Consider the following 57,671-nt stretch of genomic DNA (forward strand, 5'->3'; position numbering starts at 1 on the left):
GTGCTTTGAACGGGCTAAAATCCGTCATTAATAATGGGTCAATTAACGAAACTTGCTTTCCATCATATAGCTGTAGCAAACCTAGCTGTGGGTAATATGTTCGGGTACGAACAAACTCGGTATCCAAAGCGAGCCATGGTGCATTACCCGCCTCTTGGCATACTTGGGCTAATTCGCTATCTGTAGTTACTAAACGATAATTCAAAACAAGTTTCTCTTTGTTATTTTCATCACAATGACGCCGGCTAAAACCGGCGTCATCTATTCATAGTTCAAGACTAAACCACAATCATACTTGTGATTTTTCTCTTTGCAATTTTTCTTCATCACGTAGGTCTTTACGTAAAATTTTACCCACGTTAGATTTTGGTAATTCATCACGAAATTCAAATATCTTAGGGACTTTATACGCGGTTAATGAACGGCGGCAAAAGGTTTTTAGCTCATCACCCGTTAAATTCGCATTTTTCGTTACAACGAAAACTTTAACCGCTTCGCCTGTACTTTCACTAGGTACACCAATTGCAGCGCATTCTATCACGTCCGGATGTGCAGAAATGACATCTTCAATTTCATTTGGATAGACGTTAAAACCTGAAACGATGATCATATCTTTTTTACGATCAACAATACGAATATACCCTTCGCTATCAATTTCAGCGATATCCCCTGTCGCTAACCAACCATCCACTATCGTATCAGCAGTGGAATCAGGGCGGTTCCAATACCCTTTCATGACTTGCGGGCCTTTTACCCACATTTCACCAGGCTCACCAATAGCGACTTCGTTGCCGTTATCATCAAGAAATTTAACATCTGTTGATGGAACAGGTAAACCAATACTTCCGCTATAACTGGTTAAATTATAAGGGTTACCTGTAACTAGTGGCGCACATTCCGTTAACCCATACCCTTCGAGTAAATGTTTCCCTGTCAGCTTCTGCCATTTTTCTGCAACGGCTTTTTGAACGGGCATTCCGCCTCCAACTGAAAGGCGTAAACGTGAAAAATCCAACTTTTTGAACTCTTCATTATGCAGCCACGCATTAAATAACGTGTTAACACCAGTAATTGACGTAACGGGATAACGTCCTAGTTGTTTTACGGTGTCAGGTACATCTCTAGGGTTGGTAATCAATAAGTTAACGCCCCCTACAGTGATAAACAGTAAGCAGTTTACTGTCAATGCAAAAACATGGTACAGCGGTAAAGCGGTGACAACAAATTCAGCACCAAATTTCAGTACAGGCCCGTAAGCTGCCCTTGCCTGCTCAATATTTGCTAACATATTGCGATGAGTTAACATCGCCCCTTTAGCAACACCGGTGGTTCCACCTGTATATTGCAAAAAGGCCAAGTCATCACCAGTAATGTTAGGTTTAATATATTGCATACGATAGCCATAATGCATGGCACGGCGAAAGGAGATGGCGTCTGGTAAGTTATATTTAGGGACTAAACGTTTTACATATTTGACAACAAAATCAACAATCGTGGCTTTAGGACGTGAAAGCTGGTCACCCATACGAGTTAAAATGACGTGTTTCACTTTGGTATTGAAAACAATTTTTTCCAGTGTATGTGCAAAATTCGACACAATTACAATTGCGGTTGCACCGCTATCATTCAATTGGTGCTCTAGTTCTCTCGGGGTATAAAGTGGGTTGACGTTGACTACCACCATACCTGCTCGCAATATCCCAAACAGGGCAATCGGATACTGTAATAGGTTTGGCATCATTAATGCGACACGATCCCCTTTTTTAAGACCAAGTCCATTTTGTAAGTAGGCGGCAAAAGCGCGACTTCTCTCTTCAAGTTTCCGATAAGTCATCACTGCTCCCATATTAATGAATGCAGGTTGGTCGGCAAATTGAGAGACCGCATCTTCAAGTAACTCTGCTAGAGAAGCGAAGCTATCAGGATTGATTTCTTCCGGCACATCAGCAGGGTAATTTTTTAGCCAGATTTTTTCCAAAATGTTACTCCTGAATTTAGTGAAGTTATTATACTCAACATCTCTTTTAACAAATTATTAACTCAGCGTACCAGTTTGAAAAACAGACAATGTCAAGGTTGAGAGGTCTATCACTAAATAAATTTTGTTCCTTCAAGAAAAAACTAGGCGGACTAAGCCGCCTAGTTTGTCTTAAATTCGTTAAACAGATGTAAATCTGTACAAGATTGCCTGATTATACATGATTTTACGCTATTTTTGGAAAGGTTATCTCGCACTTAAGAAGGGATTTAATCTATTACATTAACCGAAGTCACTTTTGCTGGGATTAAATTTTAGCTAATACTTTTATTAAACACTCTTATTTATCAGCTCTTATTTAGATAATCTTTTTACGGAAAACAAAAAGACCCCGCAATAATCGGGGCCTTTAAATAAAGAAAAATAATCGTTATTCTGTTAGATAAGTTTGTACGGGTACTGGGCCTCCTGGATAACCGTACCCATAACCATAACCCCATGGGTGGTTATAAAAATACGGGTCGCCATAATAACCATAACCCCAAGGGCCAGACGGCGGGATCATAACACTTTGTGCGACATTCCAGCGTTGGAAACCTGTTACATCTAACGTGACATACTTATAAGGAACTTGCCCTACTTTCCCTTGCTGTTCCCCCGTGATTTTCCCCACCACAGTGATATAACGGTTAGTAAAATCACTTGGCTCACGAAAACCATTTAAGTACGCATAAATGCGGCCAATTGAAGGGGAATTAAGCTCTGGTGCTGCATCATATTTATTCAATGCCATCACCGCAATTTCTAAACGTGTTCTTGCTGCTTCGTTTTCAACTGCAAGGACTTTCCCACCAAAACGCGCCTCTTGGCCAATATACATTTCAGGAGCATTTTGTACCGATGTTAAGTTATCTGTTGGGTTTTGAACCGAGCCTTGAATTGAAGCAGGTATTGAAACACACCCTGTCAGCGCTAATACGCTTGCAATAAAAAGACCTTTAAGTGCATTACGGCAGTTTAATTCAATATTCATAGACCACCTCCGATTAGCGATATTATAAATTCAGGTAATACAATTTTAAATAGCATTTAGTAAACAAAACACGATATGTTAAAAGTAGCCATAAGAATTATCTTACCACCTAATAATATCCTAAATTATTGAATGATTCGATTTGTATTTTTATTATTCAATATTTGATTTGTTTTGTGTGTAATATAAAAAATTGGCCATATCACCTGATATAGCCAATTCAACATCAATTAATTTTCTGTGTATTATTCACGACCAGGCAATTTTTTCCATGTAACTTCATTACGCAGGTAAGTAGGTTCAACATTTTCAACGGCAACCACTTTTCCCTGTTGCCATAATTGAGCAGCAATGGGTAACATATCTTGCGCATCAGGCAGCGTAATATGACTGTTAGCTAATGTAATTGATGCATTCAACAATGAGGGATATGCCTCCCACCCAGTACCTGCATAACCCCACAGCCCTGAAAGCCCTGTCACTTTGCTCTTAAAATCGTCGGGAAGTAGAACTGCTTCAGTTTCTTCACCTAACCATTGGCCTGCGGATGTTCGCTGATATTGGGCACAATAGATTTCTGACATCCGTGCATCAATAGCCACTAATACCTGATGATGCCCCATTATACGAAAGGCGCCTTCAGCAAGTGTCATTAAAGAGGAAACGCCAATCATGGGCAAATTAGCCCCTAGTGCTAACCCTTGTGCAATACCAACACCAATACGAACCCCCGTAAAACTACCAGGACCACGCCCGAAAGCCAATGCATCTAACTGGTTCAACCCCATCCCAGCTTCTGCAAGAACTTCCTCAACCATCGGTAAAATTTTTTGTGTGTGCTCTCGAGGAGAAATCGCGAAACGCGAAATAATGTCACCTTCACACCAAAGTGCGACTGAACAGGCTTCTGTTGCTGTATCAACAGCAAGAATACGACTCGACATGCCTAAACTCCGGCAAATTAATAGTTTCTGATTAAAAGATGCCGATTATATTAACATAAACGGCCGTAGAAATAGCAGAAAAACAAGGTGGGATTTACCTCACTCTATTAACTTCTTGCCTTTTCTCTTCAAGAAATGCAATTGCTTTTTGTATACTTCTTGTTCGTGGTGATGGCGGAAGGCTACGTAAAAAAACCTCACCATAAGGGCGAGTCACTAAACGGTTATCACAAATAACGATGACACCATAATCACTAGTGTCTCGAATTAGCCGCCCTACACCTTGCTTTAAAGTAATAACTGCATCTGGTAATTGGACATCCGAGAATGGATCTCCACCCCGTAATTCACAATCTTCGATGCGCGCTCTTAATAGCGGGTCATCAGGGGCAGTAAATGGGAGTTTATCGATAATGACACAAGTTAATTCATCACCTCGCACATCAACCCCCTCCCAAAAGCTACTAGTGGCAACTAAAACAGCATTCCCCGCAGCAATAAACTGAGATAACAGTTTGTTTTTACTGCTTTCCCCTTGCATTAGAACCGGTAATGTCAATGAAGATTTAAATTCCTCGGCCAATTCACGCATCATCAGGTGTGATGTACATAAAAAGAAGCAACGTCCCTGATTTTTTTCAATCATAGGTCGTAGCATGGTTGCCAATTTTTGCGCGAGGCCTCGTTGATTGAGTTCAGGTAAAAAACGCGGAACACATAATAAAGTTTGGCTTTGATAATCAAATGGGCTGGCTAATAATAGCGTTTTTGCCGTGGCTAGACCTAAACGGTCAGTGAAGTGACTTAGTTTTTCATTTACCGACAAAGTTGCTGATGTAAATACCCAACTGGCTGGCGTACTTGCGATCATTTCGCTGAATTTATCTGCAACCGTTAATGGCGTTAGTGCCAGTAAAAAATGGCGACCATAACTTTCAAACCAATAGCTGTAGCCTGCAATTGTCACATCTTTTAAACGGTTCAAACGATTTCGGTAAATAGTAACACGCTCAAAAATAGAGTCTAAGCTCTGTGAACGGCCCAAAGTGGTTTTGATCACTTCATAACAAAGTTCAAGAGAATCATCAAGTAATGTCAATGCCCTTTGTACTTCAGGGCGCTTTAGTAAATCACGTAAATTGCCACGAAAACTGTTTTCCCCCAAATTGAGCCGGAAATCTAGCGTACTTTGAGTGAGCCTATCTGCACTTTTTTGCAGTTGCACTTGGTCTTTTAACTCAGTTCGATAGGCCATAATCATATCACGTGCCAGATCAAGCAATTGGCGACTACTTAGTTGCTGACCAAAATATTGGCTGGCTATATCAGGAATTTGGTGCGCTTCATCAAAAATCATGACCTCTGCTTGGGGAATTAATTCTCCAAAACCTGTATCTTTCACGACTCTATCAGCCATAAATAAATGGTGATTCACAACGACAATATCCGCTTCTAAAGCTTTACGTCGTGCTTTTAAGACAAAACATTCTTGATAACGTGGGCAATCACTTCCAAGACAATTATCATTGGTGCTAGTCACTAACGGCCAAACAGGGCTGTCCTCCGCAATATCATGACAAGTGCTCGTATCACCTAGCTCAGATTCAATGGACCAACTGCGTAACCTCACAACAGCGGACAATATTTCCGGCTCAAGACTACCACCACCAAGGGATTGTTGGTCTAATCGCTCTAAACATAAATAATTCGAACGCCCTTTTAATAACGCGGTCCGTCCAGTGTAATTCATCGCATCAATAATTGTCGGTAAGTCTCGGTGATACAGTTGATCTTGTAAGGCTTTTGATCCCGTTGAAACAATGACTTTTTTTCCACTACGCAATGCAGGAACTAAATAAGCATATGTTTTTCCTGTTCCAGTACCCGCTTCCGCCACCAGCACATGCTGCTGCTCAATCGACTCGGTTACTGCATTCGACATCGTAACTTGTGCTTCTCGAGGCTGAAAACCAGGAATTGTTCTGGCTAAAAAGCCATCCGCAGAAAAATCGTCGTGCACTACATGACCTATTTATTAGGAATAATGAGGGCACACTTTACCATGAGTTTCTTAACCCTGCTTAGGTAATTATTACTTCGTTGAACAACTGATTTTCATCCAGCCTGCAAACTGTTATTCTTGAGCCACATGTATAATAAGGAATAATTATGACTATCAAACGTATTGACCCTGATAATCGTTGGTCTGAAGCTGTTATTCACAATAATGTCATTTACTACACCAGTGTGCCTGAAAACCTTGACGCTGATATTGTTGCTCAAACAGCAAACACGCTCGCGGCAATTGATGTGATGCTTGAACGTGTTGGTTCAGACAAAAGTAAAATTCTTGATGCCACCATTTTTCTTGCTGATAAAGCCGATTTTGCTGGTATGAACCAAGCATGGGATGCTTGGGTTGTTGCTGGAAGTGCGCCTGTCCGCTGTACTGTCCAAGCATTGTTGATGAAGCCAGAATATAAAGTTGAAATTAAGATTGTTGCAGCAATTGATTGATTAAACAGGTTTTGCTTTGCATAAAAATGGGCGCCAATTATTAGCGCCCATCCATGTTCTAAATAGTTTGTGATGTCGCTAGGCGGCAAGTGAGTTAATCCCTTGGGGCATACAAAAGTATGTGACTAGGGTTAACGAATGCAGCCAACAACGCGACAGTGCTAAATATGACGTTCACTCATGCTCTAAATAGTTTGCAGTGTCGCTAGGCGGCAAGTGAGTTAATCCCTTGGAGCATACATAAGTATGTGACTAGGGTTAACGAATGTAGCCAACAACGCGACAGTGCAAAATGTGACGAGCATTACGACATCTTGATGAGAACCATTCCTAGTAGCAATAACACAATCCCTCCCCAGCCTTTATAATTTAGCCGTTGATTGAAAAGTATCCAACCTGCTGCTACTGTCGCGATAATCCCGAATGCTCCCCATAATGCATAGGCAATTGAAAGTTCAATTCCTTTTACTGCTTGCGCTAATGCACTGAAGGCTCCGAGTACCGCAATTAGGGAGAGAATACCTATCCAATATCGTTTAAATCCATTCGACATTTTTAACAAAATGTTGGCTGCGATTTCTAATATGACTGCTAGGATCAAAAACGCAGCATGCCACCATTCAAAATGACTGGCCATATTACGCCTCCGACTTAGCTTCGCGCCCAACTAAAGCATTTGTTTTGGCTGCATTGACCGCGTTTTGTGTAACTTGTTTTACTTTTTGTGCAGATTGACAAACGGTGGTTTTCTTGGTGCCTGATTTAATCAGTCCAATACCGGTGATCAGTAATACTAACCCCCCAATTTTCATCGGTGATAGCGTTTCTCCAAACCACATGACACTAAATGTTGTGATAAAAAGGATACCGATACCCTCCCATAGTGCATAGGCGACACCTAATGCCACTTTTTTAACTGCAACAGCAAGTAAAATGTATGATGTTGCTATCATCACATACATCACGACCATACCAGTAAAATCTCCACTGACGCTGGCATGTTTCATTGATAGTGTACCGATAACTTCAGTTACGATAGCTAATACTAAAAATATCCAGTAAATCATTATAATATCTCTCTATATACAGCCACGTAATAGTCTATTTTTTGTACAGATAAAAAATACAGATTACTATTGCGTAGTTGTTGAAAATTCAAATAAATAACAATGAGTTTATTCAGCGAAATGAATAATCGAGAGAGACGCTATAATGCACCACACCAGTAGTGTTCACTGGAAAGGATAGCTGAAAGGAAAAGCCTGTGTGTCGTTCTTTTTTGGGACTTGCTGATCTTGCCGCTAGTTGAGCTAAGCATGATATCTTATTCTTTTCATCAGGTAGACATCTACCCAATTTACTCCGAACCCTCATGTTGATAGTTAATTTCAGTTTATTTTTAACATGCCAAATTTATTAAGTCAATGAATATAAACATTTTTTGTATTGAATAAAAATATGCATAACTATTCATTAATATGCTAATCAACCCTTGAGCTATCAACTATTGCGCGAATAAACAAGCGATGATGATAAATTTTTCACTGGAATTATTTTATAAAAAAATCTCTTTTTTCCACTTTTTATACTCTCATCACGCCTTAATTAAGCTATTCGATTTTTAGCATTGACAACCTGATTGAACAAGCTTCTTATAGTAGCTATATGATTGTAATATGCCGAAGAGAGAGCCATGAACGCCTTTAGCCTTACCTCCAATAGTTTCCAAAATTCCACTGATGCAACACCATTACCTTATGATGTTGTTTCAATTCAGTCGCAAGTTATTTATGGCAGTGTTGGAAATAGTATTGCCGTTCCAGCCCTGACAAAACAAGGTTTACGTGTTGCGGCAGTACCTACTGTAGTACTCAGTAATACGCCTCATTATACAACTTGCTATGGTGGTGAGTTGCCTGGTGAGTGGTTTCGTGGTTATTTAAACGGTTTTGTTGAGCGGGGTAGCTTAAATTCTGTGAGAGCTATTTTGACTGGTTATCTAGGTTCCCCAGAAAAAGCCCAAGACTTAGCAAACTGGTTAACTCTAGTTCGTAAAGAAAGAACGGCACTACCGGTTATTGTTGACCCAGTCATGGGAGATGAAGACAGCGGTTTTTATATTCCACCCGAAATTGCCGAGGTATACCGAGATAAAGTCATTCCTTTAGCTACAGGTATTATTCCAAACAAATTCGAGCTCATGACGTTAAGTGGCAAACAAGTCCATAACTTGGATGATGCTACGGCTGCAGCCCGTAGCTTATTAAAGGGAAATACACAGTGGGTAATCATCACAAGTGCTTTCCAGCCTGATGACGACAACATTGAAGTCGTTTGTGTTACCCAAGATAACGTGGCCGTAATCCGCCACAAACGTTACCCTGTCACACCAAAAGGAACGGGGGATTTATTTGGCGCTGAACTCACCGCTCAGTTATTAGCGGGACTATCCGTTCCTGATGCCGCTAAAATGGCATGTTTACGCATCGAGCAAGCGATTATTCATATGGCAGCGACAGGACGTAGCGAATTAATCCTTTAATATCCTATGTAGCCATACCTAACAATATGATAAGCATAGATAAATACCTAACAATATGATAAGCATAGATAAATGGCGGGATTACCCCGCCATTTTAGTCAATATACTACCTAATATTTCAAATATTGATAATATTATTCAAACTCATTCCATGAACGGCCATCGCGTGCGATCATCGCAACAGATGCAATCGGCCCCCAAGTCCCTGCTTGATATGGCTTAGGCGCTTCATTGTCCATTGCCCATGCATCTATAATAGAATCAACAAATTTCCATGCTTCTTCTACTTCATCGCGGCGAACAAACAGTGCTTGAATGCCACGCATGGCTTCAAGTAATAAACGCTCATAAGCATCTGCAAGGTGAGTCTGGTTGAAAGTTTCAGAGAAACTTAAATCCAATTTAGTGGTTTGTAAACGGTGTTTATGATCAAGGCCTGGTGCCTTATTCATAATTTCAATATCAATCCCTTCGTCTGGCTGCAAACGAATAGTTAATTTATTCTGAGGCAGGTCTTGATAACTTTCAGAGAAAATATTCAATGCTGGTTTTTTAAAATAAACAACAACTTCAGAACATTTTGCAGGTAGGCGCTTACCCGTACGTAAATAGAAAGGTACACCTGCCCAACGCCAATCATCGATATCAACACGCAAAGCAACGAATGACTCGGTCATACTTTGCTTGTTCGCACCCTCTTCTTCTAAATATCCAGGGACTTTTTTACCTTGAACAAAACCAGAGGTATATTGCCCTCGTACTGCCTTTTCACGCACATTTGTATGGTCGATACGACGTAAAGAACGTAAGACTTTCACTTTTTCATCGCGAATACGGTCAGTGGTTAAATCTGCCGGTGGTGACATGGCAATCATCGTTAAGATTTGCAATAAGTGGTTTTGTACCATATCACGCATTTGGCCTGCTTGGTCGAAATATCCCCAACGACCTTCGATTCCTACTTCTTCTGCAACCGTGATTTGGACATGATCAATAGTGCGGTTGTCCCAGTTATTGATAAATAACGAGTTTGCAAAACGCAATGCGAGTAAGTTTAAAACGGTTTCTTTACCAAGATAGTGGTCAATACGATAGACTTGGCTTTCATCAAAATACTTAGCCACTTCATTATTAATTTCTTGTGACGACGCTAAATCCGTTCCCAGTGGTTTTTCCATGACAACGCGATTTGGCTTTTTATTTAATTTAGCATGACCCAACCCTTGACACATAGCACCAAAAGTACTCGGTGGCATAGCAAAGTAATGGATAGCGGGTTGTGCATCTTGTTTTAACATTTCAGCTAAACGCACAAAACTTTCAGTCTGGTTAACGTCTAAGTTACAAAAATCCAAGCGAGCGCTTAGTTTTTCCCACAATGCTGAATCGAGATCTTCTTTTAAGAACTTATCTAACGCTTCTTTGACAAAGTGGACATAATCATCTTGACTCCATTCAGCACGACCAACACCAATAATGCGCGTGTCTGGATGAATGTAACCTGCTTTTTCTAACTGATAAAGCGATGGCAGCAGCTTACGACGAGCGAGGTCTCCCTTGGTGCCAAAAATAATTAAGTCACAAGCTTGAGCAGCATTATGTACCGCCATATTGGTTCTCCTCAATTTGCGGAATGTAAGACCTAACTAGGATAGGCCTTATTGTAATTTTGTTAAAATTAGCCCTAATTCCGCTAATGTACCCTGTTGCTAGTGCCCAGTAAATGTTCATGATACCGATCACAGTTTTTATGATGAAAAAAACAACATATTGTCTGTTTAATCTTATGTTACACACTGAATAATTTTTAGTGTATTAAAAAGATGCGATTTAACTGAATGGAGACAGCTTCCGTAAAAAAATAACAAAATAAGTAGGATGTTTACTATTCTGAAAATTAGATACGGGTCAAAGTTTCATAAAAAGCTGCTACTTATCACCTGTATTCAGATAGCTTACATATCATACATAGTATATTTTCACTCTCTATTACGACATCACAGCAAGAAATTTAAAATCAATAATAGGATAACGTGATGACTCAAAAATTTCTCCTTTCGATGAAATAGGCGCTTTTGCTATATGAATATTTTAGAACAAATGAAGACAAGTCTCGATTTTTTAAGTAAATCAGAAAAAAAGGTGGCTGAGGTTATTCTAGGTATGCCACAAAATGCCATTCATCTCAGTATCGCCACACTCGCGCAATTAGCTGATGTTAGCGAGCCAACAGTAAACCGATTTTGTCGAAAAATGGATACGAAAGGATTCCCTGATTTTAAATTACGATTAGCACAAAACTTAGCCAACGGCACCCCCTATATTAACCGCCATATAGAAGAAACCGATACAGTAAATACCTATACTCATAAGATTTTTGAATCTGCTATGGCTGGATTAGATAATGTAAAACACACATTAGATATCAGTGCAATTAATCGTGCTGTTGATTTATTAACTCAAGCTCGGAAAATCAGTTTTTTTGGCTTTGGCGCCTCTGCAGCTGTCGCGCACGACGCAATGAATAAGTTTTTCCGCTTTAATATTCCTGTCATATACTTCGATGATATTGTCATGCAACGTATGAGCTGTATCAATAGTAATGAAGGAGATGTTATTGTGCTCATTTCCCATACAGGAAGAACCAAAGCATTAGTTGATATGGCACGTTTAGCACGGGAAAATGACGCGACTATAATTGCAATTACCTCAGAAAACTCACCTCTCTCTCAAGCCGCTTCCTTATCTATCATTATTGATGTTCCTGAAGATACTGATATCTATATGCCAATGGTATCAAGAATGGCGCAGCTCGCTGTCATTGATGTACTAACAACGGGTTTTACGTTAAGAAGAGGTGAAAAATTTAGAGATAACTTGAAGCGCGTCAAAGAAGCATTACGTGATTCGCGGTTTGATAGCATCTAAAGGCAATAAATTGGCTGTATAAATGCTTTTCTTTGCTTTTCAGGCTTTAATAGTTTTACAGACCTGATAGCATTAAGAAATTGGCTGTATATAATAGCTGTGCTCGTGTCAGCATCCCTATTTGCAGTAAACAGGTTTCGAAATGGAGTGAAATGGTTTCACTCTTTTATCAACACCATTACAGGTCAACGGAGTAATACATGTCTAGACGGCTTAGAAGAACTAAAATTGTTACAACTCTTGGTCCAGCTACAGATCGCGATAATAACCTTGAAAAAATTATCAACGCTGGCGCCAACGTTGTTCGCCTTAACTTCTCCCACGGAACTCCAGAAGACCATCTATTACGTGCGAACAAAGTACGTGAGATTGCCGCTCGTTTAGGACGTCACGTTGCGATCCTCGGTGATTTGCAAGGTCCTAAAATTCGTGTTTCCACTTTTAAAGATGGCAAAGTTTTCCTAAATATTGGCGATAAATTCATTCTTGATGCCAATTTAGGTAAAGGTGAAGGCTGCCAAGAGAAAGTAGGTATCGACTATAAAGGCTTACCTGCCGATGTCGTTCCAGGTGATATTTTGCTTCTTGATGATGGTCGAGTACAATTGAAAGTCCTTGAAGTCAAAGGGTTACAGGTATTTACAGAAGTTACTGTTGGTGGCCAACTATCTAACAATAAAGGTATTAATAAACTCGGTGGCGGTCTTTCAGCTGAAGCATTAACAGAAAAAGACAAAGAAGATATAAAAACTGCTGCAAAAATTAATGTTGATTACTTAGCTGTTTCATTCCCTCGCTCAGGTGAAGATTTAGATTATGCACGCCGATTAGCTCGTGATGCGGGCTGTGAATGCCAAATTGTTGCTAAAGTAGAACGTGCAGAAGCCGTTGCCAATGATGAAGTGATGGATGAAGTTATTCTCGCTTCTGATGTCGTTATGGTTGCTCGTGGTGACCTCGGAGTGGAAATTGGCGACCCTGAATTAGTCGCTGTCCAGAAAAAATTGATCCGCCGCTCTCGCCAATTAAACCGTGTTGTTATAACCGCAACACAAATGATGGAATCGATGATCACTAACCCAATGCCAACGCGAGCCGAAGTCATGGACGTTGCGAATGCGGTGTTGGATGGTACTGATGCCGTTATGCTTTCTGCTGAAACTGCTGCAGGCCAGTACCCAGCAGAAACGGTAGCCGCGATGGCGCAGGTTTGTTTTGGCGCAGAAAAAATGCCGGGCCTAAATGTGTCTAAACACCGTTTAGATGCGGAGTTTAATAGCCCTGAAGAAGCAATTGCAATGTCAACAATGTATGCTGCTAACCATCTTAAAGGGGTTAAAGCTATCATAGCAATGACTGAGTCTGGCCGTACTGCTCGCATGATGTCTCGGATCAGCTCTGGTTTACCTATTTTTGCCATGTCTCGTCATGAAAAAACCCTTAATCAATGTTCTCTCTATCGTGGTGTTACACCTGTTTTCTGTAGCACCCATACAGATGGTATTGCGGCTGCCAATGAAGCTGTCACGCGTTTACGTGATAACGGCTATTTAATGAGTGGTGACGTGGTTCTTGTCACCCAAGGTGACTTAATGGGCACTGTAGGTAGCACGAATACTTGTCGTATTCTAGAAGTTGAATAATCTTTTAGCCCTCGCCTATGGGTGGGGGCTTTCCTTTATATTGAAACGCTATCTAACTTAAAAAAGAATTAACACAAGAAAGTATAGCTCTGCATCACTTGCGTAAAATACAGAGAAAATAGCATTTAATGATATTGTAGGTTAAATTGTAGCGTACCATTCGCTTTCCCAGCTGTCGTTGCAGATTGAGTTTGGATATACGCCGCTTCCAACGGAATGTTGTATTGCCCTATGTCATTTTTATTGGCGAGCGGTATTAATTGATTAAGCTTAATGGGTATACCGTTGTGCTTTACTTGGATGGCATAACCTTTCGCTGTATTTGCATCGGCTAAATTATTAAGTGCGATTGCCCCTGGTGTTTGACTTGAATCTTGAGTTCCAATAAACGTAATTTTTATCGGAGATATAGGGTCACAATCTAATTCAATTTGAAAATTTTGCTTGCTCTCAGAACTCGTTGAACCAACACCTGTAAATGACAATTTACTAACGTTACCGAATGGTACGTCTATTGATTTATTTTTGACTTCACAACCACTCGAAATAACATTGATTGGCCCCATATTTACTTTGGGTTCGAACCTCCCATATAAATCTGTAGTAATGAAACCATTGTGGAATAAAATCAACATCGCAGCATTAGATATTGGTAAAGTTTGGCTTTTAACATTATTACCAACTTTATAAAAATCCGCCCTTAATTTTACAGTATACGTTGCTGAAGATGCATTAGAGCCACATATAAATCTATTATTATTATTTCCATCTTTCGTATTTACCCCATCAACATATGCAAAACCAGAGCAAGGGCTCATTACTGTACCATGCAAAGTATAACCAACGCCTGAACTATTAATTTCTCTAACATAACCTATACCCGGAATATACCTTGAATTTCCTGGTTCGATTGGTACGTAAATTCCAACTTCTGTATTACCCGTCACATTCCACCACGTCCATGGAGAGTGGGTTCCTAAATCAATAGAACCAATAAAAGTACCTACTGGTAAAGTTCGTGATACATAAAGTGTTTTATTCGGATTAACTAATTGGCTGGTAAATTCAGCCCTAAATTCAGCAGCCCCGAATTGTGAATATAAAAGGAACGAAATGCCTATTTTTAGACCTAAATTTTTCATGATAACTCCTATTCACAAACTCGTTCTATAAACTGAATTTTTTCATTCTCTAATGATAATAAAAGTGGAACTGTACATTGTTGATTATTACCGTTGCCCCATTTCACTATTATCTTGCTTTGCTCTGGAACGCCACTTAAATAAACCTCCCCATCATTTGCAACAATACCGCCTGTAACTTGTTCCTCACTTTCCATAACAGAAACTTGTGTACCAAATGCAATTGCTTTTCCCGCATACTTGAGTTTTAATAAAACTCTAGCACCCCGTTTTGCTTGGAAATTAGCTAATACAATCGCACCTTGAGTAGGAACGACTGTCGTTGTATTAATCGCAACATCATTATTGCCACTTAATGTTGCAGTATCGACACTAATTTTATTTCGTTCATAACGAGTCACTGTGGGAATTACCGCATAACCTGACGAATTAGTGTAAAGTGATTGCGCGTTATTTACTTTTAAATTGTCTATATCTTCTGCTTTAACGAGCACTGCAGAATCATAGATAGTACGAGAGGTCGTTAACCCGCCAGAATGCAATAATAGTGCTCCCGTTGCACTGAAATCGATAGCATGATATTTAGGGTCATAGTTATAACCCAAACTGTATTCTCCTGATGAAACTATATAGTTTGCACTAACGGAACTGCTAAATTCATTACGGCTATGGTTATGTCTTTGCGTAAGGTTATACTGCAAATTATTATCTACTAATTGCATACCATTAAAACTTAATGAGCTAATCGAATCTCCATTTTTGCTGGTACTATAGCTATAGTTAGCCCAATTATTTTTTCGACCCAAATCAAAAGGAATACTCAAATTGAATGACAGCATTTGGTCATTTGTTTTTGAATAGTCTTGTTTAATATAAGAATAAGCAACGCTGTAATTCAATGAATTATAATTAGAGCTAAAACTCATTGTTAAACTTTTATCAGAACCACTTTTGTCCCAATAATATTGCTGGTAACCATTCACCGATAAATAACCGATTTCGTCAAGTGACTGAGAGACTGATGCTTGAAACTGTTGTTTTTTTCGCCCCATATTATAAAGATAATTATTCAAATCAGAAAAATCATAATAGTTTTTTGTTGAGTAACGATATGACGCCAAAGAAAAAGAAGTGCCTGTATTTGGAATGCATTTCGAATATTGAATTCGATACGCTTGCCCTTTCGCACTCTTTTTATCAATCAATTGTACCGATGCTTCTGTAATATCTGTTGATATCGCGCCAATTTTGCCTAAATTTACTCCAGCACCTATTGTGTAGGCTTGATAGTCTTGAGAAACTAAGAAACCTCCATAAACGGATAAGTTATATGGCAAGCCGTAAATTGCTGATGCTTGCGCAAAATTAGGTTTACGTCGTGCACCATCAACATTATATTTACCAATATCTACGCTATATTTTAATGTGCCGGCTCTTTGCATCATTGGCACTGCAGAGAAAGGCTGAATAAAAGACCTTACCGTGCCATTAGCTTCTTCAATTGTGACCTCAAGATCACCACTATATGACGTTGGATACAAATCATTAATCGCAAACCTACCCGGCGGCACGGTGGTTTGATAAATCACGTTGCCATTTTGGCTGATAGTAACAATCGCGTTTGATTGTACAAGACCAGTCACTGTAGGTGCAAAACCCCTTTCACTTTGAGGTAACATACTTTCATCAGATACTAGCTTCACTCCAAGATAAGGGGTGCTCTCTATTACGCCATTATCAGAGGATATTTCACCAATCGTTAAGCGGCTTTTTAAGCTACGAATATCACGTTCTACATAAGTTTGTAGATTATTCCAATTCGTTTCATATGTCGTTTTACTGTAGGTACTATGATTACGGAAACGCCAAGCGCCTATATTAATACCACTTCTTAAACCTAAGAACGAATTATCGCTATTATTCTTATTTTGGTACCAATGTTTATTAAACCGAACTGTGTAGTTAACAAATGTAGCGGTGATTCCATCGTCCCATTCCTTTGGTTCAATATAGCCTCTACTCGTATTTTCTAATCCAATTTGTGGGATACTAATTTGTAATTGTTGGGTTTCAAATCTGTATTGATAATTAGCACCAGGAATAATTTTACTAATGTCATTCAAATATTCGTCCTCTCCACTTGCTGAAAACTTTTCACTTGCTGAGTTTTTCACACCCCAGTTTAGCAGCATTTTTTTTGTTATTTCAGGAGATAATTTTTTAGCTTTATCATCAAATAAAAACCTTATATTCTTGTTATCAACCAATTTATCATTTATATAGATATCAACAAAATAATCTCCTGGCAATTGTCCTCCCGCAGATGATAGGTAGCCTAAACTATTTATATCTGCGACTTGGTTTTCCATTCCGGAATTAATTGCATTAATATCAAAAATATCTTTAGCAATTGTATTATTGATATAAAATATTAAGCTAATCGCAGTAAAAACATTAGAATACATAAGCGTATTTTTTTTACAAAAAACTGGCATCTTAGAGACTCTTATTTGGTTTTTTTCTCTATAATAGCGCCATAGTCATTGATAAATTGAACAACTATTGAGTCACCATTATTTATTTTTTTCTTAATGATATAGTCATTTTTGAATGGATATATTAAACTAGCACCGTCAATAACCCTGCCATTGTCAAGGATATTTTTGATTGATAAGTGATATGGAGTTTGGTTATCAATCATAATCCCATCTGGTTTCTCAACTAAAAAAATTTTTTTAAAGTCGAATGGCTCTATATCTTTCGACCTTAAAAATAATTTAAACTGTGAATTTATGATTATCTGTAGTTCATTCTCAATACTATTATTTTTTGGTGGTATTGATTTGATATTAAGCAAATAAATTTGTTCAGTATTTGAACCGATAGACTCACCTATATAAGAAATTCTAGCTGAACCATTTGTATCTGGCTCAATACGAAATAATGGTGGTATGGCAATAAATGGTGCTTTCCCCTCTCCGCCAAATGGTGATACCCAGCTTTGAATTAAAAAAGGTTTTTCTTTATCACTATTGAAAATAGGAATATCAATTTCACGTTTATTTTCTTCATAGACAAAACGTGTTCCACCTACACTAATCCCTGAGGCTTGAGAGGTGCTAGTTATAGAAAAAAAACATATACAGATTGAAAAAAATATTTTTTTCATAAAACAACCATTATATTGAAATAAGAAGGAGAGTAACCATTGTCACTCTCCAATTAGTTAATGATATTGAATACTGTATACTGCACTGCTATTAGCAGGCCCTGCAGTTACTACACCAGTCGCTTTATAACGAGCAACATAGTCTAAGTCTACTGTTGTACCATCGAATTCAATTTGTTTTGAATCTTCAAACAACTTAATTTGCGTTATTGCATCTTTTTCAAATAAAGCAACACCGACATTATTTGCAACGCCTACAGCTTGGTTAATTGCAAGAATATCGTTGTCTGCGGTATCACGTGTGCCACCGAAACGTACAGTTACTTTGGAGTTTGTTGGACAATCAACAAGTTTAATAGTAAAGTTTTTTAAACCCGCCACTTCTCCTTGTGCGGCTAAACTTTTAGCTGATACCTTTCCAAGGTCAACATTTAAATTTTTTGAATTGCTATCAACTGTACAAGCTATATCAGTTATTTCCCCAGTAAAGTTAATTGTACCTGAAGCAAAAACAGTTGGCGTAGATGTTACAGCTAAAGTAACCCCTATTATAGTTAGGGATTTTTTTAGAATACTCATAATAGTTCCTATAATATAGATTTTTAATTATTAATTACTACATAAACAAATAAATCACTCATATTTTTAGTTCAGAAGAAATATATCATCTACCTTTAGTTAAGTTAACCAATGGATACATTGAATTTTTTAAAATTGCATCTAAAATATTAATACTTTGTTTTTATCATTTATGAACTGGCTCTTTTATTTAGATTTTTTATTAGCAATTAGATAGTTTTTTAAAATTTCATTTGCCATTGAGATTTTATTAATATACATATAAAAATTATAGAACGACTTTTTATTTACTATTTTCAGCTCTTTTAATGAATTATTATTTAATTCTTTCTGGATTAAGTTTTTCGGCAACCATAAATAACCAACCGAATTTTCGGCTAATTTAATTGCTAATTCCACATTAGAAATATGGATAGTTTGGATGCTTTTGATCCCATTCATACCTGTAAGCTTCAAAGAAATTGAGGCTGTTTTTTCCATTATTTTCAGTATATTGTCAACTGAACAATGTTGCAGCTTATGATTTGGGTTGGTTACAAGCACCGCTTCAACCTGTTCAAGAAATATGGGATTTAACGACTCAATGTAATGATGAGTAATTAGTAAATCATAATTTTTAATTGTAAAAACATCTGATTTTCTTAGTGAAATCTTCTTAAGATCAATATCATAATCCTTTCTAGAGCAGCTTAGCTCTCCAATTTTTTTAAGTATTTCATCACTTTGATATAGCGAATCTATAACTATATTAATTTTATTATTTCCCTCATAATTTAATGACTTGGCAACCTCTTCTAATGAAATCGCTTTATTTGTTACTTCTCTTGATAACGCTAATAACTGTTCTCCTTGTTTAGTTAATACTGCACGACGTTTTTCTAAAGAAAATATTTCAATTTCTAACGTTTGCTCTAATTTACTGATGGTATAACTAATTGATGATTGTGTTCTATGCAAGATTTCAGCTGCTTGAGCAAAACCACCGTAGTCAACCACCGCTTGTAGGGTTATCCATTGGTCTAGCGTAGTTCGGGTTTTAACCATAGAGTCTCCAAATTATTAACCTGGGAGATATATTTTATTTATCGTTAATAAATACTTTTACATACCATTCCTTATTTACTCATATATTTAAAAGTTTTTAAGTTATTTATTTTGATATATCGATAATCATTTTTAATAGGGGATATTTTTTTATTTAAAGCTATCAGTTCTCTTATACTCTCGAAAAGATCAATACAAGTAACTAAAAACAGCCTAATAATAAAACCAAGAAATATAAAAATAAATTAAATAACTATACACCATTAATAATGGTACCCAGCTTTTCAAAATTATGGGTATTAAGTGTATATTTCTATGATGAGCACACTTTTAGACAAAAAAAAGCCATTACTCAAAAGGTAATGGCTCAAAAATTATTCTGTAGATCTGGACACTAACGGTAAAGATCTTTTCGCTGATAAGGTTCTATTTCTCCCTCTTTTCGCGTTTTTAATAGCTTTAGTATCCATGTGTATTGTTCTAAGTTCGGGGAAACCAGATATTCCAGCTCCTCATTCATTCTTCGTGCAATATACTTATCGTCCTTACCATCGATATCATCCATTGGTTCACGGATAAAAATATGCAATTGATGCGTTTTATGGTCATAAACGGGAAATAGTGGCACAACTTTCGCTTTACAAACTTTCATTAACCTACCGATTGCAGGTAATGTTGCCTTATATGTACCAAAAAAATCAACAAATTCGCTATGCTCCTCACCATGATCTTGGTCTGGAAGATAAAACCCCCAATATCCTTGTCTAACAGAAGCAATAAAAGGCTTAATACCCGCTTCTCTTGAATGCAAGCGCCCCCCGAAATGGTATCTCGCTTTATTCCATAAATAATCTGCAACTGGGTTCTTTTGGTGATGAAACATTGCAGCCATTTTCTGGCCTTTTGCTGCTAATAACATCGCTGGTGCATCAACGGCCCAGCCATGAGGAACCATAAAAATAACATTGCTTTGCTGCTGTTTTAAGCGCTCTATAATTTCTTGATTATGCCAATGCGTTCTAGCTAGCGTTTTACTTGCACCACGAAGACATAGCTCTGCCAACATAACAAAAGACTGTGGTGCGGTTTCAAACATACGATCAACTAATTCTTCTCGTTGTTGTTCTGTCAATTTAGGAAAACAATAAAGTAAGTTAATTTTGGCACGACGACGGCCACTTTTAGCCAATCGCCCAACCCATTTTCCTATTTTAGCGAGTAAAGGGTCACGGATTTTAACCGGAATGAAAGCCAATCCTGCCAAAATACCCGCTCCTAACCATACCCCCCAATATTTAGGTAATAGATAAGAACGGTGAAAAGTTGGCATATAGCCTTTTTTACTATCAGTGTCTTGATCTTTATTCATGCTGTACTCAAGTGAATATTAGCTATCTCTCTATAGCTTATAATAATAGTTTACGGGAGCATTACAAAGAAAACTGGCAGATACAAGTACCTGCCAGCGATAAAATAGAAACTTAAGTTACTGTAGTTTAAGTTGTGGTTTCGTTTCTTTTACTAGCGCTAAATATTCTTTACGCTCTTTTCCTGTTAAACCACCAGAACTTGGTAATTTCGCAGTAAGTGGATTTACTGCTTGTTGATTCACCCACATTTCAAAATGTAGATGAGGCCCGGTCGAACGCCCAGTATTACCTGATAGCGCAATTCTATCACCACGCTTAACTTTTTGCCCAGGCTTAACTAACAATTGGCGTAAATGCATGTAACGAGTGGTATATTGACGCCCATGACGGATAGCAATAAAGTTGCCTGCAGCGCCGCTGTATTTTGAAACAATCACTTCACCATCACCAACAGCAAGTACTGGCGTGCCAACAGGCATTGCGAAGTCCACGCCTTTATGTGGTGCTACACGCCCAGTAACTGGGTTAACTCGGCGAGGATTGAATTGTGAAGACACTCTAAACTGTTTAGCGGTTGGAAAACGTAAGAAACCGCGTTCTAAGCCATTCCCTTCGCTATCATAATAGCGCCCATCTTCAGCACGAAAAGCATAATAGCTTTTTCCATTAGTTTGCAGACGAACACCAATGAGTTGGCTCTGCTCACTGCGCCCGTTAAGCATTTCCCTGCTCATTAACACACTGAATTTATCGCCTTTTTTCAATTTTTTGAAATCAACCTGCCATTGTAAAGCTTTAATCACCTCACGGCCTTCATTACGTGTTAAGCCCGCTTTGTTTGTACTTTGTGCAAATGAACCGTCAACCGTACCTTTTAAAACACTGTTAGTCCATTCACCTTCGCGAATTTGCTTAGTTTCTTCAAATTTATTTGTCGTTCCTACGCGGGTAAAAATACGGGTCTCACGGCGAGAAACATCCCAAGTCAATGATTCTAACTCACCCTGTTCTGTTAAAGACCAATTTAAGGATTGGCCTATTTTAAGGTTTCTCAATGACTTATGTTGGTTAGATAGCGTTGCAACATCCCCAGCTTCAATACCGAATTGAGTTAAAATAGTCGTTAAGTTATCACCACTTGCAACAACATATTCATGGGGGAGAGGCGCAGCTTCTCCCCCTGTCTCTATTGCTTCAGCTTCGGTATCAGCAAGGCCTTCATCAGGTAGCTGTTCACTACTGTCTTGAATTATATCGTCGGTAGCATCACTTGCAGGTAATAATGAGAGCGGTATGATGGTATCCGGTGTGCCATCATTTTCAGTTGTCGTTGGTACATGAACTGGCCGCCAAATTGCGACGGCCATAGTCGCTACAGTGAGCGTACTTAATACAATTTTATGTGTCCTAGACAGGCTACCGTATACCTGAGCCAGACTTTTGGCCATTTGCTGCACTTAAACAATTCCTTCTATTTTTAATCCAGGCAGCTGGCGTATTGCTCTGATAATTGAGTCAAAAACTGCATGTAGCTATCTGGCCCTATCGCCAGCCCAATTCCTAGTGGGTCGAGAGTTCCCATTTTCACCCCCGTATTTCGTGCTACACTTTCAATCACAGCAGGCCTGAATTGTGGCTCAGCAAAAACACATTGCGCTTTGTGCTCAACCAATTGTGTTCGTATTTGATGTAATTTCTGCGCGCCAGGTTGTATTTCTGGGTTTATCGTAAAGTGCCCTAATGGAGCTAATTGATAGTGTTTTTCAAAGTAACCGTAAGCGTCGTGAAAAACAAAATAACCCTTATTTTTAGCTGGCTGCAAAATATTAGCAATTTTCTGATCATTTTGCGTCATATTTTCTTTGAATTTACGAAGGTTTACGTCTAGCTTATTTTTTTGTTCAGGATAAAGCTCTACTAAACGCTCATAAATGTCTTGCGCAGCGTAATTTGCAATTTCTGGGGATAACCAGATATGCATATTATACTCACCATGATGATGATGTTCGTGATCGTTGTCATGGTTAGCTTCATCTCCATGTTCGTGATCATGTTCATCTTCATGTGACTCCGCCATAAGTAGTGGCTTAATGTTTTTCTGCTCAGCCAATGCTAGGCGTTTATTCTGTGGTAATGTATTGATTGGCTTCTGTAAAAACATTTCCATATCAGGTCCAACCCATACGAATAGATCAGCCTGTTTAATTTTTTTCAAATCAGAAGGTTTAAGTGCATAATCATGAGGTGAAGCACCATCTGGTAATAAAACTTGTGTCTCAGTGACACCGTCTGCAATCCCTGCGGCAATAAAGGCCAGTGGGCGAATTGACGTTACAACATCAGCATTAGCAGTTGATACCATAGTTGCACTTAATACGGAGGTCGCCACCGCCCCGAAAAGAAATTTGCAGGCAATGTTTTTCGATTTATGTATCATAGCAGTCTTTTTCCGTGATTTTGATTTTGAAATGTTATAATATAACACAAAATGAATTCTGCAAGATGTTTTTCATATGCAACCATTACTGACTTTAAATAAAATTTCTGTTTCATTTGGCGAAAAACAGGTCCTTAACGATGTTACCTTTGAACTGAATAAAGGTGATATCGTAACCCTTTTAGGCCCAAATGGCGCTGGAAAATCAACTATTGTACGTGTTGTACTCGGGTTACTTGCCCCTACATCAGGTACCATTACGCGTCCTTCTTCTCTTGCTATTGGTTATGTTCCACAAAAACTTCACTTAGATACGACGCTCCCTCTTACGGTTAAACGGTTTATGTTATTAAAGCTCGGTGCTCGTAAAGAGCATTTGTTACCTGCACTCGAAAGAGTCAAAGCAACGCATTTACTCGAGCAACCGATGCAAAAATTATCAGGCGGTGAAACTCAACGTGTTTTACTGGCTCGCGCCCTACTCAATAAACCTGACCTGTTAGTGCTCGATGAACCCGCTCAAGGTGTCGATATTACAGGCCAAGTTGCACTATATGATTTAATTAATCAATTAAGAACTGAGCTTAATTGTGCTGTATTAATGGTTTCCCATGACTTACATCTCGTGATGGCAAAAACAGATAAAGTACTTTGCATTAACGGCCATATTTGCTGTTCTGGCGCGCCAGACGTTGTTTCAAACCACCCTGAGTTTGTGGCAATGTTTGGTTATCGGGGTGCTCAACAACTCGGTGTATACCGTCATCAACATAATCATCAACATGATTTAGAAGGCAATATTATTGTTGGTCACCAACACAGCAAGGACTGCAAACATGATTGAGTTACTATTACCCGGCTGGGTAGCAGGCATGCTACTTGCCATTGCGGCAGGTCCTTTAGGCTCTTTTGTTGTGTGGCGCCGAATGTCCTATTTTGGCGATACACTAGCTCATGCTTCATTGCTAGGCGTCGCATTTGGGCTACTATTAAATATCAACCCATTCTATGCCGTTATTGCTGTCACTTTGTTATTGGCCTTAATCTTAGTTTGGCTAGAAAAACGTCCACAACTTGCCGTTGATACTTTACTGGGTATTATGGCGCACAGTTCACTGTCTTTAGGTTTAGTCGTTGTTAGCTTGATGGCTAATGTCCGTGTTGACCTAATGGCTTACTTATTTGGTGACTTACTCTCAGTCAGCTATGAAGATATTATAACGATTTTTATTGGCGTTATTGTCGTTTGCGGGTTGCTTTTTTATCGTTGGCGGGCACTTTTGTCCATAACGGTTAGCCCTGAACTTGCTTTTGTTGATGGCATTAATATTCAAAGACTCCGTTTATTACTAATGTTAGTTACCGCACTAACAATTGGCATTGCAATGAAGTTTGTCGGGGCGTTAATTATTACGTCTTTATTGATTATACCCGCAGCGACGGCTCGACGTTTTGCTCGAACACCTGAGCAAATGGCCTTTATCGCTATCTTAATTGGTATGATTGCTGTGACTGGTGGGCTAACACTTTCTGCTTTCTACGATACCCCTGCTGGGCCGTCTGTCGTATTGGTATCGGCTGTTCTATTCGTACTTAGCTTAACAATAAAAGCGAAAAATTAATTTAAGCTATGCATTTTAGTCATCACACGCTGTTTTTAGCACAGATGGCCCCAATATTGATAACAATATTGGGGCCATACTTATTTATTTTATATAATCAAATTTCTTTAGGGGTTAAACCAAAGTGGTTATATGCATGAACTGTCGCCATTCGGCCTCGAGGGGTGCGCTGAATAAAACCTTGCTGGATAAGATAAGGTTCTAATACATCTTCTATGGTTTCACGCTCTTCCCCGATAGCTGCTGCAAGGTTATCAACCCCAACTGGGCCACCCATAAATTTATCAATAATAGCAACTAAAAGCTTTCTATCTAAATAATCGAAACCAGCAGCATCCACATTTAACATGTCTAAAGCTTGGTTAGCTATTAGCCCATCAATTGAACCATCACCTTTCACTTGAGCAAAATCCCGCACACGACGTAACAAACGGTTGGTGATACGTGGAGTTCCCCTCGAACGCATAGCAACCTGTAAGGCCCCTTCTTCGGTGATATCTAACCCCATGTATTGGGCACTACGTTTGACAATATGTTGTAAATCGTCAACTTGATAAAATTCTAAACGTTGCACAATACCAAACCGGTCACGTAATGGTGATGTGAGCGACCCTGCCCGAGTCGTTGCACCAATTAACGTGAAAGGAGGGAGATCAATTTTAATAGAGCGCGCTGCGGGCCCTTCGCCTATCATGATATCTAGCTGATAATCTTCCATTGCGGGATAAAGTATTTCCTCAACAACTGGGGATAATCGATGAATTTCATCAATAAATAGGACATCATGGGGCTCTAAATTAGTTAACATTGCAGCTAAATCGCCGGCCTTTTCTAATACAGGCCCTGATGTTGTACGCAGATTAACGCCTAATTCATTCGCAACAATCCCTGCCAACGTTGTTTTACCTAGCCCTGGAGGGCCAAAAATGAGTAGGTGATCAAGTGCATCGCCTCGCATTTTCGCTGCCTGAATAAATATTTCCATTTGGTCTTTAACCTGAGGCTGACCAATATACTCATTCAATAGCTTTGGCCTGATCGCACGGTCAATAGCTTCTTCATCTGACTGTAATACTTCAGCAGTTATTAGGCGATCGGCTTCAATCATATTAAAAATCTCTCAATCAAAGTGCTGCACGAAGGGCATCACGGATCAGTGTTTCAGAGTCACTATCCGGTTTTGCGACTTTACTCACCATACGGCTTGCTTCTTGTGGTTTATACCCTAAAGCAATCAGTGCGGCTGCAGCTTCCGCTTCGATATCAGCCATATTTGGTACTTTGCTATTTACACTTGGCAGATTAATATCGCTATTTTGATTAAATAAATCCCCATTGAGACCTTTGAAGCGGTCTTTCATTTCGACCACTAAACGTTCTGCAGTTTTCTTACCAATTCCAGGTAATTTAACCAGTGATGCAATAGCTTCTTGTTCAATAGCAGACACAAATTGTTGAGCAGACATACCGGATAAAATTGCGAGGGCTAATTTGGGGCCAACACCATTTACTTTGATCAGCTCTTTAAATAGCGCCCTTTCTTGCTTATCATTAAACCCATATAGTAATTGAGCATCTTCACGAACAACAAAGTGAGTAAACACAATTGCTTCTTGACCAATTTCGGGCAACTCATAGAAACAAGTCATTGGCATATGGACTTCATAACCAACACCTTGTAGTTCTAATAATACGATTGGAGGTTGCTTTTCTAAAACAATACCACGTAAACGACCTATCACATTGAAGCCCTCTATTACTATCTAAACCCTGAACATACTATCTAAACCCTGAACAGGTTGATTTATTATCATTAATACCGTTGTTTATACCATAAAAAATGCTGGATGCATATCCAGCTGCGCGCTATTTATTAATAAGCAATTCTGTTTAAGATAAACTCGCTATCTTAAACGACCTCGAGTTAAAACTAACCGTGGGTCGCCAACTTTTAAAAGGTTTTGATTGAAATGGCAATGTGTTATCGCAATTGCCAAAGCATCTGCCGCATCAGATTGTGGACTCGCTGACAACTTCAGAATCGATTTAACCATATGTTGTACTTGGCTTTTTTCTGCGGCTCCTGTGCCTACAACTGTTTGTTTAACCTGACGAGCCGCATATTCAAATACGGGTATATTCATGTTTGCAGCGGCGACAATCGCAACTCCCCGAGCTTGCCCAAGTTTTAATGCTGAATCCGCATTCTTCGCCATAAAGACTTGTTCAATGGATAATATATCCGGTTGATATTGAGTGATAATTTCCGAGACGCCCGCGTAAATTCGTTGCAGACGACTTGGTAAATCATCAACTTGTGTACGAATACACCCACTACCTAAATACAGTAGTTGCCGGCCTTGTTGGCGAATAACACCGTACCCCGTAACACGAGAGCCAGGGTCAATACCTAAAATAATCGCCATATAAATTTACTTATGCCTCTTTATATTAATCATGTTGTTCTAATAAGCTTCATAATACTATCAATTTCAATCAAATAGCTATTTGAATATCAAATCCAACATTCAGAATAGTGATAATAAAGGCGAGTTATGGCACTGATACTTAGCCAAGTATAGCGAATAAAAGGAAGGAAAGCATCGAAGGCGTTAGAGAAAACAGGCTGCATCAGCCCGCTTTCTCTACGCGGATTATGCTAAATGACTAGGCCGCCATTTAGTGCCTCACAACTTACAGTGTGGCAGCGACTTCGTCAGAAATATCACCATTGTGGTAAACTTCCTGAACGTCGTCTGAATCTTCTAACATATCGATAAGACGTAACAATTTAGGCGCTGTTTCTGCATCTAACTCGGCTTTAGTTGATGGGATCATTGAGACTTCTGCAGCTTCACTGGTGAAACCCGCAGCATCTAATGCATCTTTCACTTCACCAAAAGTTTCTGGCGTTGTGTAAACATCGATTGCGCCATCATCATAAGTTTCAACATCATCAGCACCCGCTTCTAATGCCGCTTCCATGATCGCATCTTCATCAACACCAGGCGCATAAGTGATTACGCCGCGTTTAGTAAACAAGTAAGAAACAGAGCCGTCTGTCCCCAAGTTACCACCCGTTTTAGTGAATGCATGACGCACTTCAGAAACAGTACGGTTACGGTTATCACTTAAACATTCAACCATAACAGCCGTTCCGCCTGGGCCATAACCTTCATAAATGATGGTTTCCATATTATCGTTATCATCATTACCAACACCACGAGCGATAGCACGGTTTAAGGTGTCACGAGTCATGTTGTTAGATAATGCTTTATCTACCGCTGCACGTAAACGTGGGTTTGTTGCGGGATCACCACCACCTAAACGCGCTGCAGTCACTAATTCACGGATAATTTTAGTGAAAATTTTACCGCGCTTAGCATCTTGTGCCGCTTTACGGTGTTTGGTGTTGGCCCATTTACTATGACCTGCCATGAAATATCTCCAAAAAACGTCAATAAATAATTAAACAGCAAATTCTAAAATAGCCTGACTGTTGCTCCAGGATTTCGTTAAGCTCGCCGCTTCATCTGGTGCTAGCCAACGATATTCGCTGTGTTCCGTCAGTAATGGCATTTTTTCTTCACTTTGCACCATTTTAAACCAATGTTCTTTGCAATGCGTAACATCGGGTGCATAACGATGCCTGAAATGTGGGAAAATTTCAAAGATGATACTGTGCGACAAATCTTGCAGCTGGTTTTGTTCAACCTCAAAACCTGTTTCTTCTTTAATTTCACGACACGCCGTTTCATACGGTTTTTCATCAGGCTCCAAACTTCCGGTCACTGATTGCCAAAAGTCTGGGTCGTCTTTACGTCGTAACATAAGCACCCGTCCACTATTTTGAGCCACAATAATGACTAATACTGATTCTGGGTGCTTATATTTTTTCATTGAACTTACTCTTCGTCTTTCGCAACCACAGCGATAGCAAGTTCCGTTAATGCATCCGGGTTAGCATGGCTCGGTGCATTCGTCATTAGACACGCGGCCGCTGTTGTTTTCGGGAAAGCAATAACATCACGAATATTATCCGTTCCTGTTAACAGCATCACTAAACGGTCAAGACCAAATGCTAAGCCTGCATGTGGTGGTGTACCATATTTCAATGCATCTAATAAGAAACCGAATTTTTCGCGTTGGTCTTCTTCATTAATACCTAAAATACTAAATACCGTTTGTTGCATTTCGTTGCGGTGAATACGGACTGAACCACCGCCAACTTCGTAACCATTGATGACCATATCATACGCATTAGCAACGGCTTCTTCAGGTTTACTCGCCAGTTCTTCAGGTGAGAAATCTTTAGGAGACGTAAATGGATGGTGCATCGCAGTTAACCCGCCTTCACCATTATCTTCAAACATTGGGAAATCAATCACCCACAGTGGCTGCCAGCTATTTAAATCGGTTAATTCAAAGTCACGACCGACTTTCAAGCGTAGCGCACCCATTGAATCGGTCACCACATTTTTCGCGCCCGCGCCGAATAACAAGATATCGCCATCAACGGCACCAGTACGGTCTAATAACTGGTTAATCACGTCTTCACTCAAGAATTTTGCAACTGGACTTTGAATACCGTCAAGGCCTTTAGCTCGCTCGTTGACTTTCATCCAAGCCAAGCCTTTCGCACCATAAATACCAACGAATTGACCATATTCGTCGATTTGTTTACGGGTCATAGCTGCGCCACCGGGGACTTTCAGGGCCGCAACACGACCTTTCGGATCGTTTGCTGGGCCTGAGAACACCGCAAATTCAACATCTTTTACGATATCCGCAACATCCACCAGCTCCATTGGGTTACGTAAGTCTGGTTTATCTGAACCATAACGACGCATAGCTTCCGCAAAAGTCATGATTGGGAAATTACCTAAATCAACCCCTTTTACCTCTAACCATAAATTACGGATCATACGTTCCATAATTTCACGCACTTGCTCTGCGGTCATGAACGAGGTTTCAACATCGATTTGGGTGAATTCAGGTTGACGGTCCGCACGTAGGTCTTCATCACGGAAACATTTTACGATTTGATAATAACGGTCAAAACCTGACATCATCAGCAATTGTTTAAATAATTGTGGTGATTGTGGTAATGCGTAAAATTTACCTTTATGAACACGGCTTGGTACTAAATAGTCACGAGCACCTTCTGGCGTTGCTTTGGTTAGCATTGGCGTTTCAACGTCCAAGAACCCTTCTTTATCCATAAAGTTACGAACAAAGCTGGTGATTTTAGCACGCGTACGCAGACGGTCAGACATCTCTGGGCGACGTAAATCTAAATAACGATATTTTAAACGACGCTCTTCTGTATTTGTTTGGTTGCTATCTAACGGCAGTGGCTCTGACTTATTAAAAACATTCAGTTCTTCAGCAAAAACTTCAATTTCGCCCGTTGCCATGTCTTTATTTTTTTGGCTATCTGGACGTGCGCGTACTGTCCCTGTGATTTGGATACAGAACTCATTACGCAGCTCTGACGCTTTTTCAAATATGTCTTTACGATCGGGATCGAAGAAAACTTGCACGATACCTTCACGGTCACGCATATCGATAAAAATCAAACCACCTAAATCGCGGCGGCGGTTTACCCATCCACTAAGAGTGACCTTTTGGCCTTCGTGAGCGATGTTTAACTGCCCACAATAATTAGTACGCATACAATATCCTTTTACTCAGCTGTTGTGCTTTTGCTTGCTGCGGGATTTTGGCATTTTGCTGAACCCTATTTATTTGCGAAACACGGGCTGAAAATTCAGAATGTCAAAAAGGCAGACATTATACAGGAAATTCTGTTAGACAAATAGTTACGTATTCTACATAACGCGTAAACCATTTTGTTTTTAATCATATTTTCATCAATTATTGTTTTACTAATCAACAATAATAAAATTGAATAGCGAGATAGACGTCTATCACGATGATCCTATCGATTTTAAGGGACTATCCGCACCATGTACATATTGCAGCAAAGGTTTATTTCATCAGTTTGAAGCCTTTTTGAGTAAAAAATCACCACTTGATGCATTCCAATTCAATTATTGATTAATAAATACCTCTTTAATCATTAATCTTTCTATTTCAGAATCGTTACCTTTTTCAGTTTGCTATAATCAAAAATATATAGATATAACGCTGAATTAATCATCATCTGCAGTTTAAGGATTGCCCATGAAAAAATTTTTACTTGCCACTTCCATGTTCGTACTACTCGCTGGATGCCAAAACATGAAACCCGCAGAGACTGATAATACAAAAACTTTTTATATTGATTCTTCACTTGCTGATTGTATGGGCGTTGCCCCAATGAAGTGTATGAAAGTGAAAGAAAACCCAAGTGATGACTGGCAACTTTTTTATAGCTCAATTCAAGGCTTCGAATATCAACCAGGCTTCTCTTATACTGTACAAGTGAAGCAATTCGATGTACCTAACCCACCGGCTGATGCCCCAAGTATTCGTTATGAATTGATAAAAATCGTTGAAAAGAAATAGCATTTAAAAATTTAATTTAAGTCATTAAGTAATTTTATCAGTTTACTTAATGACTCACTTATAACCATAATTATTTATCATCAGTAAATAATAGAGTGACCCTATTATGAGTGTTAAAATCATCGATAAGCTTGGGTTAATCACCCTATCAGATCACAAAATTGCGATGGTGCGTTCCCATAATAAAAGTTTGTTTTATATACCCGGTGGAAAACGCGAACAAGGTGAGACGGATGTACAAGCACTCTGCCGTGAGATTGCCGAAGAATTAAAACTCGGCTTAGTTATCAGTTCTATCCGGTTTTATGGCGAGTTTATTGGCCCTGCTGATGGAAAATCAGATGGAACGCAAGTCCGTATTCGTTGCTACTTTGCGGACTATAGAGGCGAATCCCATCCTGCTGCTGAGATTGCCGAATTGGATTGGTTTAGCATTAACGATTTACCTCGCTGCTCAAGCACGGCAGTGACCATTCTGTCACAATTAAAAAAAGACGGATTAATTCAATAAAGCATATATGATTACTTAAAAAAGTTGTGATTTCATTTGTCGAACGGCTTTTTAGGATTTACAATTCACCAAATATTGTTAATACCCATTACTATAACTTATATTTTTAGGTGTTTTCATAGTTTGATTCGTTTTATGGTGGAGTAAAAAATGGTCAGCTCTTTGTACGCTGTACTGGGTGCCTTACTGCTGCTTAGATTATCCTTAAATGTTGTGAAGCTGCGTAATCAATACCGTATAGCTTATGGTGATGGCGGTTTTTATGAGTTACAAACCGCAATCCGCGTTCATGGTAATGCCATCGAATACATTCCCATCTCTTTAATTTTATTGCTTTTAATGGAAATGAATGGCGCACAAGTGTGGATGATTCATATTTGTGGCTTGATCTTAATTGCAGGGCGAATACTGCACTCTTATGGTTTAAAAAATCACGATTACTCATATCGCCGTTCAGGCATGGTAGCAACTTACCTTGCCATGGCGCTGATGGTTATCGCCAATACTTATTACCTACCTTGGCTACAAATCGTTTCATTTAATCTTTAGTTTTTATTCTCTGTAACGGCACGAATTATTAATGTGCCGCTCATTATTTCATTGCTTATGGATTGATTTTCAGTAGACTGCCTTTCTGATACAATCCTTCCCTACTTTTGTTTTTGATTAATACAGAACTTATGTCAAACTCGGATCCAACCTCAAAAGACCGCCTTTTCTCTGCGCCTATCGCTAACCTTGGTGACTGGCAATTCGATGAAAAAGTTGCTGAAGTATTCCCTGATATGATCCAACGCTCCGTGCCAGGCTACTCTAATATTATTACGATGATTGGCATGCTAGCGGGTCGCTTTGTCAAACCCAACAGCCATGTTTACGATTTAGGCTGCTCTTTAGGTGCAGCAACCTTATCGATAAGGCGTAATATTACAGTAGAAAAAAGCAAAATTATTGCTGTTGATAACTCCCCTGCAATGGTTGAACGTTGCCGCCGCCATATTGATGCCTATCGCGCTGACACACCGGTTGAAGTTATAGAAGGTGATATTCGTGATGTAAATATTGAAAACGCCTCTATGGTTGTGCTCAATTTTACTTTGCAGTTTCTCAACCCAGAAGATCGCCAATTATTACTCAGTAAAATTTATCAAGGGCTACAACCCGGCGGTATTTTAGTCCTTTCTGAGAAATTTAACTTCGAAGATAAAGAAATCGGTGAGTTATTATTCAATATGCATCACGACTTCAAACGGGCGAATGGCTATAGCGAATTAGAAATCAGCCAAAAACGTAGCATGTTAGAAAACGTGATGCTCACAGATTCTGTTGAAGCACATAAAGCGCGTTTAAAAAATGCGGGTTTTACTCACTGTGAAGTTTGGTTCCAGTGTTTTAATTTTGGTTCACTGTTAGCGGTTAAAGAGGCCTAAGCATGATTGATTTTGGTCGTTTTTACCAACAAATTGCGGTTAGCCCCCTAAGTCATTGGCTTGAAACGCTTCCGGCACAACTTTCAGCATGGAAAAAACAAGGGTTACACGGTGGTTTTTCTTCATGGGAAAAAATGCTAGATAACCTACCTGTAATGGTCCCAACTGATTTAGATTTACGCAACAGCGTGACTGCTACACGTGAACCCGAGCTCACTGCGGGTGAAACTCGGCGCCTGAATAATATTCTTGAACAATTAATGCCATGGCGTAAAGGCCCTTTTTCTCTCTATGGTGTGAATATTGATACCGAATGGCGTTCTGACTGGAAATGGGATCGCGTATTACCCCATATTTCATCACTAAAGGACCGTTATGTCTTAGATGTCGGTTGCGGCAGTGGCTATCACATGTGGCGTATGTTAGGGCAAGATGCCAAATTTGTTGTCGGTATCGACCCAACTGAATTATTTTTATGCCAATTTGAGGCGGTGAGAAAATTATTGGGCGATGACCAACGTGCGCACTTATTGCCTTTAGGTATCGAACAACTGCCAGAGTTAAAGGCATTTGATACTGTGTTTTCAATGGGTGTACTTTATCACCGCCGTTCACCGCTCGACCATTTGTGGCAACTTAAGAACCAATTAGTGAGCGAAGGTGAATTGGTTTTAGAGAGTCTAGTTATTGAGGGGGATGAATTTCAGTGTTTGATCCCCGGTGACCGTTATGCTCAAATGCGTAATGTCTATTTTATTCCTTCCGCTAAAATGCTCAAAGTTTGGTTAGAAAAATGTGGTTTTGTTGATGTCCGGATTGTTGACCAAGAAGTGACCTCTTTGGAAGAGCAACGCCGCACACAATGGATGAAAACAGATTCATTGGCTGAATTTTTAGACCCTAATGATAAAACCAAAACTATCGAGGGCTACCCTGCACCATTACGCGCTATTTTAGTTGCTCGTAAACCATAAAAAAATGCCTATGGCAATTACGCCGTAGGCATTTTATTTCATTTTTATCAAGATATTACATTGTTATTTGCCATAAATTATAGAAGGCAATTCGGCCAGCTAACTCCGCTAAAATAACGGCTAGCGCACATAAGCCTAATATTACAGATGAGTTTCTTCCGCGATATAACAGAGCCGGATAAACGAACAGCATCACCGCTAATACGACTAACTGGAAGCTCCAAAAACCAGCTTGTTCTGCACTAATCTCTGGTCCTGTTTCGCCTAAAAATGACACATAAGCGGCACGAGTGGCAAAAATAATAATTGAACCAATCAAAAATGCCATCGCCCCTAACCGCTGAGCACCGAATAGAATAGCCAATGCGCCACCAGCAATTAACAGAGTCATCCACATTTGTACGGTTGTGAAAACAGTAAACCAATTGGCTACCGTCGCAATATTATACACTTGAGGAATTGACCAGACGAATGCCAAACCAAAAATAACCGTGGCAACATTACACAGTTCACTCAGCACTTTATTTTTAATAAACAAGGTGAATAATAAAGTTGCAGCCCCAAAAGCAACAAAAATACCACTAAGCAAAGCTTCATTACTCATTGGTGATCGGCCTACACCTAAAAGCATATTAAAGAAGCGCAGAGGCTGCCCAACGTGTAGCCCACCGATGGCTAGCGCAATGATCATAATGACAAATGCCGCTATATTGGCATGACGCAATTGGGTTTCGCTCAACATGCCCAGTTTTCGGCTCGCATATACCAATAAATATAAACCTGCTGCCGACTGCCCCAATACGGTGAAAAAAACGAGTGGAAGTTCGTGCATGTTATACCTCTGCTGGGTTTTGTAATTTACCGCTCTTGTCACCGCAAGGTTTAGCATCCTTGTGCGGCTTAATGACAATATTAGGATTAGTAAGAGCTGGGTTTGGCATGGGGGCAATCCCACTAATATTGCCATGGCGCTCGCGAAGAATGTTGATATCGTCAAAGTCCAATGCGCGTTGTGGACAAGATTCAACACAAACAGGTTTCATCCCTTTTTCGACCCGCTCATAGCACCCATCGCATTTACTCATCAATTTTTTCTTTTCGTCATACTGTGGTGCGCCGTATGGACAACGTAGTTCGCAGTAACGGCACCCGACACAAATGGTTTGGTCTACTACTACTAACCCATCTTGTTCACGTTTATGCATTGCACCGGTTGGGCAACCTGCAACACAGGTAGGGTTAGAACAATGATTACAGGAAATTGATAGATAGTAACTATAAACATTCTGTTGCCATATCCCCTCTTGCTGTTGCCAACTTCCACCACCAAACTCGTATACCCGACGGAATTTAGGCCCTAAATCAAGGTCCTTTTCATCCTTACAACTCACCTGACACGTTTTACAACCTGTGCATTTTGTTGAGTCAAAATAAAAACCATACTGTTTCATTCGTCACTCCTTATGCACGTTTCACGTCAACTAAGTTAGTATGTTGCGGATTTCCTTTAACGAGAGCGGAAGGCTGCTGTGTGGTGAGTGTATTAATACAGCCACCAATATCGACCCCCTCTTCATTGACTTCTCGCCAAGCACCTTGCGGAACTGCAATCACACCGGGTAATACGCGTTCTGTCACTTTTGCTTTAATATGCATACGTCCACGGTCATTGAAAATTTCAGTCATATCACCATCTTGAATACCACGAGCAGACGCATCAATTGGGTTAATCCAATACTGGTGCGGAACGGCTTCGCGTAGCATCGCAATATTAAAATATGAAGAATGCGCATGGCCTTTATCGTGATAGCCAGTCATTTGCAGCGGGTATTTTTGTTTAGCTTGCTTGTTTTCGACGCCTTCAGTATTTACACAATATTCAGGCACAGCAGGTATTCGCTGGTCAGCAGGGTAATCCCACTCTTTCGCTATCTTAGCGAGCCTTTCTGAATAAATTTCAATTTTACCCGATGGTGTTGGTAATGGTGAGGTTTCAGGTGAATCTCTGAATGGTTTTAAAGCAATATAATCTGCACTATTCGCCAATTTTCTATCAACAATTCCCATGTCATTCGTTTCTTCGAATGTTGGCAAATGTGGATTTTTTTCTCGCATCAAGTTATAGCAATGTTCTATCCACTGCTCATGAGTACGGCCTTCGGTAAATTGGTCTTTAATACCCAGTTTTTCAGCGATATCAGTTAAAACATCATAAGATTGGCGACATTCCCATAATGGCGTAATCGCATTTTGTAGGCGGATAGCATAATGGTAAGCACCACTGGCATACGAGTTATTAATTAAATCATTCGATTCAACACTGGTCACATCAGGTAAAATTAAATCCGCATATTTAGTCGATGGCGTCATATGCGTATCCCAAACCAAAATAAATTCACATAGGGACTCATCCGTTAGAATTTTGTGGGTTTTATTTAAGTCAGAATGTTGGTTACCCGTGACATTACTCGCATAGTGCCATAAAAACTTCACATTGGTTTCAAGTCGTTCTTTACCGAGCAGTGTCGAGTTTGTCGCGGTCATTTCGGTACCGCGCGCTATCGCATCCGTCCACATAAAACACGGAATTTTGGTTTTAACTGGGTTTGGAATAGCAAAACCTGGCACAGAATACGCTACGTTTCCTCCCCATCCTCCCGCATTCGTTCCTGGGCGTCCAATATGCCCCGTAACAATGGGTAACATCATCACAGCCCGTGCAGCTTGTTCACCTGATGCCGTTCTTTGTAACCCCCAACCTTGAGAAATCCACGCGGCTTTTGCATTACCCAGCTCACGAGCCAGTTGAATAATACGAGCTGGTGAGACGCCTGTAATTTGGCTAGCCCACTGCGGCGTTTTTTCAATACCATCATCACCGAGCCCTAAAATATAATCCTTATAGGAACCATTTTTTGGTGCAGACTCAGGGAGTGTCTGACTATCCCAACCCACACAGTATTGAGCTAAAAAGGCTTCATCCGTTAATTGTTCTTTAATTAATGTATGGATAATCGCAGCGACAAGCGCACCGTCAGTGCCCGGATAAATCGGGATCCATTCAGCACCTAGTGTTGTCACGCTATCAGTACGACGTGGGTCAATAATAATGACTTTAGCTTGGCTTTTTTCCAACGCTTTTAAGGTTTCGTAGAATTGCCCACCACCGGACATCCGTGTTTCCGCGATATTATGGCCAAACATGACGACTAAATCGCTATTGGCTATTTCAGATAACAGCGAATCATCCAACTTGCCATAAACATACGGAATAACACCGTTTATTTGTGCGGTTGAGTAGGTTCCATGTTGGTCAAGAAACCCACCTAATTGGCTTAATAACCGCTTGCAAGCATTACGTCCTTGTAAATTAGCACCGGTAGATCCTGAACCATACTGATAGTAAATCGCTTCATTGCCATATGTATCAATGGTTGAGCGCAATTTTTGCGCCACAATCGTCGTTGCTTCATCCCAACTGATCCGTTTAAACTTGCCTTCTCCCCGTTTACCTGTACGTAATAATGGGTATTTCAAGCGGTCTGGGTTATAGGTTTTCCAGCGAACAGAGCGCCCTCTCAAACAAGGACGTATTTGATGTAAACCAAATTGCGTGTCGTCATACATGGTTTCATTCGATATACGAGTAATGACGTCATCTTTCACATGTACTTTAAGTGGGCAACGACTGCCACAATTAACTAAGCATGCGCTGTATTTGATTTTTTCACTGACTTCATCTGGTTGAATTGTGATGGTTGGTGTTGCTTGAGCGGAAAAAGGTAGAGAGATAGAGCTGGCGATAGCCGTTGTTGTAGCGATAGAGGCAGAAGTTTGAATAAACTGTCGCCTACTCAGCGCTGTTTCCCTGATTTTATTAATCATTACATTGCTACCTTATTAATTATTATAAATTGAATTACTTAGTATTCTTATAGTAATTAGATAGTAGCCTTATAAAAAAAGTGGTTAATTGACATGCATCAACACAAGCAATAATTAAGCTATTAATGATAAATAAGTCATATTATTAGTATTTCTATCGACTATTTTAGCAATAATTAACTACATGGTAGCTAATAAACACTAAGAAAAACCAACTAATTGATTTTCCTTAGTGAATAACAATCTATTTAAAATTTCCATATCAAAGCCGTGCAGGTAAATAGTAAAGCTGCGTATTATGGCTAGCGGCAATTAAACGGAAACTTTTTCTGTAATAGAAATAAAGTCCTTCATCGCTTCTACTGTAGGGCCGTCCACACAATAGTGAGTAAATTCATCGGTTTCGCTATTAGAAGCCATTGTAACGCCTACTTTGCGGTAACTCATGGTTGATGGTACCGTTTTCCCTGCGGAACTGTGTACCTCAGATAAACCGATTTCCATGAATTTACTTAGGTTAGCTAAACGTACGCCCGCACCCGCCATAATTTGTGGGCCATTGATTTGCTGGCTTTTTTCATGTAACTCTTTCAAGAGAGGTAAGCCCAACTCCGCGCTTTGTTGCTGCCCAGAAGTTAAAATGCGAGCCACGCCGAGTTCCTTTAATTGTTCTAAAGCTAACGATGGGTTAATACACATATCAAATGCACGATGGAAAGTAATATTCATTCCTTGTGCTATTTCCATCAACGTTTGCATCCTATTGATATCAATACGCCCTTCGCTATCTAATATACCGATAACGGCACCTGAAAAGCCCATTTCCTTAATCATGATTAAATCTTCACGGATCACATCAAACTCACTGATGTTATAGCAAAAATCGCCACCACGAGGACGAATAATAGGATGAACTGGAATATGTAGTTTCTCTTTCGCTAATTTCAGGTAACCATAACTGGGTGTCAGACCACCATCAGCGGCGCCAGAGCACAGTTCGATACGATCTGCACCATATTCTTGAGCCACTTGGGCACATTCAATTCCGAAACAACAGATTTCCAGTTTTGCCATGATAACCTCCGAAATAGAGCAATAAAACACTGGCTTTATGTGCCCAAAAAATAATGAAAGATTTAATGTTAAACGTTAACAATTCGCCTAATAATGCCATTTATCAAAAAATGTTATCGGATAGATATCACACCGCCAAAAGTTAACGGGTACTATTGATCAATAACGTTAATTACATCACTTATTTTTCACTTTCAATTATCTTTTTTAGCGGGAATGGATGGTATTTAACTGTTATCTCACCATTTGACACTGCTAATGTTGGATTTGGCAACCTTTCTTGCTGCCCTTTGGGTTGGCTCATTTTAATGCTATACCCTTGGGGTAAAGGTTCAGGTAACAACTGCAATGCCGCGGTTTCTAGCTGATTCGGCTCAACATCTATTACCATTTCGATATGTTCCCAACTTTCTTTCGAGTAAATTTTGTCCTTTGGAAAAGGCAACTCAATGATAAATACATCTTGACCCGCGATATTTAATGGCTCACTTAGCTCATATAAACGAATCGGTCGGCCATTAATTATATTATCAGATAAAAGTTGGGCACATTGCATTAACCCTTGGTGCCAACGTTCTGCAGTTGCAATATGATGACAACGCACTGAAATATGGTCAATCGGAAAGGATGACAATAATACGTTTATCTCTTGCGCCATCTGTTGTAATTTACCTATGAATATAGGTAGGTCATCCCATAAATCTTGTAATTGCGAAATTTTGCTAAACTGTGGCACTTAACGCCCCCTTTACAAAAACTTATCTGCTAAACAGTGGCGCAGACTGTAGCATGAGAGCCCCAAAATGTGGTATAAAAGCTGCCGATTTTTCTCTTCCACCTTTTAGTTATGCGCATGTGATGGCACAATGCGGTAACTATGTTCGTAATTTAAGGTAATTCGGTGAATATTCAGGCGATTCTTTCAGATAAAATTAGTGCTGCGATGTTAGCAGCGGGTGCTCCAGAAGACAGTGATGCACTTGTGCGTCAATCCGCTAAAGCTCAGTTTGGTGATTACCAAGCCAATGGAGTGATGGGCGCTGCTAAAAAGATGGGGATAGCTCCGCGACAACTGGCTGAACAGCTTGTTAATCACTTAGATTTGGAAGGGATTGCCAGCAAAGTTGAAATTGCAGGCCCCGGCTTTATTAATATTTTCCTTGAGCCAACTTGGGTTGAAAAGCATGTTGAAGAGGCATTGGCTTCCCAGCGCTTAGGCATCGCGCCCGTCAAGCCTGAAACGATTGTCATTGACTATTCTGCGCCTAATGTCGCGAAACAAATGCACGTAGGCCACTTACGCTCCACCATTATTGGTGATGCTGCGGCACGTACTCAAGAATTTATTGGTCATAAAGTCATCCGTGCCAACCACGTCGGTGATTGGGGTACGCAATTTGGTATGTTAATTGCCTATCTTGAGAAAGTTCAAAATGAAGATGCCACAGATATGGCACTTGCCGACCTCGAAGAATTTTATCGCGAAGCCAAAAAACACTACGACGAAGATGAAGAATTCGCAGTCCGCGCTCGTGGCTACGTTGTGAAACTGCAATCCGGTGATGAATATTGTCGTCAAATGTGGCGCAAATTAGTGGATATCACTATGCAGCAAAACCAAGAAACCTATCGCCGTTTAAATGTCACTTTAACCGAAGATGACGTGATGGGCGAAAGCTTATATAACAGTATGCTACCCGGTATTGTTGCAGACTTAAAAGCCAAAGGTTTAGCTGTTGAGAGTGAAGGCGCAACGGTTGTTTTCCTCGACGAATTTAAAAATAAAGAAGGCGAACCAATGGGCGTGATCGTCCAGAAAAAAGATGGTGGCTTCTTGTACACAACAACTGATATTGCCTGTGCGAAATACCGTTATGAAACCCTTCATGCTGACCGCTCACTTTACTATATTGACTCTCGCCAACATCAACATTTAATGCAAGCATGGACCATCGTCCGTAAAGCAGGTTATATCCCTGAATCAATGGCACTTGAGCACCACATGTTCGGTATGATGCTAGGTAAAGATGGCAAACCATTTAAGACTCGTACAGGTGGTACCGTTCGTTTATCAGACTTACTGGATGAAGCGGTTGAACGTGCTCAAGCGCTGATCCGTGAGAAAAACCCAGATATGCCTGAAGATGAATTGCTCAATGTCGCAAATGTTGTCGGTATTGGCGCCGTTAAATACGCTGACTTGTCCAAAAACAGAACGACAGATTATATTTTCGATTGGGACAACATGTTAGCTTTTGAAGGAAATACCGCGCCGTATATGCAGTATGCGTATACTCGAGTGGCTTCTATTTTCAAGAAAGCCAATTTAACCCATGCAGACTTAACTCTGCCTATTTCATTACAAGACCCACGTGAAATTGCGCTTGCGACACGTTTGTTACAGTTTGAAGAAACCATTCTAACTGTCGCTCGTGATGGTACACCTCATGTGATGTGTGCTTATTTATATGAACTAGCTGGTTTATTCTCAGGCTTTTATGAGCACTGCCCTATCTTGTCAGCCGATGACGAAGCCCAGCGCCAAAGCCGCTTGAAACTGGCTGCATTAACTCAAAAAACTCTAAAAACGGGCTTAGATACTCTGGGTATTGAAACCGTTGAAAGAATGTAATTCAAATCAATAAATAGTCTATTAACGGTTCACTTTGGTGAGCCGTTTTTGTTTGCGCTGTTTCGCTAACTTTGTTGTTCGTTTTTGTAATTCATCGATATATTCATTTGCGCAATTACGGAGTACTAAGTTCCATTTACAAAGTATTTTTGCTTGTTCATAAAGTTCAGGGTTATTCGACAACCGGTTATTCTGTTGTAGCCAATCAGCAACACTCGCCCAGTCCCATAACGGGGATGTCCCTCTCAAACGTTGTACGGGTGTAGGGAAATGGCCTTTACCTCGAGCCCCATCTTTCAGCAAAGCCACTGCTTGACGGGTTAGCCCTGTCAATTCTGCAATATCACTTAACCCAACCAAAGCGGAATCAATAGATTCCACTTTTATATTCAGCGATGTACTTTCAACATCTGTAATCGCAGTTTCAATTGCAAGATCAAAAGATTCCGCTTCCCTATCAAATTCTAAATAAACCGATTTACCATAAAAGCACACCAATGCATCGCAACAGCCTGCGGCGAATAAGGTATCAACTAAGCCTTCCGTATCAGCAGTCACACCCGATAGTGTTAATGTGAAAGTAAATAGCGCCATAATTTCCCCATCTTACATAAATAAGCGGCCTAAGCCGCTTGGATTAACCTAAAAGAGCAATGCAGTAATTCACTTTACGTATTATCTGTTTAGCATGCACTTCCATAACTTTTGGCGTTGACCAGACACTCATCATATGTGTTTTGTGTTCACCCACTGCGTTACCACAGCGTAACTTGCAGAAAGTATGTGATGAGTTTCCTGCTGTAACCCAGACCCAGCCATTTTCTATCGCATATTCAATAGCTGCCTGAACATGCTTATTTGGGTGTTTTTTCATCGACCTCCTTGATACATAACATAGCCATTCCGTTGACATCGGTCAACAAGTAATATTCAATAAATTGAATACTCCCCTGAAATTAATTGCTGTCACAACAACCCAGTAAATATACCCCAGAAATAGAGCTGGACATTATTTTTATCAATGAAAACAATTAATTGAAATTTCATGAAATAATTTTGAAATTAATAATTCAGTTATAAAGAGAATAAATTTGAGTAGATAATTAGAAATTGAAGGGAAAGAATTTATGCCTGTTGGCACCTTAACTACGTAGATTACATAGATAAAAAAGCCCAATTTTATGAGCTCTCCTCATTAAAATTGGGCTTTTAAGGTCATTGACATACTTATTAATTAGGCAATACTGCGTTTCATAAAATCACGAGGGCGGAACCCGAGCACGTATAAAGCAACGAAATAACTCCCCGCGCCAACAATCACGACGCCTATCAAACGTAGCATACGCATCAGCATATTACCTTCTTGCCAAGACGGCATAAAATGTAAGACACCAAATAGCACGGCACCCATTACAATTAACGCTATCAATAGTTTAACGATAAACCCTTTCCAGCCCGCTAAAGGCTGAAAAATATCTTGCTTGCGCAATTGCCAATAGAGAACTCCCGCATTAAAACAGGCAGCTAACCCAATGGATAAAGCTAAACCTGCATGTTGTAATGGCCCGATAAAGGCTAAGTTCATCAGTTGCGTTAAGATTAACGTGACAATCGCAATTTTCACTGGGGTACGAATATCTTGGCGTGAATAAAAACCTGGTGCCAAAATTTTCACCAAAATCATCCCAGTTAACCCGACACAATAGGCAATTAAGGCATATTGTGTCATAAGTGAGTCATGCGCCGTAAAATTACCGTATTGGAATAAAGATACGGTTAATGCTTCAGAGAGTATCGCCAACCCTAACGCACAAGGTAATGCCAGTAGCAGACAAAGGCGTAACCCCCAATCCATCAAGTGACGATATTCGTTTTGGTTGCCACTCGTAAAGCTTTTCGCAAGTGATGGCAATAAAATCGTTCCAAGAGCTACTCCAAGTACCCCTGATGGTAACTCCATTAGCCTATCGGCGTAGTACATCCATGATACTGAACCAGATTGTAAAAAAGAGGCAAATATCGTATTGATAATCAAAGAAATTTGCGCGACAGAAACCCCGATAATAGCGGGACCCATCATTTTCATTACACGCCAAACCCCACTATCACGAAATGATAAGCGCGGTAGCACTAACATGCCCACCTTTTTAAGGTGTGGTAGCTGATAGACCAGTTGCAAAACACCGCCAACCAGCACTGCCCATGCTAATGACATTATGGGTGGGTTAAAGTATGGGGCTGCAAAAGCAGCAAAAATGATCATACTGACATTGAGCAATGTTGGCGCGAATGCAGGGACTGAGAAACGGTTCCAAGTATTCAGGATAGCCCCAGCGAGAGAGGCCAGAGAGATCAGAAAAATATAAGGGAATGTGACTCGTAAAAGATCTGTCGTCAGCGCAAATTTGTCAGCATCGTCAGTAAATCCAGGTGCGGTGACATAAATGATCCAAGGGGCAGCAATCATACCAAGGATAGTTACAATCGCCAAAGCAAGGGTTAGCATCCCAGCAATATAAGCGACGAATGTACGAGTGGCCTCTTCTCCCTGCTGATTTTTGTATTCCGCCAATATTGGGACAAAAGCTTGTGAAAATGCACCTTCGGCAAAAATTCGACGTAAAAGATTCGGTAGCTTAAATGCGACAAAAAAGGCGTCCGCCGCGGCTCCTGCACCAAAAACCCGAGCGATAATGGCGTCGCGAATAAACCCAAGCACACGAGACATCATGGTCATGGAGCTTACTGCCGCCAACGATTTTAATAAATTCATGATTGATAGACTAAAAGAATACAATCGCATCAGTTTAACAGCGAGCGCTGCAACTGACTACGATTGAAAAGTAAATTAGGAATTTAGGCTTTATTCAGCGCCCAAGTGTTATCTGTCAATGCCGTCAATACATGGTCACGCCACTCACCATTAATTTGTAAGTATTGCTTTGCATAGCCTTCACGTTCAAAGCCAAGCTTAGTCAATAAATGACCACTACGCATATTATGAGGCATATAATTTGCCATAATTCGGTGCATTTTTTGGTGTTGTTGCATATAACGAATCGCTTGGGTTAGCGCTTCATACATTAGACCTTGTCCTTGCCATTTTTCACCTAGTGAATAGCCTAAGTAACAGGCATAAAATGAGCCGCGCAATACATTACTAAAGTTCGCTACCCCCATAACTTCGTTTTCTTCTTTATCTAATAGTAAGAAATGGAAAGCACTTCCTTCTCGATGCATTTCATTCATGACTTGTAACCGATTATGCCAGCCAGCGGGCTGGTAATGAGAGTTGTCCCTGATGGGTTCCCACGGAATTAAAAAGTCTTTATTCAGACTGTAATAATCAGCTAGTCGATAATTATCACGTTCGTAAGTCAAACGAATAACCATTCTATCAGTGACAAGACGCACTTTCGGTACATTTGAACGATAACCAAACATCGTTAACCCTTAATTAATAAAAAGCCAGATATTTTCTTTAGTTCCAAGCCAATAACTTAGAACGTTAAAGTGTAGCTTACAATTCATTCACGAAAAATATGTTACGTAAATTAAAATATGAATACATCACTAGATGCCTTCATTGAGGAGCATACTCAAGTATGTGACCCAAATAGCCGAACGCAATCAACACCGTCACAGAGTGAAGTATGGCCCCCTATCAATATTCTAAATAATTCGCTCTGTGACTAGGCGACCAGAGAGGATAGATTGGGGAGCATACACTAGTATGTGACCCAAGGAGCCGAACGCAGTCAACACCGTCACAGAGTGAAGTATGGCCCCCTATCAATATTCTAAATAATTCGCTCTGTGACTAGGCGACCAGGAGGATAGCTTGGGGAGCATACACTAGTATGTGACCCAAGGAGCCGAACGCAGTCAACATCGTCACAAAGTGAAGTATGACGAATATTTATCGATAAAAAAATATCATCTATCAAACCTCAATATACTGATATTATTAATAACTAATTTTAAGCATCATTCCCTCTTTGCTATTTTTCTGATGGTGTCTCATGGCGCAGGTGTCACGGGCAAGAAGCCTTGGTAAGTATTTCCTTTTGCTTGACAACATGTTGGTTGTCCTCGGCTTTTTTGTTGTTTTTCCACTTATTTCCATTCGTTTTGTTGATCAACTAGGTTGGGCCGCCGTGGTGGTGGGTTTTGCCTTAGGGCTTCGTCAGTTTGTTCAACAGGGTTTAGGTATCTTTGGCGGTGCTATCGCTGACCGATTTGGCGCGAAGCCCATGATTGTTATTGGAATGCTATTACGTGCCAGTGGTTTTGCGGTGATGGCAGTGGCCCATGACCCTTGGGTTTTATGGTTATCTTGCGTCCTTTCTGCACTGGGTGGAACCTTGTTTGATCCCCCTCGTACAGCATTAGTCATCAAGTTAACCCGCCCTTATGAACGCGGCCGTTTTTATTCTTTACTCTTAATGCAAGACAGTGCTGGAGCCGTTATTGGCGCGTTGATTGGTAGTTGGTTATTACAATATGACTTCCATTATGTCTGCTGGGTTGGCGCTGCTGTTTTTATTATTGCTGCTATCTGTAATGCTTGGTTGTTACCTGCTTATCGAATATCAACCATCAGAACCCCTATTAAAGAAGGTATGGGTCGCGTACTAAAAGACAAACGCTTTGTGACTTATGTAGTCACTTTAGCTGGCTATTTTATGTTGTCAGTACAAGTGATGCTTATGTTTCCTATTGTTGTCAACGAGTTAGCGGGTACGCCAACTGCCGTCAAATGGATGTATGCGATTGAAGCAGCGATATCCTTAACATTGCTTTACCCTATTGCACGTTGGAGCGAAAAACATTTTCGCCTTGAGCAACGGCTCATGGCCGGGCTATTTTTAATGAGTCTCAGCATGTTTCCAATTGGCATGACAACCTCACTCAACACGCTATTTGCCCTTATTTGCCTATTTTATTTAGGTACTGTGACTGCCGACCCCGCTAGAGAAACACTAAGCGCATCACTTGCTGACCCAAGAGCCAGAGGGAGCTATATGGGCTTTAGCCGCTTAGGCCTTGCTTTAGGCGGAGCTGTCGGTTACACCGGTGGCGGCTGGATGTACGATATTGGCCACCAATGGAATATGCCACAATTACCTTGGTTCTTATTAGGGATCATCGGTTTTATCACTTTATGGGCACTGCATAAGCAATTTAACCGTAAAAAAATTGAAACAGTCATGTTGAGTGGGCAGTAATGCGCTAAACTAGCGGTATTACTGTAAAAGGAGTCTTTATGAAGAAGTTTATAATCGCCGCTATGGTGGGCTTTCTCACTCTCTTATCGGGTTGTAGTCAATTATCTGAGTTTAGTATTAGTGAATCACAAATTAATGATTATCTTGCTAATAAAGTAAAATATGACCACAAGGTCGGCATTACTGGCTTTGCTGATGCGGATATTCAACTCGCTAATTTAAAATCAGAAATCGGCCGCAGTGAACCTGGAAAAGTCGCGTTGACAGGGGATGCAAGCGTTAAATTAGACTCGCTGATTGGTAAAGCAGAAGCACAAATTAACCTGACCCTCACTGCTCGTCCTTATTTTGACGCCAAAACCGGCTCAATTTACTTAAAAGAGTTAAATATTAGCAGTTACAAGGTAACACCCGAAAATATGGATACGGCAATGTCAGCTGTTATTCCTTACTTAAATAGTTCCCTTGAAACTTTCTTTGAAACTCAGCCTGTTTATGTGTTAAATCCAGATAATGGTGCTGCTGAAGCAACTGCGAAGAAACTCGCTAAAGGTCTTGAAATCAAACCGGGCAAACTGGTCATTCCATTAGTTGATTAATTTTAACCATAAATTATTTCGATTGATAAAAGCATGAAAGGCAACAAAAAGTCTGTTGCCTTTCTAACTTATTCAATCTTCAAACAAAATTATTAATCAATACCGCTGACTAAAACATAAGTAACATCATCATAAAAAAGTGACGGCGTCACAGCTATTCGGTTTCTGAGTCAAGCTCATCACGCAGAGCAATAACTGCATCACGCGTAATTTGGGCTAAAGTACGATAAAACGTGGTTGTAGCATGCGCTTCAACTTTACCTAGAAAGCTGCCATACCAGCTAAGAATATAGCTATCAAATAATTCTTCTTGGGCGGCTGTTTCATCTTCTGCCGCTTGGTCTTCCAACCAAGAAGCCGCGAGTAGTAACGCACCAAAAGCATCCGCAGGTGCATTCGTCAGGGACATTCCTCTCACAGTTAAAAATTCGCGAACTTCTGCTTCTGTAATTTCAGAATCGTAATCATTCGCTAGCATTGAAACTGCTGGGGATTCACCTACAAACAGGGCTTGGTAATCCGCATTAACCGCATTGATATCGAGATCTTTTGCCATGCGCGACCATAATTCATCTTGCTCCAATGGCCATGATGCTTTTAATTTATCTTGAGCAATCATATCAATAAGCGGCTTTACGAGGCTATCAGAGGGACTACGTTGAAATAGTGTCCCCAAAATACGGCAGACGATTGAAAATTCGTTCATATATTATCCTATTTTTCAGATTCAGTAGTCACACCTCGTGACCGAAGCAGTTACTTTCAGTATATCGAAAAAATAGGAAAGATATTAGGGGTGATGATTGCGAGTGTTCACAAAGACCACTCGCAACAAAGAAGTGACTAATAACCGCGTTGCATATCAACCACACCAATAGGAGCTTGGCCAGCTTCGATGCGCTGGATATTACTGACAATCATATCCATAGCTTCTTTCGGTTTTGTAAAGGCGGCAACATGGGGCGTGATAGCGATGCGTGGATGCGTCCAGAACGGGTGCATTTGCGATAACGGTTCACTCGCAAAAACATCAAGCGCAGCACCTGCAACTTGCCCTGATTCAAGCGCTAAAAGCAAATCTTGCTCAATCAGATGAGCACCACGTGCAAGGTTGATAACATATGCCCCTTGCTCTAATTGGCTAAATAGTTGCTGGTTTAAAATTCCCACCGTTTCTGGCGTGCTTGGCAGAAGATTAATAATCACACGGGTTCCAGAAAGAAAGCTAGCTAATTGGTCATTACCAAAATAGCTTTTTACGTTATCAAGTTGTTTTTCAGAGCGACTCCATGTTCTTACATGAAAACCAAAGCTGACTAAGCGTTTTGCAACCGCTTGCCCTAATGCCCCTGCTCCCATAACACCAATGACAAAATCTTCGTGTTGGTAGGCTGGTAATTGCTTCCATTGTCGCTGTGATTGTAATTGGCGGTACTCATCCATACGACGAAAGTAGCTTAACACTTTTGCACAAGCGTATTCTTCCATTTGAATCGCCATTCCAGTGTCTTCCAAACGCATTACAGGAACGCCTGCCGGTAAGGTCCCAGGTTTGTCTTGTTCTTGCTTTAAAATAGCATCCACACCCGCACCTAACGCGAAAATACCTTTTAAATCACTGCGACCAGCGAGACATTCATAAGGCGGTAACCAAACCATAGCGTAATCTGCACTTTGGTTATCCCCTTTTTCCCATTGGCGAATATTCACTTGGGGTAATCGCGCTTTCATGCCCTCAATCCACTGTTTTGAATCAAAAAATGGATGGTAAAATAAAATATTCATGGCAACTCCTCTTTAGTTTCTAACAGAGTGTGCCGAATGGCATTTCTTTTCAAGTTAATCAAGCCGATACACTGTATTCAATCAGAATTTTGTTAACTAGCTAACGCTTTTTATCTTCACGACTTGCCGTTTCAAATTAACATTAAACGTATTATTTACCTTAGCTGATAACATTTAAGATTAGATAATAATCAAATTGTTTTTTATTTAGCTAAACAGCAACAAAAGTCGGAAAAAGGATAAATAGGGAGTTGACGTTAGACGCTATTTTCCCTATAGTAGCGCCCCGTTGCAGAGCAGGTTTTTATTCCCTACTCCACAACAGATTTAGAAAAACGGTGAGGTGTCCGAGAGGCTGAAGGAGCACGCCTGGAAAGTGTGTATACGGCAACGTATCGAGGGTTCGAATCCCTCCCTCACCGCCATTTTTCTTCTAGTTTTTCCTCTCTTCTTCTTGATATGCCATTCCTTGATTTTTTTTCTCTTTCGGTTCTATACCAATTCCTTGTTCGTAATATTCGCGGCTTATATCTTCCCAGAGTTCTGCATTTTCTATCCCAGCGACTTTCGGGTCAAACACCGGATCAACGCCTAGTTTTTCCTGCCGCTCAAAGTCACGCAGTGCTCGTAATGCAGGTTTCGACAGGAAGACTATGGCAATAAGATTAAGGTAACTCATACTACCGAACCCAATATCGCCAAGGCTCCACATTAAGCTCACTGACTGGACGCTTCCCATAAAAACAATAATCAGAAATACAAACTTAAGTATCAATTTCAAAATGGGGTAACGCAATTTTCTATCGAGATAAACAATCGTGGTTTCTGCAATATAGTAATAGGCCATCAAGGTTGTGAAAGCGAATAAAAATACGGCGATTGAGACAAATCCCGACCCTGCAGAAGTAAAGACTGTTGATACCGCCATTTGTGTCCATGCGGTCCCCGCGGCAACCCCGGGAACATATTCGACTAAGGCAGTCGCCGAACCATCTGGAAAAACGTTATACATATTGGTGACAAGGATCATCAAACCTGATGCTGTACACACAACGACAGTATCGATATAAATAGAAAACGCTTGAATTAACCCTTGTTTTACAGGGTGGCTTACCTCGGCCGCCGCAGAACTAAATGTGGCTTCACCCGCACCTGCCACGTTGGAAAAAACGGCACGGCGCACACCCCATGAGACAGCCGTACCAACAATACCACCGAATACAGCGTCCATTCCCATCGCACTACGGAAAATTAAACTGAACATACCCGGCACTTGTTCGTAATGGCTACCCAAGATGATCACCATCATGACGATATATGCCAATGCCATAATTGGCACGATCTTGTCTGCTGCACTCGCAATACGTTTTACACCACCAAAGATTAACCATGCCATCAGCACTGTCACAATGCCGCCTGTCGCAATTGGGGGTAAGTTAAATGCAGTTTGAAAGGAATCAGCAATGGTATTGGCTTGAATACCCGGAACCAGTACTCCATAAGATAGGCAAATAACCGCAGCCACTATAATGGCAAATGGTTTCAGTTTTAACCCTTTCTCGATATAGTAAGGGGAGCCTCCGCGGTATTGGCCATCAGAGCGCTGTTTGTATACTTGAGCAAGTGTGGATTCGATAAATGCGCTTGCTCCCCCCAATAGCCCCATGACAACCATCCAGAAGATTGCACCGGGGCCGCCTGCGGCAATGGCTGTCGCCACCCCCGCAATATTACCTACCCCTACACGCCCTGATAATGCTAAACAGAATGCTTGGAAGGAGGAAATTCCTTCTTTTGACGCTTTATTTTCCTTTAACAAACATACCATTTTAATGAGATAGCGAAACTGTACACCGCGAGTCGCTAATGTAAAATAGAGCCCAACACCTAGCGATAACACCACTAATGCATTACCCCAGATGTAACCAACGATTGTATTAACGATGGCTTCCATTTTGTACTCCTTCGTTATTGTAATTGTTTATTTGTATTTGCAGGGTAAAAAAAAACCTGAGTCCAATAAGGTACTCAGGTCAACGTTTTTATTGATGAATAAACCAGATAACCTTGGTTTGAGTGTATTGTTCAAATGCCTCTAAACCGTTGTCTTTACCGCCAAAGCCTGATTGACGAAAGCCACCAAACGGCGTTGTAATATTGCCTTCACTAAAACCATTGACTGAAACGGTGCCTGCATTAATGCGCTGTGCAATTTGCATGGCTCGGTGAATATTTTGGCTATAAAATGAAGCCGCTAAACCATATTGAGTGTTATTGGCCAAAGCGACCGCTTCATCATCAGTTTTAAAAGACGTAACGGCTAAAATAGGGCCAAAAACTTCATGCTTAAATAGTGACATTTCAGGAGTGACTTCATCAAAAATTGTCGGTTCGATATACCATCCAGCCCCCAATTCATGATGGACCTTCCCACCAGCAATGAGTTTTCCGCCCTCTTTTAATGTGGAATCTAAAAATGATTTCACTTTTTCAAAGTGAGCTTGTTCGACCATTGGCCCAATTGAAATATCCGCATGCCTTGGGTCGCCGACTTTCCATTCTTTAACGGCGACGGCAAGTTTCTCTAATAGTGTTTTTTTGATACTTTCATGCACAATTAAGCGAGAACCGCAGCTGCAATTTTCACTCATATTCCAAAAGGCAGCCGCCATAATATGCGGAATTGCCGCCTCAATATTGGCATCTTCAAACACCACTTGAGGGCTTTTTCCCCCACATTCGAGTACAATTTCTTTTAAGTTACTTTCTGCTGAATATTTTAAGAATAAACGCCCTACCTCTGTTGAACCGGTGAATGACACAACATCCACATCATGATGGCGGCCAAGAGCTTCCCCGACTTTTTCACCTAACCCACAGACTAGACTTAATGCGCCTTTAGGGACTCCTGCCTCATAGGCCAGTTCCACCATACGATAAGCACTTAATGAGGTTAATTCGGCAGGTTTCACAATCACCGAGTTGCCTACCGCGAGAGCGGGTGCCACTTTCCATGCAAACATCTGAGCAGGGAAATTCCACGGCAACACTGCACCAACCACGCCAATAGGCTCATGCACTATCAACCCCAATTCTTGATGGCTTGTTGGTGCAATTTTACCAAACAGTTTGTCAATCGCTTCGGCATACCAATAAAAGGTGTCAATCGTTGCAGGTAAATCCGTATTTAAGCATTCAGTGATAGGCTTACCTGCATCAATACAATCTAGCGCCGCAAGCTCTTCACTGTGTTTTTCAATGAGATGAGCCCATTTAAGCATGACAACTTTACGTTCTTGAGGCGATAACCCGCGCCATTCACCTTGATTAAATGTGTTACGCGCTACCTGTACCGCGGCATTAATATCGTTCGCATCACCGTCAGCAATAAAACCAATAACGCTATTATCGATTGGGGTACGGTTTTCTAATTTATTTTGCTGTTCTGGGTGCCCTGCAATTAAATTGCCCGCCCACAGTTTCCCTTGTTTTGCACATTCAAACACCTGCTGTTGGGTCATGGTCATATTTCCCCCTAGCGTTTAATTAATTTAATGAATTCATCGCGTTCTTGAGACGCTAGATTTGACAGAGGCAAACGAACCGGGCCAACATTGAACGTTCCATTCAAGCAACCCGCCTTAGCTTTTTGGTTATAGTTCCCTGACTCCATTGAGTAAATTGCAGGATAGATTTCAGTCATAATTTGCTTCGCTTGTTGCCAGTCACCTGCCTGTGCTGCATTAAAAATAGCAACTTGCTCTGCTGGGAATACGTTCCCCGCCCCCGCTATCCAACTTTTCGAACCCCAAAAGAAGAAATCCACAGGTTGGTCATCACAGCCACAAATAACCTCGAAATTTTTGAATGGTGTTTGTAATAGATGCAATGCTCGGCTAAAGCTACCGCTGCTTTCTTTGATGGCGACAATATTGTCAATTTCAGCTAACTTAATGACCGTTTCAATGTCGATTTCAATACCAATCCGAGCGGGAAAATTGTACATAATAATGGGTAATGGTGTTGATTTTGCGACTTTTTCATAGTGGGCATACACCCCTTGCTGGTCCGGCAGACTATACGGCGGAGGCGATAACATTAACCCTTCATAACCGAGCTCTTGAGCTTGTTTCGCGCGTGCGATTGCCCCCTCGGTTGATAAGTCGTTAATGCCCGCAATTAATGTCACTCGCCCTTTTGCAATCTTGCAAACGGTAGATAACACGGTTTTACGTTCATCTTCATTTAATGCGTAATATTCCCCTGTTGTTCCACAAACTACTAAACCGGTAACACCTCGCTCAATAAGTTTTTCAGTTAATTCAGCAAGTGCACTGACATTTAGTGTTAAATCATCATGAAACGGGGTCACTAAAGGAACAAGAATGCCATGGAAATTCATTTGAATTCTCCTCAAAATTAAAGAAATCGTTCAATGGAAAAAGGGGTACAGTCGATACTTGTCGGCTGCTGATGTATAAAACTATTTACAATATCTGCAGTGATCGCCGCTTGGGTTAACCCCAAGTGTTGGTGACCAAATGCAAAAATATAGGGGCCTTTGTGGTCTAAAACTGGCAATGAGTCTGATGTGGATGGGCGAAACCCCATCCATGATGTCGATTGTTGGCTGTTTAATGCTTCTTTGAGCATTGGTTGTGCTAACGGAAGAAAATGTTGAGCACGCTGCATATTTGCGGGGCGCTTTAGCCCTGCGTATTCCACGGTTCCTGCAAGGCGTAGACCTTGAGACATTGGCGTCATAATAAAACGCCTATCCATACTTGATACTGGTATTGATAAACGGCCTAATTCATTCGGCAACATCAAGTGATAACCACGCTCTGTTTCAAGTGGCACTTTGATGCGGCTGACCATTTTGACTAATGATTTAGAGAATGCGCCACCTGCAATAACAATTTTTTGTCCTGTGAACTGCCCTTGGGTCGTTGTCAATACTGCTTGTTGATTCGATGTTGATGTAATTTCTGTTACTTCACAGTGGGTTAATACCTGCCCACCCGCTTGTAAAAACGCCTCGGTCAACTTTTGGTGTAATGCACATAAATCCACAACATGGCCTGTATCTGGATAAAAAATGCCCCCGATTTGGCTTTCAGATAAAGCAGGTTCGCGTGTGAGTAGCGCATTTTGACCAATCAATTGATTTGTCACACCAATACTTTGTAGGTACTCACTGTGATGACTTAACTTATCGAGAGTTTCTTTTTTCTCAGCCACCAACAGTGACCCCTTCATTTTGACAAGGTCACTTAATTGCCATTTTTGAATAAATGCTTGCCATGAATCAAAAGCGGCACTATTTAATGTCGTCAAAGTGTGATGAATATGGGTAAAAGGCTTATGGCGCATATTACCCAATAATTTTATTAACCAAGGGGTTAAGGGTAATAGATAACGCCAATCCAAGCGCAAAGGCCCTAATGGGTCAAGTAGCATTTTCGGAAGTGATTTTAAGACACTCGGGTCAGCAATCGGAAAAACTTGTTCTGTCGCAATATGCCCTGCGTTGCCAAATGAGGCGCCTTGGCCAATTTCATGTTTATCAAGCAACAATACGTTTGACCCATTAGCTTGAACTGTCAGCGCAATACTCAGGCCAATAATACCGCCACCCACTACAATCACTGGATATTTGCGTTCCATTTCATTCCCCTATGCCACCGAAATTCCAAACCGAAATGGGTCTTGTTCATCTATCAATAAGGTATTTTTCCCACTGATATAGGCATGTCCGCGAATAGTAGGAATAATGCCGTTTTCATCTGCCTGCTGAAAACTGGCTTGAAATTGGCTACCAATAACACTGGCTTGATGCCAGATTTCACCAGCTGCCAGTTTTTTATCTGCCGCTAAGCAGGCAAGTTTGGCGCTGGTTCCTGTTCCACAAGGCGAGCGGTCATAAGCGCCACCAGGGCACAAAACAAAACTTTGGCTATTAGCATTGGGGTGTGAACCGAATAATTCGATATGGTCAATTTCTTGGTCATCTTTACCGTAGATACCTTGATCAGCTAAGGCTTGTTTAATCTTTAAGCTGACTTCTGTCAGTAATTTAATATTTTGGTAATCAATGGCGACTGGTGACTGTTCAACAAGAAAAAACCAATTTCCGCCCCAAGCAATATCCCCAGTAATGGGGCCGAGGTCTGGAACATTAACTTGTACCGCTTTGCGATAACGATATGAATAAACATTCTGAATGCTCACGCTACCATCTTGGTGTAGTTGCGCCGTCACATCTCCTACCGGAGTTTCAATAAGATGTTTGCCATAAGTGATATGACCGAGAAAATGCAACGAAGCCACTAAACCGATAGTGCCGTGGCCACACATTCCCAGATAACCTTGATTGTTAAAAAAAATCACACCTGCTGTTGCCGCTGGGTTTTGTGGTTTGCAGAGTAATGCGCCAACAAGAATGTCATTGCCACGTGGCTCTAAAATGGTGGTTTTACGCCATACATCATGTTGCTTGCGTAATTGCTCCAATCTCGATGCCATGCTTTGTTGCCCTAAATCAGGGAATCCATCAATGACTAGCCGAGTTGGCTCGCCTGCGGTATGGGAATCGATAACTTCAATTTTGGTATATTGAGATTGCATCAGCTAGCATCCTATTTATTATCATTGTTAATAGAATGCTTGATTTTTGTTAACAACTCTTGATATCTTTCTAACAAACTTATGCGGTTTTCTGCACAATCTCAAAATATTTAACAGAATTAGTAAGATTAATTTAATATTTCGGAGCGCAGCATGATCAATCTAAATAAATTGCTATTGATTAGTCAGGAAAATATGCTGTTTCCCGTTGATAATATTGACGTTTTATTAAATCATTTAGGTTTAATTATGCCTCTAATTAATACCTTGCCTAATGTGACTTTTTTTATAAAAGACCATAATGCAAAGTATTTATTGGCTAATGATAATCTAGCTACTCGTTGTAAAATCGACAGTGTTAATCATCTCGTTGGTAAAGGCGCTGAGGATATTTTTCATTCGGAACTCGGCCAAACTTATAGTTCTCAGGACTATTTAGTGATGGAAAAGAAAATTAGCGTCATTAATAAACTAGAGCTTCACCTGTATAAAGCGGGTTTGTTGGGATGGTGCTTAACGACTAAGGTTCCTATTTTTAATACACGTAACCAGGTTATTGGGGTTGCAGGAATTTCAGTGGATTTACAAGATGTAAAATCTGTCAGTCCTAAGCTGAACAACCAGCTTAGCCGTGTTGAACGCCATATTAGTGAACATTTTGATACCGCTATAAAAATGACAACTCTTGCTGAAATATCTGGCCTCTCCCTTTCTCAATTAAACCGCCAGTTTAAAGCTATTTTTTTGATAACCCCCCAGCAATATATTCAAAAAATGCGGCTTGAACATGCTATTGAACTGCTCGAAGATGATTTTTCAATCACTGAGATTTCCAGTAAATGTGCCTACGCTGATCACAGCGCTTTTTGCCGTAAATTCAAAGAAATGACCACAATGACACCCAGCCAATTTAAACGAATGCGTTCAAAAATCGATAAACAAAAGATATTGACGTGATCGGGTATCATATTGTTAATCTGTTTTCCTCAACGTGAATAAATCCATTCCATTTAATTTCATTAAATGTTTTTAGTTAATTATTCAAATAGTTAGAATAATTTTTTTACTAAAATTACACGGCTATATTCCTTGGTTATTTTCTAACTTAAGATAGCTCTTATTGCAGACATCAATCAATCGGGTATTGATATATCCCAAAGCTGCATCATTGTGCAGTGACGAGAAAGGAACACTCAATGACCATTTACGATCTGAAACCTAAATTTCAAGATCTGCTTCGTCCAATTGTTCATAAGTTATTTAGTGTGGGAGTTACCGCCAACCAAGTCACTTTGGCGGCTTTACTTTTATCCGTGATCAGCGGAATGCTATTACTGTTCATTCCAAATCCGCACCTGTTTATTTTATTACCTTTCGTTCTGTTTATTCGTATGGCACTCAATGCGATTGATGGCATGTTAGCAAGAGAACACAACCAGAAAAGCCATCTGGGTGCAATATTGAATGA

Annotated in this window: 54 protein-coding genes and 1 tRNA gene (2 of these 55 cut by a window edge); 17 read left to right on the plus strand and 38 right to left on the minus strand. The window is 40.3% G+C overall.

What is annotated here, in order from left to right; all coding sequences use genetic code 11:
• The 5 genes from rnd to M1F17_RS11225 form a co-directional block, all read right to left on the minus strand.
• A protein-coding gene (gene rnd, locus M1F17_RS11205; protein WP_318836985.1) for a ribonuclease D crosses the window boundary here: on the minus strand, positions 1 to 205 show its 5' portion. 917 nt of this gene lie to the left of the window's left edge; the window shows 205 of its 1,122 coding nt (coding positions 1-205); its start codon is at positions 203 to 205; its stop codon lies beyond the left edge, outside the window.
• Positions 206 to 289: 84 nt separating this feature from the next.
• The gene (gene fadD, locus M1F17_RS11210) at positions 290 to 1,978 is read right to left on the minus strand and encodes a long-chain-fatty-acid--CoA ligase FadD (protein ID WP_094963089.1); all 1,689 of its coding nucleotides are present in this window, start codon (positions 1,976 to 1,978) and stop codon (positions 290 to 292) included.
• A gap of 430 nt (positions 1,979 to 2,408) precedes the next feature.
• Positions 2,409 to 3,011: a Slp family lipoprotein gene (locus M1F17_RS11215; RefSeq protein ID WP_004254971.1), complete on the minus strand. Its 603-nt coding sequence runs from the start codon at positions 3,009 to 3,011 to the stop codon at positions 2,409 to 2,411.
• Between the two features lie 245 nt (positions 3,012 to 3,256).
• On the minus strand, positions 3,257 to 3,955 hold the full coding sequence (tsaB, locus tag M1F17_RS11220) for a tRNA (adenosine(37)-N6)-threonylcarbamoyltransferase complex dimerization subunit type 1 TsaB (RefSeq protein WP_096864866.1): 699 nt from the start codon (positions 3,953 to 3,955) through the stop codon (positions 3,257 to 3,259).
• A 94-nt stretch (positions 3,956 to 4,049) separates the two neighbouring features.
• The gene (locus M1F17_RS11225; RefSeq protein WP_096864865.1) at positions 4,050 to 5,975 is read right to left on the minus strand and encodes an ATP-dependent DNA helicase; all 1,926 of its coding nucleotides are present in this window, start codon (positions 5,973 to 5,975) and stop codon (positions 4,050 to 4,052) included.
• A 149-nt stretch (positions 5,976 to 6,124) separates the two neighbouring features.
• Between M1F17_RS11225 and M1F17_RS11230 the strand changes: the two genes are divergently transcribed.
• Positions 6,125 to 6,472, plus strand: a complete 348-nt coding sequence (locus tag M1F17_RS11230) for a RidA family protein (protein WP_004254978.1) — start codon at positions 6,125 to 6,127, stop codon at positions 6,470 to 6,472.
• 304 nt (positions 6,473 to 6,776) lie between these two features.
• On the opposite strand, the gene mdtI is transcribed toward M1F17_RS11230, so the two are convergent.
• Together mdtI and mdtJ are read right to left on the minus strand one after the other, a co-directional pair.
• Positions 6,777 to 7,109, minus strand: a complete 333-nt coding sequence (gene mdtI / locus M1F17_RS11235) for a multidrug/spermidine efflux SMR transporter subunit MdtI (RefSeq protein ID WP_004254980.1) — start codon at positions 7,107 to 7,109, stop codon at positions 6,777 to 6,779.
• A 1-nt stretch (position 7,110) separates the two neighbouring features.
• Positions 7,111 to 7,539 carry a multidrug/spermidine efflux SMR transporter subunit MdtJ gene (gene mdtJ / locus M1F17_RS11240; RefSeq protein ID WP_318836986.1) on the minus strand — a complete coding sequence of 143 codons (429 nt, stop codon included), beginning with the start codon at positions 7,537 to 7,539 and terminating at the stop codon, positions 7,111 to 7,113.
• 626 nt (positions 7,540 to 8,165) lie between these two features.
• Between mdtJ and pdxK the strand changes: the two genes are divergently transcribed.
• Positions 8,166 to 9,014, plus strand: a complete 849-nt coding sequence (gene pdxK, locus M1F17_RS11245) for a pyridoxine/pyridoxal/pyridoxamine kinase (protein WP_004254983.1) — start codon at positions 8,166 to 8,168, stop codon at positions 9,012 to 9,014.
• 134 nt (positions 9,015 to 9,148) lie between these two features.
• Here pdxK and zwf read toward each other — a convergent pair whose 3' ends face one another.
• Positions 9,149 to 10,624: a glucose-6-phosphate dehydrogenase gene (gene zwf / locus M1F17_RS11250; RefSeq protein ID WP_004254987.1), complete on the minus strand. Its 1,476-nt coding sequence runs from the start codon at positions 10,622 to 10,624 to the stop codon at positions 9,149 to 9,151.
• 472 nt (positions 10,625 to 11,096) lie between these two features.
• Between zwf and M1F17_RS11255 the strand changes: the two genes are divergently transcribed.
• Entirely contained in the window at positions 11,097 to 11,942 is an 846-nt protein-coding gene (locus M1F17_RS11255; protein ID WP_004254990.1) for a MurR/RpiR family transcriptional regulator, read from the plus strand.
• Positions 11,943 to 12,142: 200 nt separating this feature from the next.
• The gene (gene pyk, locus M1F17_RS11260) at positions 12,143 to 13,585 is read left to right on the plus strand and encodes a pyruvate kinase (protein ID WP_094962974.1); all 1,443 of its coding nucleotides are present in this window, start codon (positions 12,143 to 12,145) and stop codon (positions 13,583 to 13,585) included.
• Positions 13,586 to 13,710: 125 nt separating this feature from the next.
• Here pyk and M1F17_RS11265 read toward each other — a convergent pair whose 3' ends face one another.
• From M1F17_RS11265 to znuA, 8 genes are all read right to left on the minus strand, one after another.
• Positions 13,711 to 14,727, minus strand: a complete 1,017-nt coding sequence (locus M1F17_RS11265) for a fimbrial protein (RefSeq protein ID WP_318836987.1) — start codon at positions 14,725 to 14,727, stop codon at positions 13,711 to 13,713.
• 8 nt (positions 14,728 to 14,735) lie between these two features.
• Positions 14,736 to 17,222, minus strand: a complete 2,487-nt coding sequence (locus M1F17_RS11270) for a fimbria/pilus outer membrane usher protein (protein WP_318836988.1) — start codon at positions 17,220 to 17,222, stop codon at positions 14,736 to 14,738.
• 11 nt (positions 17,223 to 17,233) lie between these two features.
• Complete coding sequence (locus M1F17_RS11275) at positions 17,234 to 17,896, minus strand: molecular chaperone (protein WP_004255002.1); 663 nt, start codon at positions 17,894 to 17,896, stop codon at positions 17,234 to 17,236.
• A gap of 57 nt (positions 17,897 to 17,953) precedes the next feature.
• Positions 17,954 to 18,475 (minus strand): fimbrial protein, encoded by a 522-nt coding sequence (locus M1F17_RS11280; protein WP_004255004.1) that lies wholly within the window; start codon positions 18,473 to 18,475, stop codon positions 17,954 to 17,956.
• 186 nt (positions 18,476 to 18,661) lie between these two features.
• Entirely contained in the window at positions 18,662 to 19,519 is an 858-nt protein-coding gene (locus tag M1F17_RS11285; RefSeq protein ID WP_004255005.1) for a LysR family transcriptional regulator, read from the minus strand.
• Between the two features lie 394 nt (positions 19,520 to 19,913).
• Positions 19,914 to 20,888, minus strand: coding sequence for a lauroyl-Kdo(2)-lipid IV(A) myristoyltransferase (gene lpxM, locus M1F17_RS11290; protein ID WP_004255007.1), 975 nt, complete (start codon positions 20,886 to 20,888; stop codon positions 19,914 to 19,916).
• A gap of 117 nt (positions 20,889 to 21,005) precedes the next feature.
• Positions 21,006 to 22,346 (minus strand): murein DD-endopeptidase MepM, encoded by a 1,341-nt coding sequence (gene mepM / locus M1F17_RS11295; RefSeq protein WP_094962968.1) that lies wholly within the window; start codon positions 22,344 to 22,346, stop codon positions 21,006 to 21,008.
• Between the two features lie 20 nt (positions 22,347 to 22,366).
• Entirely contained in the window at positions 22,367 to 23,326 is a 960-nt protein-coding gene (gene znuA / locus M1F17_RS11300; RefSeq protein ID WP_110591670.1) for a zinc ABC transporter substrate-binding protein ZnuA, read from the minus strand.
• A gap of 76 nt (positions 23,327 to 23,402) precedes the next feature.
• Here znuA and znuC point away from each other — a divergent pair, with 76 nt between their 5' ends.
• Both znuC and znuB read left to right on the plus strand, forming a co-directional pair.
• Positions 23,403 to 24,170, plus strand: a complete 768-nt coding sequence (znuC, locus tag M1F17_RS11305) for a zinc ABC transporter ATP-binding protein ZnuC (RefSeq protein ID WP_004255015.1) — start codon at positions 23,403 to 23,405, stop codon at positions 24,168 to 24,170.
• Positions 24,163 to 24,948 carry a zinc ABC transporter permease subunit ZnuB gene (gene znuB, locus M1F17_RS11310; protein ID WP_094962966.1) on the plus strand — a complete coding sequence of 262 codons (786 nt, stop codon included), beginning with the start codon at positions 24,163 to 24,165 and terminating at the stop codon, positions 24,946 to 24,948. Before znuC ends, znuB begins: the two co-directional genes overlap by 8 nt.
• Before the next feature lie 97 nt (positions 24,949 to 25,045).
• Here the strand turns inward: znuB and ruvB are convergent, their stop codons facing one another.
• The 6 genes from ruvB to aspS all read right to left on the minus strand — a co-directional run bounded on the left by ruvB (position 25,046) and on the right by aspS (position 30,623).
• On the minus strand, positions 25,046 to 26,056 hold the full coding sequence (gene ruvB / locus M1F17_RS11315; RefSeq protein ID WP_004255021.1) for a Holliday junction branch migration DNA helicase RuvB: 1,011 nt from the start codon (positions 26,054 to 26,056) through the stop codon (positions 25,046 to 25,048).
• Positions 26,057 to 26,072: 16 nt separating this feature from the next.
• Positions 26,073 to 26,690 (minus strand): Holliday junction branch migration protein RuvA, encoded by a 618-nt coding sequence (gene ruvA / locus M1F17_RS11320; protein WP_004255023.1) that lies wholly within the window; start codon positions 26,688 to 26,690, stop codon positions 26,073 to 26,075.
• 162 nt (positions 26,691 to 26,852) lie between these two features.
• Positions 26,853 to 27,374, minus strand: coding sequence for a crossover junction endodeoxyribonuclease RuvC (gene ruvC, locus M1F17_RS11325; RefSeq protein WP_004255028.1), 522 nt, complete (start codon positions 27,372 to 27,374; stop codon positions 26,853 to 26,855).
• A 268-nt stretch (positions 27,375 to 27,642) separates the two neighbouring features.
• Entirely contained in the window at positions 27,643 to 28,386 is a 744-nt protein-coding gene (locus M1F17_RS11330; protein WP_004255032.1) for a YebC/PmpR family DNA-binding transcriptional regulator, read from the minus strand.
• Between the two features lie 30 nt (positions 28,387 to 28,416).
• Positions 28,417 to 28,848 (minus strand): dihydroneopterin triphosphate diphosphatase, encoded by a 432-nt coding sequence (nudB, locus tag M1F17_RS11335; RefSeq protein WP_096864855.1) that lies wholly within the window; start codon positions 28,846 to 28,848, stop codon positions 28,417 to 28,419.
• A gap of 5 nt (positions 28,849 to 28,853) precedes the next feature.
• Positions 28,854 to 30,623 carry an aspartate--tRNA ligase gene (aspS, locus tag M1F17_RS11340; protein WP_004255040.1) on the minus strand — a complete coding sequence of 590 codons (1,770 nt, stop codon included), beginning with the start codon at positions 30,621 to 30,623 and terminating at the stop codon, positions 28,854 to 28,856.
• Between the two features lie 511 nt (positions 30,624 to 31,134).
• Between aspS and M1F17_RS11345 the strand changes: the two genes are divergently transcribed.
• From M1F17_RS11345 to cmoB, 5 genes are all read left to right on the plus strand, one after another.
• A complete protein-coding gene (locus M1F17_RS11345; protein WP_004255044.1) occupies positions 31,135 to 31,458 on the plus strand; it encodes a DUF4377 domain-containing protein in 324 nt (107 codons plus the stop codon).
• A gap of 106 nt (positions 31,459 to 31,564) precedes the next feature.
• Positions 31,565 to 31,969, plus strand: coding sequence for an NUDIX domain-containing protein (locus M1F17_RS11350; protein ID WP_318836989.1), 405 nt, complete (start codon positions 31,565 to 31,567; stop codon positions 31,967 to 31,969).
• A gap of 150 nt (positions 31,970 to 32,119) precedes the next feature.
• Positions 32,120 to 32,518: an MAPEG family protein gene (locus M1F17_RS11355; protein ID WP_004255048.1), complete on the plus strand. Its 399-nt coding sequence runs from the start codon at positions 32,120 to 32,122 to the stop codon at positions 32,516 to 32,518.
• A gap of 131 nt (positions 32,519 to 32,649) precedes the next feature.
• Positions 32,650 to 33,399: a carboxy-S-adenosyl-L-methionine synthase CmoA gene (cmoA, locus tag M1F17_RS11360; RefSeq protein ID WP_004255051.1), complete on the plus strand. Its 750-nt coding sequence runs from the start codon at positions 32,650 to 32,652 to the stop codon at positions 33,397 to 33,399.
• A gap of 2 nt (positions 33,400 to 33,401) precedes the next feature.
• Complete coding sequence (gene cmoB, locus M1F17_RS11365; protein WP_094962962.1) at positions 33,402 to 34,373, plus strand: tRNA 5-methoxyuridine(34)/uridine 5-oxyacetic acid(34) synthase CmoB; 972 nt, start codon at positions 33,402 to 33,404, stop codon at positions 34,371 to 34,373.
• Positions 34,374 to 34,428: 55 nt separating this feature from the next.
• Here the strand turns inward: cmoB and M1F17_RS11370 are convergent, their stop codons facing one another.
• From M1F17_RS11370 to M1F17_RS11390, 5 genes are all read right to left on the minus strand, one after another.
• The gene (locus M1F17_RS11370; RefSeq protein ID WP_094962961.1) at positions 34,429 to 35,205 is read right to left on the minus strand and encodes a dimethyl sulfoxide reductase anchor subunit family protein; all 777 of its coding nucleotides are present in this window, start codon (positions 35,203 to 35,205) and stop codon (positions 34,429 to 34,431) included.
• A gap of 1 nt (position 35,206) precedes the next feature.
• Positions 35,207 to 35,824, minus strand: a complete 618-nt coding sequence (locus M1F17_RS11375) for a DMSO/selenate family reductase complex B subunit (RefSeq protein ID WP_096864850.1) — start codon at positions 35,822 to 35,824, stop codon at positions 35,207 to 35,209.
• Positions 35,825 to 35,834: 10 nt separating this feature from the next.
• Positions 35,835 to 38,258 carry a DMSO/selenate family reductase complex A subunit gene (locus M1F17_RS11380; RefSeq protein ID WP_110591666.1) on the minus strand — a complete coding sequence of 808 codons (2,424 nt, stop codon included), beginning with the start codon at positions 38,256 to 38,258 and terminating at the stop codon, positions 35,835 to 35,837.
• Between the two features lie 312 nt (positions 38,259 to 38,570).
• Positions 38,571 to 39,332: a copper homeostasis protein CutC gene (gene cutC, locus M1F17_RS11385; RefSeq protein ID WP_004255070.1), complete on the minus strand. Its 762-nt coding sequence runs from the start codon at positions 39,330 to 39,332 to the stop codon at positions 38,571 to 38,573.
• A gap of 181 nt (positions 39,333 to 39,513) precedes the next feature.
• A complete protein-coding gene (locus M1F17_RS11390) occupies positions 39,514 to 40,068 on the minus strand; it encodes a VOC family protein (RefSeq protein WP_094962958.1) in 555 nt (184 codons plus the stop codon).
• A gap of 165 nt (positions 40,069 to 40,233) precedes the next feature.
• Here M1F17_RS11390 and argS point away from each other — a divergent pair, with 165 nt between their 5' ends.
• The gene (gene argS / locus M1F17_RS11395) at positions 40,234 to 41,964 is read left to right on the plus strand and encodes an arginine--tRNA ligase (RefSeq protein WP_094962957.1); all 1,731 of its coding nucleotides are present in this window, start codon (positions 40,234 to 40,236) and stop codon (positions 41,962 to 41,964) included.
• A 21-nt stretch (positions 41,965 to 41,985) separates the two neighbouring features.
• Here argS and M1F17_RS11400 read toward each other — a convergent pair whose 3' ends face one another.
• The 4 genes from M1F17_RS11400 to rimJ form a co-directional block, all read right to left on the minus strand.
• A complete protein-coding gene (locus M1F17_RS11400; RefSeq protein WP_094962956.1) occupies positions 41,986 to 42,558 on the minus strand; it encodes a helix-turn-helix transcriptional regulator in 573 nt (190 codons plus the stop codon).
• 43 nt (positions 42,559 to 42,601) lie between these two features.
• On the minus strand, positions 42,602 to 42,838 hold the full coding sequence (locus M1F17_RS11405) for a hypothetical protein (RefSeq protein WP_110591664.1): 237 nt from the start codon (positions 42,836 to 42,838) through the stop codon (positions 42,602 to 42,604).
• Between the two features lie 360 nt (positions 42,839 to 43,198).
• Entirely contained in the window at positions 43,199 to 44,737 is a 1,539-nt protein-coding gene (gene murJ, locus M1F17_RS11410) for a murein biosynthesis integral membrane protein MurJ (protein WP_094962954.1), read from the minus strand.
• 83 nt (positions 44,738 to 44,820) lie between these two features.
• On the minus strand, positions 44,821 to 45,408 hold the full coding sequence (gene rimJ, locus M1F17_RS11415) for a ribosomal protein S5-alanine N-acetyltransferase (RefSeq protein WP_094962953.1): 588 nt from the start codon (positions 45,406 to 45,408) through the stop codon (positions 44,821 to 44,823).
• A 578-nt stretch (positions 45,409 to 45,986) separates the two neighbouring features.
• Here rimJ and mdtH point away from each other — a divergent pair.
• On the plus strand, positions 45,987 to 47,192 hold the full coding sequence (gene mdtH, locus M1F17_RS11420; RefSeq protein ID WP_004255096.1) for a multidrug efflux MFS transporter MdtH: 1,206 nt from the start codon (positions 45,987 to 45,989) through the stop codon (positions 47,190 to 47,192).
• Between the two features lie 38 nt (positions 47,193 to 47,230).
• Positions 47,231 to 47,791 carry a lipoprotein gene (locus tag M1F17_RS11425; RefSeq protein ID WP_094962528.1) on the plus strand — a complete coding sequence of 187 codons (561 nt, stop codon included), beginning with the start codon at positions 47,231 to 47,233 and terminating at the stop codon, positions 47,789 to 47,791.
• Between the two features lie 154 nt (positions 47,792 to 47,945).
• On the opposite strand, the gene M1F17_RS11430 is transcribed toward M1F17_RS11425, so the two are convergent.
• Together M1F17_RS11430 and ghrA are read right to left on the minus strand one after the other, a co-directional pair.
• On the minus strand, positions 47,946 to 48,497 hold the full coding sequence (locus tag M1F17_RS11430) for a molecular chaperone (RefSeq protein WP_164455698.1): 552 nt from the start codon (positions 48,495 to 48,497) through the stop codon (positions 47,946 to 47,948).
• A gap of 137 nt (positions 48,498 to 48,634) precedes the next feature.
• Positions 48,635 to 49,576, minus strand: a complete 942-nt coding sequence (gene ghrA, locus M1F17_RS11435; RefSeq protein WP_004255104.1) for a glyoxylate/hydroxypyruvate reductase GhrA — start codon at positions 49,574 to 49,576, stop codon at positions 48,635 to 48,637.
• Positions 49,577 to 49,913: 337 nt separating this feature from the next.
• Between ghrA and M1F17_RS11440 the strand changes: the two genes are divergently transcribed.
• A tRNA-Ser gene (locus tag M1F17_RS11440) sits at positions 49,914 to 50,001 on the plus strand.
• 8 nt (positions 50,002 to 50,009) lie between these two features.
• Here the strand turns inward: M1F17_RS11440 and M1F17_RS11445 are convergent.
• From M1F17_RS11445 to M1F17_RS11465, 5 genes are all read right to left on the minus strand, one after another.
• Positions 50,010 to 51,530, minus strand: a complete 1,521-nt coding sequence (locus M1F17_RS11445) for an alanine/glycine:cation symporter family protein (protein ID WP_180311977.1) — start codon at positions 51,528 to 51,530, stop codon at positions 50,010 to 50,012.
• An 88-nt stretch (positions 51,531 to 51,618) separates the two neighbouring features.
• Positions 51,619 to 53,103, minus strand: coding sequence for an aldehyde dehydrogenase (locus M1F17_RS11450; protein ID WP_144139927.1), 1,485 nt, complete (start codon positions 53,101 to 53,103; stop codon positions 51,619 to 51,621).
• An 8-nt stretch (positions 53,104 to 53,111) separates the two neighbouring features.
• Entirely contained in the window at positions 53,112 to 53,978 is an 867-nt protein-coding gene (gene dapA, locus M1F17_RS11455; RefSeq protein ID WP_004255111.1) for a 4-hydroxy-tetrahydrodipicolinate synthase, read from the minus strand.
• Positions 53,979 to 53,995: 17 nt separating this feature from the next.
• Positions 53,996 to 55,243, minus strand: coding sequence for an NAD(P)/FAD-dependent oxidoreductase (locus M1F17_RS11460; protein WP_094962524.1), 1,248 nt, complete (start codon positions 55,241 to 55,243; stop codon positions 53,996 to 53,998).
• Between the two features lie 9 nt (positions 55,244 to 55,252).
• Complete coding sequence (locus M1F17_RS11465; RefSeq protein ID WP_094962523.1) at positions 55,253 to 56,203, minus strand: 4-hydroxyproline epimerase; 951 nt, start codon at positions 56,201 to 56,203, stop codon at positions 55,253 to 55,255.
• A gap of 153 nt (positions 56,204 to 56,356) precedes the next feature.
• Between M1F17_RS11465 and M1F17_RS11470 the strand changes: the two genes are divergently transcribed.
• Entirely contained in the window at positions 56,357 to 57,160 is an 804-nt protein-coding gene (locus tag M1F17_RS11470) for a helix-turn-helix domain-containing protein (RefSeq protein ID WP_094962522.1), read from the plus strand.
• Between the two features lie 239 nt (positions 57,161 to 57,399).
• Positions 57,400 to 57,671: the 5' portion of a CDP-alcohol phosphatidyltransferase family protein gene (locus tag M1F17_RS11475; protein ID WP_094962521.1), read on the plus strand. 352 nt of this gene lie beyond the right edge of the window; 272 of the gene's 624 nt are visible here — the first part of the coding sequence; the start codon lies at positions 57,400 to 57,402; its stop codon lies off the right edge, out of view.

This window comes from Providencia sp. PROV073 (genome assembly GCF_033688125.1).
GTDB classification, from domain to species: Bacteria; Pseudomonadota; Gammaproteobacteria; order Enterobacterales; family Enterobacteriaceae; genus Providencia; species Providencia hangzhouensis.

Bases quoted from the DNA above. Each gene is read 5' to 3' on its own strand.
- M1F17_RS11215 (WP_004254971.1), bottom strand. From the start codon at position 3,011: ATGAATATTGAATTAAACTGCCGTAATGCACTTAAAGGTCTTTTTATT.
- tsaB (WP_096864866.1), bottom strand. From the start codon at position 3,955: ATGTCGAGTCGTATTCTTGCTGTTGATACAGCAACAGAAGCCTGTTCA.
- M1F17_RS11230 (WP_004254978.1), top strand. From the start codon at position 6,125: ATGACTATCAAACGTATTGACCCTGATAATCGTTGGTCTGAAGCTGTT.
- mdtI (WP_004254980.1), bottom strand. From the start codon at position 7,109: ATGGCCAGTCATTTTGAATGGTGGCATGCTGCGTTTTTGATCCTAGCA.
- mdtJ (WP_318836986.1), bottom strand. From the start codon at position 7,539: ATGATTTACTGGATATTTTTAGTATTAGCTATCGTAACTGAAGTTATC.
- pdxK (WP_004254983.1), top strand. From the start codon at position 8,166: ATGAACGCCTTTAGCCTTACCTCCAATAGTTTCCAAAATTCCACTGAT.
- zwf (WP_004254987.1), bottom strand. From the start codon at position 10,624: ATGGCGGTACATAATGCTGCTCAAGCTTGTGACTTAATTATTTTTGGC.
- M1F17_RS11255 (WP_004254990.1), top strand. From the start codon at position 11,097: ATGAATATTTTAGAACAAATGAAGACAAGTCTCGATTTTTTAAGTAAA.
- pyk (WP_094962974.1), top strand. From the start codon at position 12,143: ATGTCTAGACGGCTTAGAAGAACTAAAATTGTTACAACTCTTGGTCCA.
- M1F17_RS11265 (WP_318836987.1), bottom strand. From the start codon at position 14,727: ATGAAAAATTTAGGTCTAAAAATAGGCATTTCGTTCCTTTTATATTCA.
- M1F17_RS11270 (WP_318836988.1), bottom strand. From the start codon at position 17,222: ATGCCAGTTTTTTGTAAAAAAAATACGCTTATGTATTCTAATGTTTTT.
- M1F17_RS11275 (WP_004255002.1), bottom strand. From the start codon at position 17,896: ATGAAAAAAATATTTTTTTCAATCTGTATATGTTTTTTTTCTATAACT.
- M1F17_RS11280 (WP_004255004.1), bottom strand. From the start codon at position 18,475: ATGAGTATTCTAAAAAAATCCCTAACTATAATAGGGGTTACTTTAGCT.
- M1F17_RS11285 (WP_004255005.1), bottom strand. From the start codon at position 19,519: ATGGTTAAAACCCGAACTACGCTAGACCAATGGATAACCCTACAAGCG.
- lpxM (WP_004255007.1), bottom strand. From the start codon at position 20,888: ATGAATAAAGATCAAGACACTGATAGTAAAAAAGGCTATATGCCAACT.
- znuA (WP_110591670.1), bottom strand. From the start codon at position 23,326: ATGATACATAAATCGAAAAACATTGCCTGCAAATTTCTTTTCGGGGCG.
- znuC (WP_004255015.1), top strand. From the start codon at position 23,403: ATGCAACCATTACTGACTTTAAATAAAATTTCTGTTTCATTTGGCGAA.
- znuB (WP_094962966.1), top strand. From the start codon at position 24,163: ATGATTGAGTTACTATTACCCGGCTGGGTAGCAGGCATGCTACTTGCC.
- ruvB (WP_004255021.1), bottom strand. From the start codon at position 26,056: ATGATTGAAGCCGATCGCCTAATAACTGCTGAAGTATTACAGTCAGAT.
- ruvC (WP_004255028.1), bottom strand. From the start codon at position 27,374: ATGGCGATTATTTTAGGTATTGACCCTGGCTCTCGTGTTACGGGGTAC.
- M1F17_RS11330 (WP_004255032.1), bottom strand. From the start codon at position 28,386: ATGGCAGGTCATAGTAAATGGGCCAACACCAAACACCGTAAAGCGGCA.
- nudB (WP_096864855.1), bottom strand. From the start codon at position 28,848: ATGAAAAAATATAAGCACCCAGAATCAGTATTAGTCATTATTGTGGCT.
- aspS (WP_004255040.1), bottom strand. From the start codon at position 30,623: ATGCGTACTAATTATTGTGGGCAGTTAAACATCGCTCACGAAGGCCAA.
- M1F17_RS11345 (WP_004255044.1), top strand. From the start codon at position 31,135: ATGAAAAAATTTTTACTTGCCACTTCCATGTTCGTACTACTCGCTGGA.
- M1F17_RS11350 (WP_318836989.1), top strand. From the start codon at position 31,565: ATGAGTGTTAAAATCATCGATAAGCTTGGGTTAATCACCCTATCAGAT.
- M1F17_RS11355 (WP_004255048.1), top strand. From the start codon at position 32,120: ATGGTCAGCTCTTTGTACGCTGTACTGGGTGCCTTACTGCTGCTTAGA.
- cmoA (WP_004255051.1), top strand. From the start codon at position 32,650: ATGTCAAACTCGGATCCAACCTCAAAAGACCGCCTTTTCTCTGCGCCT.
- cmoB (WP_094962962.1), top strand. From the start codon at position 33,402: ATGATTGATTTTGGTCGTTTTTACCAACAAATTGCGGTTAGCCCCCTA.
- M1F17_RS11370 (WP_094962961.1), bottom strand. From the start codon at position 35,205: ATGCACGAACTTCCACTCGTTTTTTTCACCGTATTGGGGCAGTCGGCA.
- M1F17_RS11375 (WP_096864850.1), bottom strand. From the start codon at position 35,824: ATGAAACAGTATGGTTTTTATTTTGACTCAACAAAATGCACAGGTTGT.
- M1F17_RS11380 (WP_110591666.1), bottom strand. From the start codon at position 38,258: ATGATTAATAAAATCAGGGAAACAGCGCTGAGTAGGCGACAGTTTATT.
- cutC (WP_004255070.1), bottom strand. From the start codon at position 39,332: ATGGCAAAACTGGAAATCTGTTGTTTCGGAATTGAATGTGCCCAAGTG.
- M1F17_RS11400 (WP_094962956.1), bottom strand. From the start codon at position 42,558: ATGGCGCTATTTACTTTCACATTAACACTATCGGGTGTGACTGCTGAT.
- M1F17_RS11405 (WP_110591664.1), bottom strand. From the start codon at position 42,838: ATGAAAAAACACCCAAATAAGCATGTTCAGGCAGCTATTGAATATGCG.
- murJ (WP_094962954.1), bottom strand. From the start codon at position 44,737: ATGAATTTATTAAAATCGTTGGCGGCAGTAAGCTCCATGACCATGATG.
- rimJ (WP_094962953.1), bottom strand. From the start codon at position 45,408: ATGTTTGGTTATCGTTCAAATGTACCGAAAGTGCGTCTTGTCACTGAT.
- mdtH (WP_004255096.1), top strand. From the start codon at position 45,987: ATGGCGCAGGTGTCACGGGCAAGAAGCCTTGGTAAGTATTTCCTTTTG.
- M1F17_RS11425 (WP_094962528.1), top strand. From the start codon at position 47,231: ATGAAGAAGTTTATAATCGCCGCTATGGTGGGCTTTCTCACTCTCTTA.
- M1F17_RS11430 (WP_164455698.1), bottom strand. From the start codon at position 48,497: ATGAACGAATTTTCAATCGTCTGCCGTATTTTGGGGACACTATTTCAA.
- ghrA (WP_004255104.1), bottom strand. From the start codon at position 49,576: ATGAATATTTTATTTTACCATCCATTTTTTGATTCAAAACAGTGGATT.
- M1F17_RS11445 (WP_180311977.1), bottom strand. From the start codon at position 51,530: ATGGAAGCCATCGTTAATACAATCGTTGGTTACATCTGGGGTAATGCA.
- M1F17_RS11450 (WP_144139927.1), bottom strand. From the start codon at position 53,103: ATGACCATGACCCAACAGCAGGTGTTTGAATGTGCAAAACAAGGGAAA.
- dapA (WP_004255111.1), bottom strand. From the start codon at position 53,978: ATGAATTTCCATGGCATTCTTGTTCCTTTAGTGACCCCGTTTCATGAT.
- M1F17_RS11460 (WP_094962524.1), bottom strand. From the start codon at position 55,243: ATGGAACGCAAATATCCAGTGATTGTAGTGGGTGGCGGTATTATTGGC.
- M1F17_RS11465 (WP_094962523.1), bottom strand. From the start codon at position 56,203: ATGCAATCTCAATATACCAAAATTGAAGTTATCGATTCCCATACCGCA.
- M1F17_RS11470 (WP_094962522.1), top strand. From the start codon at position 56,357: ATGATCAATCTAAATAAATTGCTATTGATTAGTCAGGAAAATATGCTG.